The 57,671-nt window shown below is 27.7% G+C and carries 59 protein-coding genes and 1 pseudogene (1 of these 60 only partly in view); 45 read left to right on the top strand and 15 right to left on the bottom strand.

Annotation, left to right across the window (positions count from 1 at the left end):
* The first annotated feature begins 137 nt into the window (after positions 1-137).
* Entirely contained in the window at positions 138-584 is a 447-nt protein-coding gene (locus BM119_RS07700; protein WP_090040310.1) for a GNAT family N-acetyltransferase, read from the top strand.
* Positions 585-1,003: 419 nt separating this feature from the next.
* Positions 1,004-2,086 (top strand): ribosome small subunit-dependent GTPase A, encoded by a 1,083-nt coding sequence (gene rsgA / locus BM119_RS07695; RefSeq protein ID WP_090040308.1) that lies wholly within the window; start codon positions 1,004-1,006, stop codon positions 2,084-2,086.
* A 228-nt stretch (positions 2,087-2,314) separates the two neighbouring features.
* Here rsgA and BM119_RS07690 read toward each other — a convergent pair whose 3' ends face one another.
* On the bottom strand, positions 2,315-2,866 hold the full coding sequence (locus BM119_RS07690; protein WP_090040307.1) for an NUDIX hydrolase: 552 nt from the start codon (positions 2,864-2,866) through the stop codon (positions 2,315-2,317).
* A gap of 189 nt (positions 2,867-3,055) precedes the next feature.
* On the opposite strand from BM119_RS07690, the gene mntA reads away from it, so the two are divergent.
* The 11 genes from mntA (at position 3,056) to BM119_RS07635 (ending at position 15,927) form a co-directional block, all read left to right on the top strand.
* Positions 3,056-3,475, top strand: coding sequence for a type VII toxin-antitoxin system MntA family adenylyltransferase antitoxin (gene mntA / locus BM119_RS07685; RefSeq protein ID WP_090040305.1), 420 nt, complete (start codon positions 3,056-3,058; stop codon positions 3,473-3,475).
* Entirely contained in the window at positions 3,472-3,897 is a 426-nt protein-coding gene (locus BM119_RS07680) for a HepT-like ribonuclease domain-containing protein (RefSeq protein ID WP_090040304.1), read from the top strand. Before mntA ends, BM119_RS07680 begins: the two co-directional genes overlap by 4 nt.
* Before the next feature lie 310 nt (positions 3,898-4,207).
* A complete protein-coding gene (locus BM119_RS07675; RefSeq protein WP_090040302.1) occupies positions 4,208-4,735 on the top strand; it encodes a hypothetical protein in 528 nt (175 codons plus the stop codon).
* Positions 4,736-5,073: 338 nt separating this feature from the next.
* Positions 5,074-6,090 (top strand): alpha/beta fold hydrolase, encoded by a 1,017-nt coding sequence (locus tag BM119_RS07670; RefSeq protein ID WP_090040301.1) that lies wholly within the window; start codon positions 5,074-5,076, stop codon positions 6,088-6,090.
* Positions 6,091-6,437: 347 nt separating this feature from the next.
* The gene (locus BM119_RS07665) at positions 6,438-6,968 is read left to right on the top strand and encodes a signal peptidase II (RefSeq protein ID WP_090040299.1); all 531 of its coding nucleotides are present in this window, start codon (positions 6,438-6,440) and stop codon (positions 6,966-6,968) included.
* 485 nt (positions 6,969-7,453) lie between these two features.
* Complete coding sequence (locus tag BM119_RS07660) at positions 7,454-8,482, top strand: ABC transporter substrate-binding protein (protein ID WP_090040298.1); 1,029 nt, start codon at positions 7,454-7,456, stop codon at positions 8,480-8,482.
* A 224-nt stretch (positions 8,483-8,706) separates the two neighbouring features.
* A complete protein-coding gene (locus tag BM119_RS07655; protein WP_207647671.1) occupies positions 8,707-10,404 on the top strand; it encodes an ABC transporter permease in 1,698 nt (565 codons plus the stop codon).
* Between the two features lie 20 nt (positions 10,405-10,424).
* Complete coding sequence (locus BM119_RS07650) at positions 10,425-11,498, top strand: ABC transporter ATP-binding protein (RefSeq protein WP_090040296.1); 1,074 nt, start codon at positions 10,425-10,427, stop codon at positions 11,496-11,498.
* A 9-nt stretch (positions 11,499-11,507) separates the two neighbouring features.
* On the top strand, positions 11,508-12,212 hold the full coding sequence (locus tag BM119_RS07645) for an MgtC/SapB family protein (RefSeq protein WP_090040295.1): 705 nt from the start codon (positions 11,508-11,510) through the stop codon (positions 12,210-12,212).
* Between the two features lie 510 nt (positions 12,213-12,722).
* Complete coding sequence (locus tag BM119_RS07640) at positions 12,723-14,441, top strand: cache domain-containing sensor histidine kinase (RefSeq protein ID WP_090040293.1); 1,719 nt, start codon at positions 12,723-12,725, stop codon at positions 14,439-14,441.
* Positions 14,434-15,927 carry a response regulator gene (locus tag BM119_RS07635; protein WP_177199347.1) on the top strand — a complete coding sequence of 498 codons (1,494 nt, stop codon included), beginning with the start codon at positions 14,434-14,436 and terminating at the stop codon, positions 15,925-15,927. Before BM119_RS07640 ends, BM119_RS07635 begins: the two co-directional genes overlap by 8 nt.
* 165 nt (positions 15,928-16,092) lie before the next feature.
* On the opposite strand, the gene BM119_RS07630 is transcribed toward BM119_RS07635, so the two are convergent.
* The 3 genes from BM119_RS07630 to BM119_RS07620 all read right to left on the bottom strand — a co-directional run bounded on the left by BM119_RS07630 (position 16,093) and on the right by BM119_RS07620 (position 19,594).
* Entirely contained in the window at positions 16,093-17,643 is a 1,551-nt protein-coding gene (locus BM119_RS07630; protein WP_090040290.1) for an ABC transporter permease/substrate-binding protein, read from the bottom strand.
* Positions 17,636-18,769, bottom strand: coding sequence for a betaine/proline/choline family ABC transporter ATP-binding protein (locus BM119_RS07625; RefSeq protein ID WP_090040288.1), 1,134 nt, complete (start codon positions 18,767-18,769; stop codon positions 17,636-17,638). Before BM119_RS07625 ends, BM119_RS07630 begins: the two co-directional genes overlap by 8 nt.
* Before the next feature lie 360 nt (positions 18,770-19,129).
* Positions 19,130-19,594, bottom strand: coding sequence for a DUF4883 family protein (locus BM119_RS07620; RefSeq protein WP_090040287.1), 465 nt, complete (start codon positions 19,592-19,594; stop codon positions 19,130-19,132).
* A gap of 166 nt (positions 19,595-19,760) precedes the next feature.
* Here BM119_RS07620 and BM119_RS19820 point away from each other — a divergent pair, with 166 nt between their 5' ends.
* The 5 genes from BM119_RS19820 (at position 19,761) to BM119_RS07600 (ending at position 25,627) form a co-directional block, all read left to right on the top strand.
* Positions 19,761-19,907 carry a hypothetical protein gene (locus BM119_RS19820; RefSeq protein ID WP_177199346.1) on the top strand — a complete coding sequence of 49 codons (147 nt, stop codon included), beginning with the start codon at positions 19,761-19,763 and terminating at the stop codon, positions 19,905-19,907.
* 601 nt (positions 19,908-20,508) lie between these two features.
* Positions 20,509-21,150 (top strand): hypothetical protein, encoded by a 642-nt coding sequence (locus BM119_RS07615; RefSeq protein WP_090040285.1) that lies wholly within the window; start codon positions 20,509-20,511, stop codon positions 21,148-21,150.
* Between the two features lie 327 nt (positions 21,151-21,477).
* Positions 21,478-24,666, top strand: coding sequence for a DEAD/DEAH box helicase (locus BM119_RS07610; RefSeq protein ID WP_090040284.1), 3,189 nt, complete (start codon positions 21,478-21,480; stop codon positions 24,664-24,666).
* A gap of 161 nt (positions 24,667-24,827) precedes the next feature.
* A complete protein-coding gene (locus BM119_RS07605; RefSeq protein WP_090040282.1) occupies positions 24,828-25,112 on the top strand; it encodes a hypothetical protein in 285 nt (94 codons plus the stop codon).
* Positions 25,113-25,183: 71 nt separating this feature from the next.
* Positions 25,184-25,627 (top strand): hypothetical protein, encoded by a 444-nt coding sequence (locus BM119_RS07600; RefSeq protein ID WP_090040281.1) that lies wholly within the window; start codon positions 25,184-25,186, stop codon positions 25,625-25,627.
* Positions 25,628-25,669: 42 nt separating this feature from the next.
* Here BM119_RS07600 and BM119_RS19815 read toward each other — a convergent pair whose 3' ends face one another.
* Complete coding sequence (locus BM119_RS19815) at positions 25,670-25,846, bottom strand: hypothetical protein (protein WP_177199345.1); 177 nt, start codon at positions 25,844-25,846, stop codon at positions 25,670-25,672.
* 197 nt (positions 25,847-26,043) lie between these two features.
* Positions 26,044-26,619 carry a restriction endonuclease gene (locus BM119_RS07595; protein ID WP_090040279.1) on the bottom strand — a complete coding sequence of 192 codons (576 nt, stop codon included), beginning with the start codon at positions 26,617-26,619 and terminating at the stop codon, positions 26,044-26,046.
* A gap of 261 nt (positions 26,620-26,880) precedes the next feature.
* Between BM119_RS07595 and BM119_RS19810 the strand changes: the two genes are divergently transcribed.
* Both BM119_RS19810 and BM119_RS19805 read left to right on the top strand, forming a co-directional pair.
* The gene (locus BM119_RS19810; RefSeq protein ID WP_177199344.1) at positions 26,881-27,045 is read left to right on the top strand and encodes a hypothetical protein; all 165 of its coding nucleotides are present in this window, start codon (positions 26,881-26,883) and stop codon (positions 27,043-27,045) included.
* Positions 27,046-27,431: 386 nt separating this feature from the next.
* Positions 27,432-27,581 (top strand): clostri-philic family protein, encoded by a 150-nt coding sequence (locus BM119_RS19805; protein WP_177199343.1) that lies wholly within the window; start codon positions 27,432-27,434, stop codon positions 27,579-27,581.
* Positions 27,582-27,711: 130 nt separating this feature from the next.
* Here BM119_RS19805 and BM119_RS07590 read toward each other — a convergent pair whose 3' ends face one another.
* Both BM119_RS07590 and BM119_RS07585 read right to left on the bottom strand, forming a co-directional pair.
* A complete protein-coding gene (locus BM119_RS07590; protein WP_090040278.1) occupies positions 27,712-28,737 on the bottom strand; it encodes an NERD domain-containing protein in 1,026 nt (341 codons plus the stop codon).
* 245 nt (positions 28,738-28,982) lie between these two features.
* On the bottom strand, positions 28,983-29,969 hold the full coding sequence (locus BM119_RS07585; protein ID WP_090040276.1) for a prolyl oligopeptidase family serine peptidase: 987 nt from the start codon (positions 29,967-29,969) through the stop codon (positions 28,983-28,985).
* Between the two features lie 626 nt (positions 29,970-30,595).
* Here BM119_RS07585 and BM119_RS07580 point away from each other — a divergent pair.
* Positions 30,596-31,978 carry an HD domain-containing protein gene (locus BM119_RS07580; RefSeq protein WP_090040275.1) on the top strand — a complete coding sequence of 461 codons (1,383 nt, stop codon included), beginning with the start codon at positions 30,596-30,598 and terminating at the stop codon, positions 31,976-31,978.
* A 189-nt stretch (positions 31,979-32,167) separates the two neighbouring features.
* Here the strand turns inward: BM119_RS07580 and BM119_RS07575 are convergent, their stop codons facing one another.
* Positions 32,168-32,716 carry a hypothetical protein gene (locus BM119_RS07575; protein WP_090040273.1) on the bottom strand — a complete coding sequence of 183 codons (549 nt, stop codon included), beginning with the start codon at positions 32,714-32,716 and terminating at the stop codon, positions 32,168-32,170.
* A 370-nt stretch (positions 32,717-33,086) separates the two neighbouring features.
* Between BM119_RS07575 and BM119_RS07570 the strand changes: the two genes are divergently transcribed.
* On the top strand, positions 33,087-34,820 hold the full coding sequence (locus BM119_RS07570) for an ABC transporter ATP-binding protein (RefSeq protein ID WP_177199342.1): 1,734 nt from the start codon (positions 33,087-33,089) through the stop codon (positions 34,818-34,820).
* 3 nt (positions 34,821-34,823) lie between these two features.
* The gene (locus BM119_RS07565) at positions 34,824-36,566 is read left to right on the top strand and encodes an ABC transporter ATP-binding protein (RefSeq protein ID WP_090040270.1); all 1,743 of its coding nucleotides are present in this window, start codon (positions 34,824-34,826) and stop codon (positions 36,564-36,566) included.
* Positions 36,567-36,788: 222 nt separating this feature from the next.
* Here BM119_RS07565 and BM119_RS07560 read toward each other — a convergent pair whose 3' ends face one another.
* Positions 36,789-38,450, bottom strand: a complete 1,662-nt coding sequence (locus BM119_RS07560) for an oleate hydratase (RefSeq protein WP_090040268.1) — start codon at positions 38,448-38,450, stop codon at positions 36,789-36,791.
* A 567-nt stretch (positions 38,451-39,017) separates the two neighbouring features.
* On the opposite strand from BM119_RS07560, the gene BM119_RS07555 reads away from it, so the two are divergent.
* Both BM119_RS07555 and BM119_RS07550 read left to right on the top strand, forming a co-directional pair.
* Positions 39,018-41,606 (top strand): cation-translocating P-type ATPase, encoded by a 2,589-nt coding sequence (locus BM119_RS07555; protein WP_090040267.1) that lies wholly within the window; start codon positions 39,018-39,020, stop codon positions 41,604-41,606.
* 338 nt (positions 41,607-41,944) lie between these two features.
* Positions 41,945-42,409, top strand: coding sequence for a hypothetical protein (locus BM119_RS07550; RefSeq protein ID WP_090040265.1), 465 nt, complete (start codon positions 41,945-41,947; stop codon positions 42,407-42,409).
* Between the two features lie 565 nt (positions 42,410-42,974).
* On the opposite strand, the gene BM119_RS07545 is transcribed toward BM119_RS07550, so the two are convergent.
* The 3 genes from BM119_RS07545 to BM119_RS07535 form a co-directional block, all read right to left on the bottom strand.
* The gene (locus BM119_RS07545; protein ID WP_090040264.1) at positions 42,975-43,784 is read right to left on the bottom strand and encodes a class I SAM-dependent methyltransferase; all 810 of its coding nucleotides are present in this window, start codon (positions 43,782-43,784) and stop codon (positions 42,975-42,977) included.
* Between the two features lie 284 nt (positions 43,785-44,068).
* A complete protein-coding gene (locus BM119_RS07540; protein ID WP_090040262.1) occupies positions 44,069-44,248 on the bottom strand; it encodes a hypothetical protein in 180 nt (59 codons plus the stop codon).
* Positions 44,249-44,279: 31 nt separating this feature from the next.
* A complete protein-coding gene (locus BM119_RS07535) occupies positions 44,280-44,903 on the bottom strand; it encodes a helix-turn-helix domain-containing protein (protein ID WP_090040260.1) in 624 nt (207 codons plus the stop codon).
* Positions 44,904-45,357: 454 nt separating this feature from the next.
* Between BM119_RS07535 and BM119_RS07530 the strand changes: the two genes are divergently transcribed.
* From BM119_RS07530 to BM119_RS07515, 6 genes are all read left to right on the top strand, one after another.
* Positions 45,358-45,738, top strand: coding sequence for a P-loop NTPase family protein (locus tag BM119_RS07530; RefSeq protein ID WP_242948363.1), 381 nt, complete (start codon positions 45,358-45,360; stop codon positions 45,736-45,738).
* Between the two features lie 126 nt (positions 45,739-45,864).
* A complete protein-coding gene (locus tag BM119_RS07525) occupies positions 45,865-46,095 on the top strand; it encodes a hypothetical protein (RefSeq protein ID WP_090040259.1) in 231 nt (76 codons plus the stop codon).
* A gap of 113 nt (positions 46,096-46,208) precedes the next feature.
* Positions 46,209-46,352: a hypothetical protein gene (locus BM119_RS19800; RefSeq protein ID WP_177199341.1), complete on the top strand. Its 144-nt coding sequence runs from the start codon at positions 46,209-46,211 to the stop codon at positions 46,350-46,352.
* Between the two features lie 82 nt (positions 46,353-46,434).
* The gene (locus tag BM119_RS19795; protein WP_177199340.1) at positions 46,435-46,575 is read left to right on the top strand and encodes a hypothetical protein; all 141 of its coding nucleotides are present in this window, start codon (positions 46,435-46,437) and stop codon (positions 46,573-46,575) included.
* Between the two features lie 120 nt (positions 46,576-46,695).
* Positions 46,696-47,265, top strand: coding sequence for a GNAT family N-acetyltransferase (locus tag BM119_RS07520; RefSeq protein ID WP_090040257.1), 570 nt, complete (start codon positions 46,696-46,698; stop codon positions 47,263-47,265).
* A 71-nt stretch (positions 47,266-47,336) separates the two neighbouring features.
* Positions 47,337-48,218 carry an aminoglycoside 6-adenylyltransferase gene (locus BM119_RS07515; protein WP_090040256.1) on the top strand — a complete coding sequence of 294 codons (882 nt, stop codon included), beginning with the start codon at positions 47,337-47,339 and terminating at the stop codon, positions 48,216-48,218.
* A 70-nt stretch (positions 48,219-48,288) separates the two neighbouring features.
* On the opposite strand, the gene BM119_RS07510 is transcribed toward BM119_RS07515, so the two are convergent.
* Positions 48,289-48,636 carry a DUF6483 family protein gene (locus tag BM119_RS07510; RefSeq protein ID WP_090040254.1) on the bottom strand — a complete coding sequence of 116 codons (348 nt, stop codon included), beginning with the start codon at positions 48,634-48,636 and terminating at the stop codon, positions 48,289-48,291.
* A 443-nt stretch (positions 48,637-49,079) separates the two neighbouring features.
* Between BM119_RS07510 and BM119_RS07505 the strand changes: the two genes are divergently transcribed.
* The 7 genes from BM119_RS07505 (at position 49,080) to BM119_RS07475 (ending at position 54,086) form a co-directional block, all read left to right on the top strand.
* Complete coding sequence (locus BM119_RS07505; protein WP_090040252.1) at positions 49,080-49,586, top strand: 2'-5' RNA ligase family protein; 507 nt, start codon at positions 49,080-49,082, stop codon at positions 49,584-49,586.
* Between the two features lie 170 nt (positions 49,587-49,756).
* Positions 49,757-50,308 carry a hypothetical protein gene (locus BM119_RS07500; protein ID WP_090040250.1) on the top strand — a complete coding sequence of 184 codons (552 nt, stop codon included), beginning with the start codon at positions 49,757-49,759 and terminating at the stop codon, positions 50,306-50,308.
* A gap of 131 nt (positions 50,309-50,439) precedes the next feature.
* On the top strand, positions 50,440-50,658 hold the full coding sequence (locus BM119_RS07495) for a DUF4351 domain-containing protein (RefSeq protein ID WP_090040249.1): 219 nt from the start codon (positions 50,440-50,442) through the stop codon (positions 50,656-50,658).
* Positions 50,659-50,786: 128 nt separating this feature from the next.
* The gene (locus tag BM119_RS07490; protein ID WP_090040248.1) at positions 50,787-51,206 is read left to right on the top strand and encodes a HutP family protein; all 420 of its coding nucleotides are present in this window, start codon (positions 50,787-50,789) and stop codon (positions 51,204-51,206) included.
* Between the two features lie 207 nt (positions 51,207-51,413).
* Positions 51,414-52,421, top strand: a complete 1,008-nt coding sequence (locus tag BM119_RS07485) for an ABC transporter substrate-binding protein (RefSeq protein WP_090040247.1) — start codon at positions 51,414-51,416, stop codon at positions 52,419-52,421.
* Positions 52,421-53,299: an ABC transporter permease gene (locus tag BM119_RS07480; RefSeq protein WP_090040246.1), complete on the top strand. Its 879-nt coding sequence runs from the start codon at positions 52,421-52,423 to the stop codon at positions 53,297-53,299. The genes BM119_RS07485 and BM119_RS07480 overlap by 1 nt, the downstream gene beginning before the upstream one ends.
* Positions 53,292-54,086 (top strand): ABC transporter ATP-binding protein, encoded by a 795-nt coding sequence (locus BM119_RS07475; protein ID WP_090040245.1) that lies wholly within the window; start codon positions 53,292-53,294, stop codon positions 54,084-54,086. Before BM119_RS07480 ends, BM119_RS07475 begins: the two co-directional genes overlap by 8 nt.
* 3 nt (positions 54,087-54,089) lie before the next feature.
* Here BM119_RS07475 and BM119_RS19590 read toward each other — a convergent pair whose 3' ends face one another.
* Positions 54,090-54,329, bottom strand: a complete 240-nt coding sequence (locus BM119_RS19590; protein WP_143087305.1) for a hypothetical protein — start codon at positions 54,327-54,329, stop codon at positions 54,090-54,092.
* 155 nt (positions 54,330-54,484) lie between these two features.
* Here BM119_RS19590 and BM119_RS07470 point away from each other — a divergent pair, with 155 nt between their 5' ends.
* From BM119_RS07470 to BM119_RS07445, 7 genes and pseudogenes are all read left to right on the top strand, one after another.
* Positions 54,485-54,814: a hypothetical protein gene (locus tag BM119_RS07470; RefSeq protein ID WP_090040243.1), complete on the top strand. Its 330-nt coding sequence runs from the start codon at positions 54,485-54,487 to the stop codon at positions 54,812-54,814.
* Positions 54,815-55,098: 284 nt separating this feature from the next.
* Positions 55,099-55,581, top strand: a pseudogene (locus BM119_RS07465) (NUDIX hydrolase); the annotation flags it as partial.
* A 16-nt stretch (positions 55,582-55,597) separates the two neighbouring features.
* Positions 55,598-55,735, top strand: coding sequence for a hypothetical protein (locus BM119_RS19790; protein WP_177199339.1), 138 nt, complete (start codon positions 55,598-55,600; stop codon positions 55,733-55,735).
* A gap of 354 nt (positions 55,736-56,089) precedes the next feature.
* Entirely contained in the window at positions 56,090-56,344 is a 255-nt protein-coding gene (locus BM119_RS07460; protein ID WP_090040240.1) for a TfoX/Sxy family protein, read from the top strand.
* Between the two features lie 111 nt (positions 56,345-56,455).
* Positions 56,456-57,016 (top strand): GNAT family N-acetyltransferase, encoded by a 561-nt coding sequence (locus tag BM119_RS07455; protein ID WP_090040238.1) that lies wholly within the window; start codon positions 56,456-56,458, stop codon positions 57,014-57,016.
* A 143-nt stretch (positions 57,017-57,159) separates the two neighbouring features.
* Complete coding sequence (locus BM119_RS07450; protein WP_090040237.1) at positions 57,160-57,366, top strand: hypothetical protein; 207 nt, start codon at positions 57,160-57,162, stop codon at positions 57,364-57,366.
* A gap of 182 nt (positions 57,367-57,548) precedes the next feature.
* A protein-coding gene (locus tag BM119_RS07445; RefSeq protein WP_090040235.1) for a GNAT family N-acetyltransferase crosses the window boundary here: on the top strand, positions 57,549-57,671 show its 5' portion. Its footprint extends 876 nt past the window's final position; the window shows 123 of its 999 coding nt (coding positions 1-123); its start codon is at positions 57,549-57,551; its stop codon lies off the right edge, out of view.

Raw genomic sequence — 57,671 nt, 5'->3', positions numbered from 1 at the left:
ATTTTGTGCCATACTGCGTCAGCGATGTTAGCCCATAGCCTATGCTATGAACTAATATCACTTCCTTGTCTGACACAAAATATACATGGCATCTTGGACTTGTTATTTTTTTTCATCTGCCTAAGGAGTGTGTTAAAGTGGATTTTTATATTAAACCTGTAAATGTGGAAAATTGGAGAGAAGTTATAAGTTTATCAGTTAATGAGAATCAAAAATCTTTTATAGAGACCAATGCTTTTTCAATAGCTGAAAGTAAGTTTTATACTTATTGGAATCCTTCGGCATTGTATTATGGAGAAGAATTAATAGGTTTTGCTATGTATGGACATGTACCACAAGAAAATAGGGTTTGGCTAGATAGATTTATGATAGATAAAAGTTGTCAAGGAAGAGGATATGGAAAAGGTGTTTTGATTTGTTTAATTAATCATATAGTTAACAAATATAAATGTAATGAAATATACTTAAGTATATTTGAGGAAAATAAGCTTGCTTTAAAATTATATAAAGATTTTGGATTTTATGTTAATGGAGAGATAGATTATGGTGGAGAAACGGTAATGGTATTAAATATAGAGAAATGAAACTGAGTTTTCTGAATAATTAATAATTAATATATTGAATGTTTGTTGTAAATACTGTAAAATTTAAATATATTTATTTCATGACTATTAGATTCTTATTGATATTATAAGTATCATTTTAGTGTTAAAACAGATTTTGTAGTTATGGATAAAGAAAGATATTCCTCTTAAGTTTGATATAAAATTAAACTATATAAAGGAGATATTTATAATTTTATATAACATTTTAGATTTATATTTAGCTATATGGAGAGGTTTACAAAAATATTTATGAAAGGAAGTGTTGTTTTATGCTTAATAGATATGAAGTATTTGAAATAGAGAGTGTAATTGTTTGGGAGGTAGAGGCAGATTAATTAGTATCTCTTATACCTCCCAATAGGTATTATGTAAGTTTACAATACGGGAGGAAAATAAATTTGAATAAAATAGATTTATATAGTTTAGGACTAAGTGAAAGATATACACAAGAGGCTACTATGTATGGAGAAAATTTGTACATTGGAAGGGTTTCAGTTCAATATAAGGATATGTACAAAGTTATTACGGAGAATGGAGAGATATTTGCTGAGGTTTCTGGTAAACTGGGATATTCTTTAATAAGTCTTACAGACTATCCAGCTGTTGGAGATTGGGTTTTAGTAGATAGAATTATAGACAATAATGGTAATGCAATAATTCATCATGTTCTTAGGAGAAAAAGCTTTATTGAAAGAAAAGTTGCTGGAAATAGAAGTGATGGTCAAGTAATTGCAGCAAATGTTGATACTGTATTTATTTGTATGTCTTTAAATAGTGATTTTAATATTCGTAGATTAGAAAGATATATATCTATGGTATATGATAGTATGGCAAATCCTGTTATAGTGCTGACTAAGGCGGATTTATGTGATAATATAGATGATAAAATTTTAGAAATTCAAGAAGTAGCCATTGCAATGGATATATTAGTTACAAGTAGTATGGCTAATGAAGGTTATTTAGATATAATCAAGTATATTGATAAGGGAAAAACAGTAGCTTTTATTGGATCTTCAGGGGTTGGTAAGTCAACACTTATAAATAAAATTATGGGTGAGGAAGTTTTGAAAACCAATGGAATAAGGAATGATGATAAAGGAAAGCATACCACAACTCATAGACAATTGTTGTTAATTCCTAATGGTGGGGCTATAGTTGATACTCCAGGAATGAAGGAAATTGGAATTATAAGTGGTGATTTGGAAAAATCCTTTAGTGATATAGATGATTTAGCAAGACAATGCAAATTTTCAGATTGTCAGCATAAAAATGAACCTAAATGTGCAGTAAGACAGGCAATAGAAGATGGAATAATAGATGCAGGAAGATTAGAAAGCTATAGAAAGTTCCAAAAAGAAATTAAATATAACGACCTTAGAGCCAAACAAAAAGAAAGAGAAAAAATAAGTAAAATGTTTGGAAGTATGGGGCAAATGAAACAAGCTATAAGATATGCTAAAGAAAAAAATGAAAGAAGATAATTATTATAGATTATATGGTTTTTGGAAGAGGCTTTAATGTAGTGTCAAGACTATAGAGATGGTAAAGGGAGGAGTTATTTTCCTCCCTTTTATACATGTAAGATTATAAATCCAATTCTACTTTTAAATTTATCGTCTGCAATATTCCATAATTTTACACTATGGAGGATAACAGGTAGGATACTTCTAGATTAACTTAGATAATAGTCAAGTAAGGTATATAATACTTTAAAAGATTTTACTATTAAACTTGTCATAAACAGTGAGCATATGAGGCTCATTACAATGAAAATGAAGTTCATTTAATGGTATCCATTTAACTCCACTGTTTTCATCTTCTTTTATCATAAGTATGTCATTTTCATCAGCTTCTAAAAGATAAGCAATGGATAAATGTAAATGAGATGATACATATTTGCCTCTTTTAAAATGTCCATTTACAGGAAGTATATCTAAGGAAAAAATGCGAGAATCTATAGGGGTTATATGTTTAACACCAGTTTCTTCTTTTGCTTCCTTAATTGCTACATGAAGTAAATCAACATCACCATCAGCATGACCACCAGTCCAAGCCCAAGATTTATAAATGTTATGATGTATCATTAAAGTTTTATCTTTTGCTTTGTTTACAATATAACCTGAACTTGTTATATGCATAAAAATATTTTCTCTAGTTAGTATATTATCATATTTGTTTATAGCTTCTAATATAAAGTTTTTATCACATTCTTCTTGTTCATTACATGGAATATATGATTTTATTTCTTCAATCCAGTTCATAATACTAGTCCTTTCATATGTAAATTTTAGATATATAATAGAGTTTACTATATTGAGTAATTGATTACAAATATGGTGGAACTGATTAGCAAGTGATAAGGGTTGTATATTATATAAAGAAAATATTTTTTATGATAGAATGGTATTGAAACTTATAGATTTATAATATTTTGAAAGTTGGTGAGTTGGATGAATATAGCTGAAATCAAAAATGACATTATAAATAAGTTGAATTCAGAGTATTTCTTTGAATTTATTGATAAATTTAATATAAATAGCGTTATGCTATTTGGGAGTATCTGTACTGAGGATTTTAATGAATTATCGGATGTAGACATAGCTATATTAGGTGAAAATAAACTTCCTTTAGATAATATTTTGGATATAGAATTATTTTTGGAAGAACTTTTAAAGAGGGATATAGATGTGGTAGATTTAAAAAGTAATAGTCTTGATATGTTTGTAAAGATTAATATTTTAAATACAGGAAAAGTATTACATACAACAGATGAAAATAAATTATTTGAAAGATTTTGTGATGATATTAATAGAATTTATATAGAAAATGCAGACTTTATGTATTTCAGAAGGAGAGATGTATTATCATGAACAATGAGCGATTATTAAAAATAATAGAAGATATACAAGAATGTAAAGTAGATATAGATGAATGTTTAGAAGTGTTAGATAAATATAAAGAAAATGATTTAATGATAAAATTAGCAAAATCAAGTTTAAGGCAATTGTTTGTTAGTTTTCACACTATATTAGAAGACTTCTGCTCAATTATTTTAAAGGAACTAAAAAAATTTAAAATAGGTATAACATTAAGCGATAGCTTAAAGCTTTTAAAGAACAATAATGTTATTGATAACGATATGTATATATTTCTAGAAAAATCAAGGTTAATAAGAAATAGAATTTCTCATAGATATAAAGAACCAAGCCACGAAGAATTACATGAGCATATAGTAAAATACAAATCTAATATTACAAAACTAATTTCAATAGCAAAAGGATATATAGATTAACTTAAAAGGAGGAAGTTTTGTCCTTCTTTTAATAGAAAAATAGTTGAGGCAACTGAAAAAGTTAATTTTCTTGAAAAAACACAACGAAACCATGGGGTTTACAAGGCGTAATTTTAGAAAAAATAAAATTTTTTCAGTGGCCTCATTTACTTTTTCCTATTGATCTTTTATTTGTTATACCAATACCCGTTAAAATTATACTTAATATAAAGTATATTGTTGTAGAAATGTCAATTACATAATTATAAAATTAATTAAAAAATATGATATAATTATAAGCATATGTTAACAAAAGAAGGGAAATATGCAAATGAATTATTTAAAAAGAAAGTTATACAAAATCTTCAGAGAAAAGTTTATTTTACAACCAGCTTTTGAAGAAGCACAAAAAGACAAACAAGGTAATGGAATAATTAAAAAATCTAAAGTCATATCAATATCAGGTATGATATTTTCTAGTATGTTTATAATAGGGAGTATATTAGTAAGAGAAGATTTTAATGATAATTTTGAACTTTTAGTCCTTTTAGTAACAATGTCAATAATATTTCTAATATTAAGTCTTGTAGCTGCAACTTCTAAAGTTATATATAATACTGAAGGTATAACATCACACAGATTAGGTTTTAAAAGGCATTTATATTATAATTCTATAACTTCTGTGAATTATTCAAGAATTTTTGGGGGGAGTATTGTTTTAAAAGGTGTCGGCATTAAGATAATTGTTACATTTGAAAATAAAGGCTTTATAGACTTTTTTCAGGTTTTAAAGAATCATTTTGGGGATGAAAAAGTTAAGGATATTGAAATGAAATTGAAAGCTTGGAGAAATCAATAAATTAAGTTATATAAATATCGTATTATTCGGAAATGAATTTTACAGTGTTTTTATATGTATAGACATAAAGTTAATGACAAGCTATTCATTATAGACATATGTTGTAAGAATGGAGAGGTCTGTTTGGGGTAAATAGATATGCTCTTCATAGATTATTGGCTCAATTTAAACGTTTAAATTTAAAATAGATGTTAGCTTATTTTGACGATTTAATATTAAGGTATATTTGGATAAATATACGAATTATTTACTATAAAATACTAGGGGAGAATTTAATTGAGTAATACTTACAATACCAACTAGACAAGAGTTATATCATTTTAAGGGAGAGTTTATAAATGTATATGAATAGAAGAGAAAAGAAAAGGAAATCCAAAATAAAAAGTAAAAAGCGATTTAGAAAATATGTATTGCTAAGTTTGATTTTTGTAGCTTTTATTTTATTAATTGGTTTTTCTTATGAAAAAATTGGGGAATACAATGATTCTAAAAACTATTCTCAAATAGGAGAAATGGTTGATGTAAATAATCATAAAATCAATGTATTTAGCAAAGGTGAAGGTAATATTACTGTAGTTTTTACTGGTGGATTAAATGAACCAAGCTCTTATGTAGATTTTTATCCTCTTTATAATGAAATTTCAAAGTATACTAAAATAGCTATTTACGATAGACCTGGACATGGATGGAGTCAAGTAACAGATGTACCAAGAGATATAGATTCTATTGTAGAAGAAATGCACACAGCTCTTGTAAAATCAGGACAAAAGCCTCCATATATATTAGTGGGTCATTCATTAGCATCATTATCAGTAATAAGATTTGCGCAAACATATAAAGATGAAGTTTCGGGTATTGTAGAAATTGACGGGGGCAGTCCTGAGTTTTATTTAAAAAATAGTCTGGAAACTAGTAGTAGCACCGCCTTTAATTATAATATACTAAAATCTTTGGGCATAGCCAGATTTGCACTTTACCATACAAGTTATTCCACAAAAATTGCATCAGGACAAAATAATCTTAAACTATTACCTAATGATTTGAAACAGTTATATTTTGCAATGACTCTTAAAACTATGTATAACAGAAATATTATAGATGAAGGTAACATGGCAAGCGCTAATGCAAAAACAATTTTAGGTAACGGGAAATTGGGTGATATACCGCTTAGAATACTGACTTCTGAGAGTAATACTTTATCAATTCCTGAATGGGAAAATAGTCAGATAGCTTTGAAAGATTGGTCTACAGATAGTACACAAATGGTTGTTAAAGATTCAAGACACTCTATACATCAATTTGTGCCTGATGTTATAAACAATGAAATAATAAAGTTAATAAAAAATCAGAAGTAAAAGGTGCATATGTTTAATGCAAGTAAAATATTTATAATACTAGATAATTAGCTAAAGTTTAGTAGGAAACTTCTTAATATTATATAAAAGCATCAGTAATTAAAATAAAAAATAAAAATAACTAATTTAAAAATCTTATTATTCAAAATCGAATTTACGATTTTTTTGTTGTGCAATACAAATATAAGTTTACGTAACTAATATTATATTAAAATTGAATACTAAGGTATTATAAAACAAGAGAAATTATATAATAATTTATAAAATATGTTATAATTTTCTTGTATTATAGGCCGGATTCGTAATTTTATGTGAAGATTATTTATATTAGGTGGTGCAGAATAAATATGAAAATTCAAAACAAAAAGACATGTATAGCAGTGCTTATTTTAGTAACAATAGAGCAGGTTATTAAAATAGTAATTAACAACAATTTCCTTGACAAAAAATTTCCTATATTGCCTGGATTCCTATACTTTGAGCCTATGTTCAATAGGGACTATTCATGGTTTAATTCTATGTTTCAATTAGGTGTGAGTAAATGGATTCACATTGTTTTTGGAGCAATTATGATCATATTAGTATATTTGTTTTATCAGTATCTAAATTATCAATTCGGAACTATCAAAATTGTTAATATTATGTATGCTTTTATATTTTCTGGCGCTATGTGTTCGCTAATTGACAAAATTTTTTGGAACGGTAGTTTAGATTACATATTAGTAAATGGTTTTTTTACGTTTGACTTAAAAGATGTATATATTAATATTTTTAGTGGGTTGATAATCTTATCAGTGCTCTTAAAAAACAAAGTTTTAAACCAAATTGATGATAATATAGTAAAGGATTTTACTAAATATATTCTACGAAAATTATAAACATAAATTACATGATTGAAAGAATAAGAATTATTAACGGTTGTAGTTAAGTCACATTGTTCTTATAGAACTAAATCGCTAAAAGCGACGGCTTGGTGTGGTGATTAAATCAAAGTTTATATGGAAAAAATAAGAAGTGAAGTTTCCTTGAAAAAGAAACTTCACTTCTCACATTTTACACGCCTTTTAAAGGATAGTGTGATATTTACAAAAAAAATTAAATAGAAATTTAACAATTTTAAAAAATACTTTGATTTGTATTTTAAAGCGTAGTAATTTGTTGGAGGAAAATATGCTGTTTAAAACTTTAGAATACTAGGTGAAATCTGCTTGTTTATGGTACTTATCATTCTATTTTCATGTTTAGATGACTCAACAAAATGTAATGATTTTTTACCATAAAGTATTGTTTTTTGACATATTTAAGTTTTGTGAAAATGTTTACCGTATAATGAAGTTAATATAATATTACGGAGGGGAAGAATATGAAAAGAAAAAAACTTTTAGCAATGGCATTAAGCGTTGTAATGTGTACAAGCCTATTTGTAGGTTGTGGAGGCAGTGGTAGCGCTGACAAAAATAAAGATTTAAAACTAACAATTTATTGTGGACTTATGGAAGATCATATGGTTAAGACTGTAGATGAGTTTAAGAAAGAAACAGGAATACAAGCAGAGGCTGTTAGAATGTCTTCAGGAGAAATACTTGGAAGATTAAGAGCAGAAAAGGAGAATCCAAAGGCTTCAGTATGGTTTGGAGGTCCGGCAGATGCATTTGTACAAGCTAAAGAAGATGGTCTTTTGGAAAATTATGTATCGGAAAATGCAAATGATATTCCAGAAAAATATAAAGATAAAGATGGAGCATGGACAGGAATATATGTTGGATATCTTGGATTTGTTTCAAACCAAAAATTACTTAAAGAAAAAGGTGTAGAAGCTCCAGAAAGCTGGGATGATTTATTGAAACCAGAATTTAAGGGACAAATTTCAATAGCAAACCCAGGTTCATCAGGAACATCTTACACAGCTCTTGCTACTATGATTCAATTAAAGGGAGAAGAAGCAGGTCTTAAATATATGAAAGATTTAAATGCAAACGTTAAATCTTATGAAAAATCAGGAACAGCTCCAGCAAGATTAGCAGGTCAAGGAGAAGTAATGGTTGGAGTTTCATATTTGCATGATGGAATTAAATATAGAGAAGAAGGAATGAAAGACTTAGTATTAACTGCACCAAAAGAAGGTACAGGTTATGAAATAGGAGCTTCAGGTATTGTTAAAGGTGGCCCAGACCAAGAAGCTGCTAAGAAATTCATAGATTTCTGCTTAAGCAAAAAAGGACAAGAAATAGGACAAACTGTAGGATCATTCCAATTCTTAACAAATACAAATGCTAAAGCACCAGAAATATCAAATGAAATAAAAGATACTAAATTAATAAATTACGATTTAGATTGGGCTGGTAAAAACAGAAGTGAATTAGTTGAGAAATGGAACAAAGCAATTAAGTAGTAAGCTCAAACAATCACAATACTCAATAAATGTGTGTCAAGGGTGCTTTTTAAAAGGTTTACTTTTGGCACATTTTTATAAATGACAAACTTTTATTAGTTACAAATTTCAAGTTACAAGTGACAAGTTGGAGTGGATGGTGAGTTTGGTTTGAAACTTGCCACTTATCACTGTAAACTTGTCACTTGAAAATTTATAAGTATTAATATAGAGGTGATGAAGAAATGGCTTTAACAAAAAGACAAGCACGAAGACAACGACAAAAGGATGATATGAAAAAAATATGGCGAGACCCTATATTGCTTACAACAATAATATTTCTAATAGTTACATTAGCGATATTTATAATGTTTCCGTTATATTCTGTATTGAAAGTAAGTTTTGTTGAAAATGGTGGATTTTCACTAAGTGCATATAAACAAATTTTAAGAGATATAGATTTTAGAGAAACATTAGTTAATACTCTTGTTTTAGGTGTTACTGTAGGAGTACTTTCTACAGCAATAGGATTCTTATTTGCATATGCAGATGCATACATTAGATCACACTTTAAAAAACTATTTAAAGTAGTTTCTATTTTGCCTATCATATCACCTCCATTCGTATTAGCATTATCAGCTATTATGTTATTCGGACAATTTGGACTTATAACAAGACAAGTATTCAATATTACAGATGCTAATATATATGGATTTAAAGGTATAGTAATGGTTCAAACTATGACCTTCTTCCCAGTGGCATATTTATTATTAATAGGATTATTAAAGAAAATTGACCCATCATTAGAGGAAGCAGCTAGAAGTATGGGAGCTTCAAGATGGAAAACTTTCACAACAGTAACATTGCCATTGCTTTTACCAGGGATAGCAAATGCATTTTTATTAACTTTTATAGAAGTTGTTGCAGATTTCTCAAACCCCATGGTTATAGGAGGAAACTTTTCAACTCTTGCAACTAAAATATATATGCAAGCAATAGGTAACTATGATATGAGCGGAGGAGCTGCAATAGCAGTTATACTATTAACTCTTTCAATTTTACTATTCATTTTAGAGAAGTTCTGGCTTGAAAAGAAATCTTATGTAACAGTAACAGGAAAAGCAGCAAAAGAAAGAGATTTAGTAACAGACAAAAAAATAGTTTGGCCTATAGATATAGCCTGTTTACTTATAACAATATTTGTTTTATCTCTGTATATCTTAGTTCCACTAGGTGGATTCTTTAAGGTTATGGGAATAGACTATACTTTAACTTTAGATCATTTTAAGTATGTATTTAATATAGGACTTAATCCTATAAAAGATACAACTCTTTTATCAATATACGCAACACCAATAACAGGACTTTTAGGAATGATAATAGCATTCTTAATAGTTAGAAAGAAATTTATTGGAAGAAGTTTTATAGAATTTACATCACTTTTAGCAATGGCTGTTCCAGGTACGGTACTTGGACTTGGATATATAAATGCATATAATACAAAACCATTAGTATTAACAGGGACTGCTTTTATAATTGTAATTGCATTTATAGTTAGAAGTTTACCAGTTGGAGTCAGGTCAGGAGTTGCGTCACTTCAACAAATAGATCCAGCTATAGAAGAAGCTGCCCAAGACTTAGGAGCAAATTCAACTAAGGTATTTACGTCAGTTACACTTCCATTAATTAAACCGGCTTTCTTTAGTGGACTTGTTTACACATTTGTTAGAAGTATGACTGCTGTAAGTGCGGTAGTATTCTTAGTAACACCAAAATATCAGCTGTTAACAGCTTCAATACTTTCACAAGTTGATAATGGAAGATTTGGTGTAGCATCAGCTTATTCAACAGTCTTAATAGTAATAGTTTATATAGCAATAGGATTCATGTACCTTATGCTAAATAAGTTTGGCGTAAGTAAGGATCAGGAAAATACATTATAAATATGGTAGGAGTGGTAAAGATGCAAAGAAGTAAAGGCGTTAATATTAAAAATTTAAGTAAAATATATGTGTCTCACAGCGGAAATGGTAATTTTAAGGCGGTAGATAACATATCTATAGATATAAAGGCAGGAGAATTTGTAACACTACTTGGACCATCAGGTTGTGGAAAAACTACAACTCTTAGAATGGTTGCAGGTTTTGAGATACCAACAGAAGGAGATATTTATTTAGGTGGAGATAGAATAAATGATTTAACTCCAGATAAAAGAGATACCTCTATGGTTTTCCAAAGCTATGCTTTATTCCCTCATTTAAATATATATGATAATATAGCATACGGATTAAAGCTTAAGAAATTAAGTAAAAGTGAAATAGAGGAAAAAGCTAAAACTATAATAGATTTAGTTGGATTAAAAGGTATGGAAACTAGATATCCAAACCAACTATCAGGTGGACAACAACAAAGGGTTGCTCTAGCAAGAGCTCTTGTTATGGAACCAGGTGTACTTTTATTTGATGAACCCTTATCAAATTTAGATGCAAAGCTTAGAGTTTATATGAGAACAGAGATAAGAAAGATTCAAAAGAAGGTTGGTATAACAGCAATATATGTAACTCATGACCAATCAGAGGCTATGAGTTTATCAGATAGAATAATAATAATGAATAAAGGAATAGTTGAACAGGTGGGAACTCCAAAAGAAATTTATTATACCCCAGCTACACAATTTGTTGCAGATTTCATAGGAACTGCAAATTTCATAAACGGAACTATAAAAGAAATTAATGATGGAAAAGCTGTTATTGATGCTACAGGTACTATTTTAACAGTTAAATATAGTGGGTCTAAATCAGTTGGAGATGAATGTAAAATAGTATTAAGACCTGAAGCTATGGAAATAGGAGATGCAGGATTATTTAAAGGAACAGTTACAAGTTCTACATTTATGGGGGCTTTTCAAGATTATGCTATAAAAATCGGGGAAGATGAAATAAAATGTGAAAACTTTAATCCTAAAATCAAAAAAGTTTATGAAGAAGGAGCGGAAGTTTATATTAACTTTAGCACAGATAATATTCATGTAATTTAGGAGGTTTTTATGACTTTACAAGAAATCTCATTCAGGTTAGCATTGGCAATAATAATAGGTGGGGTAATAGGATATGAAAGAGAATATACTAATAGCCCAGCGGGGTTTAGAACTCATATACTAGTGGCCTTAGGTGCAGCTATAATTTCACTTATACAAGTTGAAATGGTAAATAGGTCAATGCTCTTAATAGCAGAGGATGCAAATTTATCAAATTCTATTAAGATTGATATGGGAAGACTTGGGGCTCAGGTCATTAGTGGTATAGGTTTTCTTGGTGCAGGGACAATACTCCATACAAAAGGTTCTATAAAAGGATTGACAACAGCTGCCTCTTTATGGGTAGTAGCTTGTGTTGGACTAGCAATAGGTTTAGGATATTACACAATAAGTATATTGGGTGGTATATCTATAGTTATAGTTTTGGCAACGTTGAAACGCTTTGAAATGAAATTTATTTCCAAAACAGATATGAGAAAAATCTATATAGAGTATATAGAAAGAGATAAGGTCATAGAGGTTTTTGAAAAGCATATTTATGGACGAGGGATAAAAGTAAAAAATATAGAATTTTATATGGATAATCAAGAGGTTAATGGATCTAATAGCTGTTTATTTACTTTAAAAGTACCAAAGTCTTTAGAGATAAATGAAGTCATATTAAGTTGTGCTACAGATAAAAATATATTAAAAATATATGAGGTGTTAGAGTAGTCCCTACTACAAGAATATAAAGAGTTACAATGATTGTTTTAAGGACATGAAGGAAAATAACAAGTCAAAGATGTGATGTATATTTCATGGCAGACAAGGATGTGGTATTAGTTCATAGCATAAGCCTATGGGTTAATATTACTGATGTAGTATGAAACTAAATAGACTAGCATACTGACTTGTTATTTTTTTGAATATGCAAAGTATAAGTTACCTTAAAACATAATTGTAGCTTCTTTTTTTACTACATATATCTATAACAATAGAACTTATTTGAGTGATAGGTGACAAAATATAAAAAATTATCTAAAGAGAGGGCTAAGTATGTGTTGCTTAGCCCTCTCGTTTCTCTTTTTGATGAATTTCTTGTTTGTGAGTTTCTAAAATAGTTGATATAATATGTATTAAGGTAAAAGTTTTCATTAAAAGTTTAAAAAAACTTCATATTAAGTTAAGGCTTGCTTCAAAAAAGTTATATTGAATGTAGGAGATGAGATTATTAAAATAAATATGAATTTTAAACAAAAACTATTGGCAGGGTTTTTTATCGTAGGAATAATACCACTGCTTTCTTTATGGATTTATGAAACCATGTTCATAATATCTTCAACTGAAGAAAATATAAAAAATTATACGGAAAGTAATATAGATATGGCTGCAGATCTTATTGATAATAACTTAAATACATATAAAAAAATGGTAGGCTTTATAGCTGATAATTTAGAAGTTCAGGAAATTATGGCTAATGAAAAATATAATGATGAAAAGGAATATAAATTTGATGATACTCAAGAGTTGTATAAAATAACAAGAGCCATTATGGCAACTCAATCTGTGGAGATCCCATTACATATTGTAAATTTAGATAAAAAAAGTAGATTTTCAACTACAAACTATTATTCTCCAATTTATAGTGATGAAAGAGGAGATTTATATGAAAGATTAATGAGAAATGAGGGAGAGGTAATCACTAAAATACATAGAAGGGTAGAAGGGGCTCAATCAAAGGACACTGTTATGGCCATTGGAAAAACTATTACAGATAAAAATACAAAGGAAGTTATAGGTTTTGTAATAGCTGATGTTTATGATTATTACTTTGATGATATATTTAATAGTATATCCTTTATAAAAGATGCAAACGTAATCTTAGTAGATGAACTTGGATATATAATTACAGATAAAACGCAGAAAAATGGTACAGGCTTTATGTTTGAAAATAGTTTTTTAAATAGGGTAAAGAATGATAAGGGTTCCTTGGATTTAACCTTTGATAAAACAGATTTTAAATGTTATTATACCACAGCTAAAAACACAAAAATAAAAGTTATCCAGATAACTCCTAAAAGCTACTTCTTTACTGAGGGTTTTAAAAACATGAAATTTTTTATAACACTTAGCTTAATAGTGGCGCTTATTTCTATAATTTTAGCATTAAAGTATTCTAAAAAAATAGCAAAACCTATTGGAGATATGACAAGTCTAATGAGAAAAGTTGAAAATGGAGATAGGAATGTATATATGGAATGTGATTGTAAAGATGAAATAGGGGAACTGGCACATGGTTTTAATGATATGATAACGGAAATAAATAGGCTTATTGATGAAGACTTTAAAAAGGAGCTTCTTGTACAACAGGCAGAGTTTAAGGCTTTGAAATCTCAAGTTAATCCGCATTTTTTATATAATGCATTGAACTCTATAAAATGGATGGCAAGTCTTGAGGAGAACCATGCAGTAATAGAAGCTACTGGGGCATTAGCTAAGTTTTTTAGGTATAGTGTTAAAAATAATGTGGATACAGTAAGTGTTAAACAAGAAATAGAACAGATTAACAATTACTTAATAATACAAAAATATAGATATAGAGATAAATTCATTATTAACCAAGAAATTAATGAAGAAATTTTAAATCTTGAAATGTTAAAATTGACACTTCAACCTCTTGTTGAAAATGCAATAGTACATGGACTAGAAAATAAAATAGGCAAGGGGATTCTAACAATAAGAGCCTATGAGAAAGATGATAAAGTAATATTTAAAATAATGGATAATGGTGTAGGGATTAATAATAGCAAAAACAAAGGAGAAGGTATAGGAATAACTAATGTGGATAAAAGATTAAAGCTTTATTATGGAAACGATTATGGTATTACATACAAAAATGAAAATAGCTTTACAGTATTTCAAGTTGTTATTCCTAAGAAGGAGAGTGTCCATAATGATTAAGGTATTAATAGTTGATGATGAATTTTATTCAAGAAAAGGTATTAGTAAGGTGATTCCATGGAAGGATTTTGGATGTGAGGTATGTGGAGAAGCTGATAATGCATATGATGCTATAGATATTGCTATAAGTGAAAAACCAGAAATAATAATAACAGATATAAATATGCCAGAGATGGACGGTTTAGAAATGGCAAAAAACATTAGAGCGAAAAATCCACATACAAAATTCATTGTTATAACAGGTTATGATGATTTTAATTATGCAAGAGGAGCAATAAAGATAAATGCTTTAGATTTTCTTTTAAAGCCAGTAGATATAGATGAGTTAAAGTCTGCTATAGAAAAATGCACTGAAAGTATAATAAAGGATAAAGAAACATCTTTATTTGCTAAAGAAAAAAAGCTTATTGGAATTTTAAGAGGAGAAGAGGAAATTGAAAAAATAAAAGATTTTTTTAAAGAAGAGGATAGGGTAGCCTTAGCCTTAATAAATAATGATGATTTTGAAACAGATTTGAAATCTAAGGAAGAAAGTGAATATATAAAAATAAATTCATTTATAGATAAGTGGATAAGTGAAAATATGAGAGGATGTTATAATATATCCCAAGTTCATATCTATAGAACTCTTGTAATGATTAAGGATAATAAAGAGGAAGATTTTAAGAATCTTATAGATGCGGTAAAGAAAAAGTTCAATTGTACAATAACTATAAGTATTACGGAAATAAATAATATAAATAAAGTTAGAGAACTTTATAAAGAGGCAAAACAACTTTTAAATGAATCATTTTATAAAGGAAAAGGTATTGTTATTAATGAAAAAATAGACATATATAAATGTAATTATGATATAAAATATATTGAAGACTTTGCTATAAATATAATAGATTTAATATTAAAAGGAGAAAGTTCAGAGGCAAGAAAACAATGTAATAAGCTTTTTAAATACTTTGTAAATAACAGAGTTGAGAAAGGCATAATTGTAAGTTTCATTGTAAAAACAATTGTAAATTTAAAAAATGGACTTAAGTCCTTAGATATATCTTTAGAGGGCATTGGTGAAGTTGATATAGTATCAAACCTAAGTAGTATATATGAATTAGAAAGTAACTTTATGGAACAAATAAATATGTCAATAGATAAAATTAGAGAATATAAAGGGAAATTAGAAGATAGTAGTATGGAAAGAGCTATAATTTATATAAAAAATAATTATAATGAAAATATCTCTTTGAAAAGTGTTGCAAAAGAAGTTTATTTAAATGAAAGTTATTTAAGTAGAGGCATTAAACAGAATCTTGGAATGGGTTTTACTGAATATATAAGAAAACTTAGAATAGAAAAATCTATTGAACTTCTTAAAAAGGGGAATTCCATAGTATCAATAGCTAAAGAAGTAGGATATGGAGATTATAGACAGTTCACATTGAATTTTAAAAAGTACACAGGATGTACACCAAGCAATTATAATATAAATTTATAAGATTAAATTAGTGCAAGTTGAAAGTTATAAAGTTGTGTAATAAAGATATATAACAAATCTGTAGTATAAAGAGAATTTTAATATAGATAACTAAAAATATAAAGTAGAAGACAAAATAAAAGGATTTAGTGTAGTAAACATATTACACTAAATCCTTTTTATATATTATTCAACTAAATTTTGTGATTGTAAAAACTCTTTAGCTACAGCTTCAGGAGCTTCACCTAACTCATCTACTTTATAGTTAAGATTTGTCATTACTTCATTAGTAATAACACCCTCTAATTTATTTAATACATCTTTAAGTTCAGGATGTTTTTCTAAGATTTCCTCTCTTACAAGGGGAACAGCATGATAAGGTGGAAAGAAGCTTCTATCATCTTCTAAAACTTTTAAATTAAATGATTTTAAAAGTCCATCCGTAGAAAAGGCGTCTACTACTTGGCATTTATCATTCTTTAAAGCTGAATATCTAAGACTACCATCCATGGCAGCAACATTTTTAAATTTTAAATTATAATCTTTAGACAGACCAATAAATCCATCTTCTCTATTTTCAAATTCTAAAGTTGGGCTAAAAACAAAATCTTTACTTACTTTTGATAAATCAGATATTGTTTTTATATTATATTTATCTGCAGTTTCTGGTTTCATTGCTAGAGTATAGGTATTATTAAATCCTAGTGGCTCAAGTAATGTAATTTTATATTTAGCTTCCATTAATTCCTTTGCTTTAAGATAAGCTTTATCTGGATTTTTGATAACCGGTTCTTCTAATACATTTATAAGAAGAGTTCCAACATAGTCAACAAAAACATCTATTTCACCAGATTTCATAGCAGCTATTCCTATAGAACTGCCTCCTAAGTTTAACTTTCTATCTACACGAAAATCTGTATATTCTTCAATTAAATCTGAAACCATATTTCCAAGTACCAATTGTTCTGAAAAGTTTTTTGAACCAACAACAATAGTATCTTTTTTAGGTTTTATAAAACTTAAAAAAGAAGTTACAAGGAAGGTTAATAGAATAATACTTAGAACTACTTTAACTCCAGTAGATTTTGATTTTTTCTGTTGGGGATTTAGTCCTCTAGGAGTAACCATAACTTCTATCTTTCCAAAAAGATAATCAATTAACAGTGCCAATATACAAGAGGGAATAGCACCTGCTAGAATCATGTTATTATTAACTGTTTGAATACCAGAGAAAACTAGGTATCCAAGTCCACCAGCTCCTATAAAAGCAGCTAATGTCATAAGACCAACTGATGTAACAGCTGAGATTCTAACACCAGACATAATTAGGGGTAATGCTAGTGGCAATTTAATTAATCTAAGAGTTTGGTTACTAGTAAGTCCCATTCCACGAGCAGACTCTAATACATTTTCATTTATGTTTGAAAGACCAGTATATGTGTTTTTTACTATAGGCAGTAGTGAATATAAAACTACCATAGTGATTGCAGGAACACCACCAATACCTAATATAGGAATTAATAAACCAAGAAGTGCCATAGAAGGTACAGCTTGCATTAAATTTATAAACCCTAAAACTGGTTTTCGTAAAGATTTAGTTTTGGTTATTAATATTCCTATTGGTATACCAATTAAGATGGCAATGAAAATTGCAACAAAAGTAAGATATATATGTTGGAAGAAAAGTTCTAAAATTTGCTCTTTTCTGGAAATTATGAATTCAAAAAAACTAATCATTATCCTGTACCTCCGTATCTAAAAATTGCTCACTTAAAACCGAAATCAAACTACTTCTAGTTACAAGACCAGCTAATTTATTGTTTTTAGTTACAACAGGTACATAACCAAAGGAGAATTCATTTATTAACTCTAATATTTTAACAATATTATCATCTTCCAAGACTGTTAAAACTTTGTTTTCCATAATTGCTGAAAGTTTAGTTTCTTTATCAAGAGATCTTCTTATATCTTTTAGTGTAACAAGACCTATTAAAGTATTGCTTTTATCTGTAACTAGTAGACTATCTACTTTATGTGATCTCATAATTTCAATGGCTTGTAAAATAGTTCTAGATGGAGAAACACATATAGGCGTATTAATCATAATATCAGATGCCTTGATAAATTCTGGGTTTGCCCAAATTCTATTAGTTCCTATGAAGTCAACAACAAAGTCATTAACGGGATTTCTTAAGATATTCTCAGGAGTGTCGTATTGAGCAATGGCGCCATTGTCCATTATGCATATTTTGTCAGCAAGTTTTATTGCTTCATTCATATCATGAGTGACAAAAATTATGGTTTTCGCTAGTTCTTGTTGAAGACTGAATAATTCTTCTTGAAGGGAAGCACGGGTTATTGGATCTAAAGCACTAAAAGGCTCATCCATTAATATTATCTCGGCATCGGTTGCAAAGGCTCTAGCTACTCCGACTCTTTGTTGTTGTCCACCGCTAAGTTGGCTGGGATATTTATCTAAATATTCTTCAGGTGATAAACCCACCATATTCAATAGGTCGTATGTTTTTTTATTTATATCTTCCGAAGACTCATTTTTTAATTTTGGAATAAGAGAAATGTTTTCTCGTATTGTCATATGAGGGAAAAGGCCTGTACTTTGAATTACATATCCTATGCTGCGACGAAGATTTATGGTATTTTCCTTAGAAATGGGTTTGGAATTTATGTATATTTCACCAGAAGTAGGAGAAATAAGTTTATTAATCATTTTTAAGGTAGTAGTTTTACCACAGCCACTTGATCCTATTAAAACGATAAGATTTCCCTTTTCTATTTTTAAATTAATATCTTTCAAGATAGTTTTTGAACCAATTTTTTTTGTAACATTTTTAAATTCTATCAACAAAAAACCTCCTTATAATAAAAAAACTTTTCACAAAAATGAAAGTCATGTAACTAAGTATAACATAAATTAAAGAAAAATGTAAAATCTATGTGTATTTATAAGGGGGTGTTGGTAATATAAAGTAGGATATAAAACAAAAAAATAATAAATAATAAATAAGGTTTGCTTAATTAAAAAAAACAAGCAAACCTTTATATATAAGCTCTTTCATATATTCTAATGGCATTTGATAAATTAAAAATCACAAAGTTATAATAATAAGTTTAGTTTTTAATTGAAATAAATACATAGTAAGAAGTTATTAAGCAGTATTTATGTCTAATTTAAGAAGTGAGTGTAGCAGCAACTGTACAAATCTTAATTTTCTCCCATTATATATTTACAAAGTTTAAAAAGATTATTTGCTCTGTAGACATTAGTGCAATTCATATAATCTTCAGTATAAATCGCATCCCAAGGATGTATAGATATTAAATCATCGCTGAAAATATCTATAACATATTTTGTATCATTAAAAGATATAAATAGCTTATAAGGCGGACTTTCAGGAAGCTCGTCTGGCTTTTCAATAAAATTTTCTTGTTTTAAGTTTTCAATAAAATCTTCAACTGTTTTAAGACCTTCAGAAGTTATATCAACTTCCTTATGTAGATTTGTATCAAAAAGAGATACTTTGGCATTAGAACTTGTAATAAATTCAGTGTGTAAAGATTTGGTATAATAAAAATTTGTTGGTTTCTGTTTATTATAATCTGATAATTGACATGAAGAAAGAATAAATACAGTCATAATTATTGATAAAGATAATAATATCTTTTTCATTTAAAAGCCTCCTTAAAAAAATACTTTTCAAAGTTAACATATGCTTTTAAACAACCATGTAGAACAGATTAAAGCAAAATAACATTAAATTTACAGTAGTTTTTTTGAATTTAAAAAAATAAAAATCACAAACTACTTATTAGAATATAATTAAGGAGATGATAATATGAGTAAGTCAAAGAGTAATTCAAAAAAAACTAAAGCAGTTGGCAACTACACTAAAAACGCAGTTAAAACTTTTGAAAGTAATATAGTTACTAAACATAATTATTTAGAAAAAGTAGAAGAGGTATTAAACAATAAGTTTAACTAAATTCTTAATAAAGAAATAATAAGAAATCAAAATTTCTTGTAAATTTTTAATGGGGATATATAAATATTAAAAAAAGAATAAAAAGTAACTAAAAAAGAGGTGAGTTAACAAAAAATTAACATTAATTTGTAGAAACTTGTGTTATACTAATGTTTGTAAAGCCAAATAAATATTTAACCCCTTATTTATATAACCCCTTTAAGATATTGGTTCCCCCACCAATATCTTTTTTATTATCTATTTACTTTATTTATCCTTTCTTAAAATTCATTAGAAATCTCATTTCGTTTATTTCCTAAACTCCTATTTTTGCTAAATAAGTATTTTGTATGTTTTTTTATAAATCATATATTTCATATAATTTATAATTAATTCAAAAAAATATATTAACTATTATAGTAAATTGTAATATAATAAGATTATACAGTAAATACATTATATGTAAAATGATTATAAATTATGAAAGATTTTTAAAAAAATATTAATTTAATCTAAAGAAATATTTAAGAAGCTCTAAATATGAACGAAATATATTAAATGTGACTAATATATTTTGAATAATAAAAATACCTATTGAAACAAATGAAAGGGGGATGTATACTTGAATAAGTTTATGGAGTTTACTAGTAAAGGTGGCATAATTGTTTTGGGAATACTTGTTATGATGGCATTAATGAAGAATTTATTAATAGGAAGTTTATTGGGAATTATACTTGTGATTTTAGTTTTGAAAATTATATCTTATAATAGAACTATAAAAGAATCAAGAGAAGAAGAGGACAATCTAGTACAATATAAAAGAGCGAGATGTACTGTCCCAGAGGACGCAAAGAAAATAAAAATTTCTGAATTTTACTATAAGGAAATTAGTTGCAACAATGTTGATACTTTATGGTGGTTAGAGAATAACACAGTATTTATAATATCTAGTGATTTTAAAGACGACTTTGGAATAATAAATATTTTTAAAGAGGACATTTGGTATTTTACAACAATGGATAAGATATATTCAACTCAAGAAATATACAAGAAAGACTGTAGCAATTTTAATGGCAATTCTGTGAATGATTTAGTGTCCATAACAATAAAGGATGTAAAGCAGCTTAATACTAAGTGTGAATGCAATAATAATGAAGTTGTTATGGCAATAAAAGACGAAGATGATTTTAGTTACATGTATTTGGAAGAAAAGTCTTATAATGATTTAGTGGATATACTTCCTTCAAAAGAACTAAAAGATTAAAGGTAGTTATTTTATAATACAGCCATTATCTTATGAGATGGTTACTTTTTAAAGTAGAGAGTTGAATGAAGCTTATTTAAATGATAAGTTTACAGTGACAAGCATACTGGCTTGTTATTTTTTTGAATTTGCCTAAAAAAGAGAAGCTCATAACGGGCTTCTCTTTCTTATATACTTATTAAAGATGAGGGTTGAATAAAACTTCAATCAAATTGCATGTCAAACTAAATTTGTCATTCGTTCACTCCAACTTGTAACTTGTCACTAACATAACTTTGTGGTAAAAGAATATATTTTTGTTATATAATAATAAATGAGGTGAGGGTATTGAACTTAAATAAATTAGTAGATGCAATATTTGTTAAGACTTCAAACTGGACTAAAAGAGAAGGGGAGAAAATATTTAATAAGGGATTGGTATCAAACGTAACCAGCAAGAACATAAATAATTTTTATAGTATATATGGAAGAGTAAAAAATGAAAATAATTCAATGGAATATTACACTCACTTAAAGATAAATCTTGGAAAGGTAGTTTTAGAAGAAAGTAAGTGTTCATGTGAAAGTTTTATTGAAAATTCTAAGTATAATAAAACTTTTTTGTGTCCTCATCTTATAGCAACAACATGTAAGTTTTATTCTTTAGCGTGTAAGACATTAGAGAGTAAAATTAAAGATCCTAAGGAAAACTATAAAAGTGGAGATTTAATACTTGAAAAACTCATAGGTAGAAGAGATATGGATAATAAAATAAATATAAACATTAAACTTAGTTATATAACCAATCCTTCTTTAGATTATTATGAAGCAGAATTTAGAATAGGAAAGAAAAATACTGTACTTATAAAGAGTTTAGAGAATTTTATAGACAAGAAAAATAAAGGTGAAGACATAGTATTTGCTAATGAATTCATATATAAGTCTGAAATAAACTATTTTTCTAAAGAAGATGAAAGACTAATAGAGTTCATAGAGGAATATATTAATATAAATAGAGAATTTCTTAAGAATAGTAGTTCGGCACAGTTTCCACTTATAAATGGAAGGAATTTAAAGGTTTTACCAAATAACTTAAGAAGTTTCTTGAAAACCATTAGTGGAAAAACAATTACATTTAAATACGATTATATAGAATATACTCCAAAAATTCTAGAAAAAGACCTACCAATAAGTTTTACAATTAAAAATGGGGAAGATGGATTCATATTAACAACAAAGAAAAAATTCCCAATGCCTCTTAACAAAAATAAGAATGTGTATTTTTATGATGGACATATTTATTTACCAAGTATAGAGCAAATAGAAATATATAGTCCTTTTTATGATAAATTAAAAAAATTTAATGAAATGAATTTTAAGAAGGATGTTAAGACTTTTAAAAGGCTAGTAAGTGTACTTAAAACAATATCTAATGATATAAACTTTCATGAAAGCATACAAAATTACACAAGTGAGCTTGTAACAGCTAAATTTTATTTGAGCAAACATAAAGAAAAGATTACTTGTGGTGTTAAGTTAAAATATGGTGATGAGACTATAGACATTATAAAGGATAAGAATAAAACCACTTTAGTTGATAGAGATATGAAAAAAGAAAGTATTATAGAAAATCAGCTTTCAAAACTTAAATTTATAAAACGAAATGACGAATTTGTGTTTATAGGATCAGATGAAGATGTGTACGAACTTTTAAAACATGGAGAGGAAAAGTTATTATCTCTTGGAGAAGTATACATGGAAAATGATTTTAATGATTTAAAGATTTATGATTCATCATTTATAGAATCAGAAATTTATGATGATAATGGCAATATGACTTTACATTATAAGTTTGGGAATATTGATTTAAGTGAATATGCTAATATGTTTAAAGCATTTAATAAAAATAAAAACTTTTTTAAAACCAAAGATAATATATTTATTGATTTTAATGACCATAAGGTGGGAGAATTTTTAAATTTAATTCAAGGTATTAGTGAGTGCTTTATTGAAAGTAATGATATAAGAGTTGATAATAACAGAGCATATTATTTAGAAGAAATTATAAGAAAAACCCAACTAAACTTTATTAAAGGAAAAGATATATTGAAAAATATATCTAGTAAAATCATTGAACTTAAAAATGTAGAGTATAAGGAACCAGAAGGTTTAAATGGAACTCTTAGAGAGTATCAGTTAATAGGATATAGATGGATGAGGACATTGGCGCACATGGGCTTTGGGGGAATTCTGGCGGATGAAATGGGACTTGGTAAAACAATACAAGCCATAACATTTATATTATGTAAAAACAACTCAAAAACCTTAATAATAGCACCAACCTCCTTAATATATAATTGGAAAAATGAGTTTGGAAAATTTGCTCCAAATTTAAATATAGGAATTATTCATGGCTCGTTAGAAGAAAGATTGAAAGTAATAGAAAGTAGACAGGAGTATGACGTTTTAGTAACAACTTATGGTACTCTTAGAAATGACTTTAATTTATATGAAAACATTATTTTTGACTTTTGTATAATAGATGAAGGGCAAAACATAAAGAATCCCCAGTCCCAAATTACTGAAAAAGTGAAAAATATAAAGGCAAAGACTAAATTTGTATTGACCGGAACTCCAATTGAAAATAATCTAACAGAACTTTGGTCTATTTTTGACTTTATCATGCCGGGATACTTATATGAAAAAGATGTTTTTCAAAAGAAATTTATTATAAATTATGACCATAATATAGAAGATTTAAAAACTTTAATACGTCCATTTATTTTAAGAAGGGAAAAGAAAGATGTTTTAAAAGATTTACCTGATAAAATAGAGAAAAAATTCTTAGTAGAAATGAATAAATCTCAAATGGAAATTTATAAATCTTATATGAATGAAATAAAAGAAAAGATTAAAACTAATAAAGAAGATAAAATAACAGTGTTTTCTTATTTAACAAAGTTAAGACAGCTATGCTTAGATCCAAAACTTTTAATTGAAGACTATTCTGGGGGGAGTGCTAAAGTTGAAGTTGCTATGGATATGGTCAATGAAGGAATAGCTGAGAAAAAGAAGATATTATTATTCTCTCAATTTACATCAGTATTAAAGAATATATCAAAAATATTAGATGAAAATGGTATAAAATATATGTATTTAGATGGCTCAACTAAAGCTAGTGAAAGAGTAAGATTAGTAGATGATTTTAATGAAGGTGAAAATGTTAAAGTGTTTTTAATATCTTTAAAGGCTGGTGGAACAGGATTGAATTTAACATCAGCAAACTTAGTAATACATTTTGACCCTTGGTGGAATCCAGCAATAGAAGATCAAGCAACAGATAGAGCTCATAGAATTGGCCAAAAAAATATTGTTGAGGTAATAAAATTGGTATCTAAGGGAACAATAGAAGAAAAAATAATTACCCTTCAAAGTGATAAGAAAGAGCTTATTAATAGTGTTATGAATGGAGAGCTTAAAGATGGAAAGGTGTTAACGACTTTATCAAATGAGGAATTAATGGAATTATTTAATTAGATGATGAAAAACTAGGTGTATATACAATATTGAGGTAAAAATAATGGTTTTTTATGGTTGTTATATATATAAGCTTGTGGTATACATAGAATATAATACAATGAATCTTCCTTCGGATAGCAGTAGTTATTTAATGTAATTATATAATAGGGGGTAAAAACATGATTTTAATTTTTGGGATAACATTTGTAATGGCTTTTTTAATTTCACTTATATTATTTAATGGTTTAAATCTTAAGGGTATGGTAGCACTTCAAAAACTTATTTTAAACAGTGAAAAAGAAAAACTTATGAAAAGTCTAGGGTTAATAGTTTTTATACTCATACTACTGGGCATATATAGAATTATGGGATTAAACTTCTATTCAGGAATAATATTAGGGTTAATTGGTGGAGGAATAAGTACTATATTTAAAAAAGATACTAAGATTGAAGGTAATGTTTAGAAAATATATCCACTTAAAGATTATATAACCGTATGATATAATGAAGTAAATTAAATTTGGAGGTATAGCCATTGGAAGATAATAAAATAATGATTCAGATTTTAGAAGAAATGAGATCAATGAGAACTGATGTAAAAGAAATAAAACAAGATGTGTCAGGGCTAAAAGAAGATGTATCTATTTTAAAACAAGATGTGTCAGGACTAAAAGAAGACGTATCTATTTTAAAACAAGATGTGTCAGGACTAAAAGAAGATGTATCTATTTTAAAACAAGATGTATCAGGATTAAAAGAAGATATGAGCAATGTTAAAAGTAAAGTTGATAATTTGGAAAAAGATATAAAAGACATAAACATTAGAAGTGAAGAGATACAAGATACTATTAATAACATAGAATTTACTACTTCTGTAAATAATACGAAACTTATACACATAACAAAATCTATCAAAGTTTTAGATGATTTTAGATATAAGATGGTTATAGATTCAAATAGAAATTCTAAAGATTTTTAGAAAAAATAGCTACAATACTTAAAAATAAGTACTGTAGCTATTTTAATTTATGGTATTTTTATCAAATTTAGAAAGAGATAAACAAATTACAGCAATAGATAAAAGGGATATAACTTGTTTTACATTATCAATCTGGTTTAATAAAGACAAAACAAGAGTTGCAACCCCTACACCAAGAGCAATAGCATTGAAAATTAGAGACATAGTAAATTTATTCACGATAACCTCCTAGATATTTCACATATATTTATAATAGATAGTATATTACGAAAGTTAAGATTAAATGATTATTAACAATATAGTTTTTTATATTAAAGACGTGAAAATAAAAAGGCTGTGGATTAAAAAATAAAAATTTAATTCACAACCTTTATTGAATTTAAGAGGAGTCAATATTAAAATTTTCTTGTATTTTTCTAAACGCTTACACTATATAGTTCATTTTCTTTATTATTTTCTATAAGAGTTACAATATCATTCATAGTTAAAATATCAATATTCATATTTGTATTTGAATTTATTTTTTCTATATAATCTAAAGCATTTTTATTTACACTTCCAGTTGTTACTATGATTCCGGTAGTAATATTTTCAGATATCATAGAACCAACAAATTTTTGACAAAGAGCTCTTCCTATTAATAGATTTTCATTTTTCATGTTTTCAAGCTCTTCTTCACTTAAAGAGGAGTATCTCTTACATTGGACATAAACCTTTTCACCAGAGTTTGAAGTAAGTATTAAATCATTGCCTTCATCATTAAAGTCTGAGGTTAATTCCACATTGGAATATTCACCAGTACCTTGAAATAGCCATTTACAAAATCCTTCAAATTCATAGCCTGACATTGATTCAATTCTTTCTTTTCTCATATCTATGTAGAATTGAATTTTTTCATCTTTGTAGTTAAAAATTTTATTAAAGATGACGGTTGATATTTTTAGGAAGTACATAAAAACTATTATTAAAATTATACCTTTAAGAGTAAACATAAAATCACCTCATTTGTAAGTATTACCAAATTTAAAAATAAAATTCATAAAAACACAAATAAATTCATGAAATGTGAAATTACATAAAAGTATATCTATTAATAAAAATTAGATTTCAAGTTTTTCAGAATAACATGAAGAAAAACATCATTAGAAAACTTGATTAATAATTTGTATGATGAAAGTAAGTGTTGCAAAAGGGGTGCATTTCAATGTAAAGTATTTACAAGGGAATAATATACATATACTGGGGGAGATTTTGTGAAAAGTAAAAAATGTAAGTGTAAAGGTAAAAAGTTAACTACTAAACTAGGAGCTTTTTTAGTACGCCCTAAAAAACAAAGTAATAGATGGATAGAGATAAATATAACCATAATCAATAATAACCAAACTATTAGAGATAAATTTACCAAAATATTTAATTAATCCAATATGAGGGACATATACTAAAGAATTAAAACTTCAATAAAGGCATAAGCTATTTTTATCTAAGATCTATAAGTTATAAATATTTCTATTGTTTATTAAAAGATTCTTAGCTTCATATGAAATTTGCTTAAAAGCAATAGATTATTCAAGTTGAAGCTTAGAAGAACTTGTGTAAGGAACTATTAAAAGGCACATGTCTCACAATTGATAAGCTCTAAAGTATTAGCAATTGTAGTCATGGAATAAACAATAGTAACTAAAAGATTTTAGAAGGTTTTCTAAGTGAAAGATTAAACATGAACTTAGTGTATAAATTCTAATTTGCACTGTTTATATAATCTAAATCTTAGAATTACCTAATAAAAAGAAAAGAGGTGCTGATAATGAAGGTGAAAGATAATAAAACTAATAATGGGCCACAAAAGGGAGACAGAAGACAAAGACTTCATGAAAATCAAAATAATGTAGGAAATCCTAAAAATCCTACAGAATACACAAATTTTAATGGAGAGCCTATAGAATCAAGGCATTAATCACTTTAAAAAAGATTCCCTTTCACTGTTAAAGCTAGAGGGAATCTTTTTTATTGCAAATAAATGGTTTAATTTCCCAGAAAATATTTTTTATTTCTCATTCTAGAAAGTTAATTATAAGAACTTTAGATTAAGCTGAATGAGAATTTATTATCTCTAGTAAGTCTTCTCCATATAGATAAATCCTTTTATCATAAGCACCATAGATTGTTATAAGATCCTTTTGGGTTTTAGGTTTTAAAGATACTAATAAATCAAGCTCAGAATCTTTAAAAACATAATATGGAGGTATGTTTCTCTGTTTAGAAGTATTATATCTATATTTTTTAAGTTCCTTATAAATCTTTAAATCATTAGAAGAATTTTTAGTGCTATTAATATAATCCTTTGAGGTTAGATTATATTTACCTTGAAGATTATACTTTTTCTCAATATGATTACTTTTTAAAATGTTAGCTACATCATACATCTCTTTGTTATTTATTAATGAAGTATTCCTATTGTTTTTCAAATCGTGTTCTATAAGACTTGATATTTGGTCATGCTTTATTAAGGAATGTTTAATATTGATTGGGGCCTTGTCCTTATGTATTAGAGATTTTTGGTTTGTAAATACAATAAAAGATTTTATAGGCACATTTATACTAATATTATTTCCTTTAAGGAAATCTTTAAGTATATTTATGTGACGTTGATTCTGAATAATTGGACTATCCATACCTTCTTTTCTTAGGATATGTCCAGTATCATCTTTTATAATTCTTATGAAATTACCATCTCTTGTTATTTCAATATCGCCATATAAATTTTTGTTTTCTAAAATATATATAAATTTATTTGTTATCACAATAAAATCTAGTTGAGCACAGAATTCTTTATGTTCAATTCTTATATCATGTAAACATAACATTGGGACAAATGAGTTTTTGAGCTGAAAATAAACCTTTTTTTCTCCAAAAATCCCATATCTTAATAGTTTGATATCTCTAAGTATTAATTCCTTTTTATAAGACGAAACCTTTTGAGAAAGATCTATTAAGTCGTGTAAAAGGGAATTTTCCTCTGTAAAATCTTTTATAAATATAGGTTTTTCAATTGATTTATTATATAGTACTAAGTTTTTTACTGCATCTAATAGTTTGTTTAAAAATAGCATAAATTTCACCTTCTTTAGTAATTATTATTAAGTTAATTATAAGACTTTAAATAAAAAATGTATACATATTTAAAGCTTGTATTAAGAAGGTATTGATGCTAATAGTGAAGATTATTTTACATTTGTAATATTGGTAGGGAGAAAAAGGTAGGAAAATATAACTAGTATACATTCTACCACCTTTCATAATTTGTATTTTTGTATATAAATAAGTTTGTTTGAAAGTACAAATTTAAAAATTAAATTTAAAGTGGTGAGTTCTTTACGATAAATTGAAGGACTTTTGTTGCAAGAGAAATAACGTCATCTCTGTTAACATCTGAGAGATCATGTCCACTATTTTCTAATGTTAAAAGCTCAACTTTATTGTTATATTCTTTAGACTTCTCATAAAGTAAAGTAGAGTTAGAAAAAGGAACAACCTCATCTTTTTTACTATGAACAATTAAGGTTTCAGGTAATCCTTCTTTTAAATAATTTATAGGACTATATTTTCTCATCATTTCCTGTGTATTCTTTGTTGTCTTTATGGCATTATCAAGATCCCAACCAGCTGTACTCATATCTAAAGAAGTTAAATCTGTAGGACCAAAGAAGTCTATAACATATTTAACATCTGAAGGATAATTACTTAAGGCAGTATCACCTTTAAAGTCTTCATCTGAACTATAAGCAGCTAGCATGGATAAATGTGCTCCAGAGGATGTTCCTATAACACCTATCTCATCTGTATTAAATCCATAAACATCTTTATTCTTATATATCCAACGTAATGTATCTTTAACATCACTTGCCTGCTTATCAAAGTTAACTGTTTTTCTTATAAGTTCATAAGATGTGCTTATAATAGTAAACCCTTCATCACGAAAAGAATCAAATAATGGAGAAATTGCTTGAGGTATACTTTTATCACCATAAACCCAACTTCCTCCATGGACATATAAAATTACAGGAGAGCCGTTAGAAAGTTTTTTTCTAGGACCATATATGTCTAATGTTAATGGAACACCATTAGTATCCTTATAGACAATATCTTTAAAGTCCATTGACTCCATTGGAGTTAAAAGAGAAGATACATCAGTAGAAGAAGGGGGATTGTCCTTTATTTTTAAATATTGTTTTCCTATATTAACATAAAGGCTTACTCTATGTCTAAACACAAACAAAAAGCCTCCAAGAACTAATACAATAATAAGAAGAAACACTAAAATACCTTTAAAAAATTTTTTCATATAAACCTCCTTAATGTTAATAATGTATATTATAACATTTAAATATTATAAAGTGAGCAGGAAATTTAACATAATAAGTGAAAGTTTTACACATACATATGGGGATATATATATTAATATGGTGAAATATATGAAAAATAATAATATATACCAATGGAATTTCAGCTATGGATTTATATTATGAAGTGATAGATTATTGATTAAGACATGAGAATATTACAATGATCTTAATACAATGAAAAATATAAAAGTTTTTTTAATTTATATAGGATATGTTAGTTATAGAAATCTTTGAATAAGCTATGTTTTTACTAATTTAGAGTTATATATTTGGATTATATATATTAATATGCTAGAATGTATGTTAAATAATAATGATTTTCACAAAGTAATTCATTATATCTTAAGGCTATAAGGCAATGGAATTATGGTATAACATCTTATTTTAAAATGGTAAATTTAATGTGACAGGTAAAAAGTTATAGGGTTAAACAATTTCAGGGTAAGTAGTTATTGAGTGGTGAGTATGGCATATTTAAGAAGATAAGTATTGGTAATTTTAGAAGAATATACTAACTTAATATATAGTGTTCAGAAACTAATAATTTGGGGAGAGGGGAAAACATATGATTAGAAAAGGTAAAGGAAAAATAATAAAAGATGCAGTCCATGGAGATATATTTATTGAAAAGAAGTTTTTTGATTTAATAGAAACTAAAGAGTTTCAAAGGCTTAGGAGAATAAACCAACTTTCAGTTGCAAATCTTATATTTCCATCAGCAGAGCATACAAGATTTTCACACTCCATTGGAACATTTCATATTATGAAAAAAATAATAGAGCATTTTAAGGAAGAGTTTAATTTTATTAATATATCTATAAATGAAAGAGAGGAAGATTTGGCTTTAGCAGTGGCATTGCTACATGATATAGGACATGGCCCATTTTCTCATAGTTTTGAGAGAATATTAAATAGATCTCATGAACAATGGACTAAGGAAATAATTTTAAATACTGAAGGAAATATTAATAGAGTTTTAAAGGAAAATTTTGATGAGAATTTTCCAATGGATTTAGTTGAGCTAATATCTAAGAGATATTTAGTTAGAAGTAAAAATATTTGGAAAAGTAATAAAAAGGATATAAACTTATTCTTTATAATATCATCTTTGATAAGTAGTCAGTTAGATGCAGATAGATTGGATTATTTAGTAAGGGATTCATTTAGTACAGGAGTTAAATTTGGAAATATAGATTTATCTAGAATAATAACCTCAATGTCACTAACTGAGTATAAGGATGATATATATATTTGTATAGCAGAAAAAAACGTTCCAGACATTGAAGAATATTTAATAGCTAGATACCAAATGTATCAAAGTGTTTATTACCATGATAATAAATGTGAAATGGAAAATGTAATAGAGAAAATTTTTAGGAGAATAGAAGAGCTTATGGATAAAGGCGTTTTTAATTATCCTCTTCCAAGAGAAATTTTAAGCATATTCAATAAAGATAAACTCTCACTTGATGAATATATAGATTTGGATGATAGCACATTATTTTATGTTTTTAAGGTTCTTAGAAATGGAGAAGATTTTATATTGAAGACTTTATGTAATGTAATTTTAAATAGAGAGAAATTTAAAAGACTTCAAATAATGGACAATTCCCAAACATATGTAGATAATTTTAAAGAGGATTTTAAAATTATTTTGAAAAAGTATAATTTAAAGATAGATGACTTAAAAAATCAGTACTTTTGGATAGAAGAGAATGTTAGAACTGTAATTTATAATACCCAAAAAGAAAACATATGGGTATTAAGAAATAACGGAACACTTCAGGATATTTCAACATTTTCTCCAGTAACTAGATTTAAAAGAAGTAAGGATATTTATTTCTTTAATATTGATATCCTGCTTAGTCTTATACAACAGGAAAGAGGTAAGTGTAGTATGAAAGTAGAATTAGAAGATTTAATAAATAAGTATAACGGTGAAGGTTAAGTAATTGAGAATTAACAATGATATGTGTAGCCAGCTAGTTTGTGTTGATTATACCCACCCACTTTTATGAAGTTCTATTACCTTCTCATAATAATAAAATTATCTTAATGAAACTAGAATGATAAGCGATAGTGAAATCTGCTTGTTTATGGTGCTTATCATTCTAGTTTCATGTTTATGTGACTTTCCTTAATGAAGGTAATTTAATAAATCATCTACCGTTGTATCCATTTCTAAAGTTTCAACTAATTCTATTAATTCTTTAGATTCTGTTATTGGTCCTCTTGAAGAGCCAGTGTAATTTTCTTCAGTTCCATATTGAAATGTTTTATTATAGCTATTATATCCGTCACTACTATCAGGCTTTAAATCTTTAAGTTGAAAAAATAGCCTAGAATAATTCATAGGGGTAAAGCCATCCTCTTTAGCTTCCATTTTTTGACTGGAGGTGTATATAAATTCAACAGCTAAAGTAGATCTTTTTAAATCATTAATATACTTATTGTTTATACTTCCTCCATCTTTAACTGTTGAAACTTTATTTTCATCTATTCTTTTGTTTGTTAAGTTAACTATTTCTTTGAAAATTTTATCGCTGGGGCTAAGGATTTTTGCTTCACCTGATTTGTAAACAATAATTTTATCAGGAATTTTTAATAGTTTTCTGCCACTACAGGCTGCAAAAACAAATAAGAAACAAATTATAGATAAGAAAGATATCTTTTTAAGATTTTTCATAAAGAAACTCTCCTTCCTAATCAACTTAATATTTAAGATTATTACTTTAATTGTAACATATTAAATTGATAATTTTACTATTTTTGAAAGTGAACTTTTTTATGTCGCAACGCTTAATACTTAAACCACTTTTAAGTAAACTATGTAAATAAGATAAGTAAATAAACAACCTACTATAAGTTAAAAATTAAACTAGCATAAGGCTATCATTCAACTTATTTAAAACTTGTCATTTTTGTAGATTCAGTAATAATATTTTAAATTTATCACATAATATACCTAGGTATATTATGATTAATCTTAATTTAGTATATGTTTTATGTACAAGAAAATGATATACAAATTCACAAAACAAAAGAGGAGGATTTTTATGTCTTTTATAAATTTTATATGGAATTATTTAAAATCTTCAAAAAAGATATTAATAATTGCTCCCATATTTATGATTTTAGAAGTAGTTGGTGATTTACTTCAGCCTTATTTAACTCAAAAAATTATAGATGAAGGGATAGCATATGGCAATAAGGGGTTAGTGCTAAAATTTGGAACAATAATGGCCATTGTTGCAGTTTTTGGGTTATGCTGTGGAATAATAAATACAATTTTAGCAACTATAGTTTCTCAAAATTTTGGCACAATTTTAAGAGAAGATGGATTTAATAAGGTTCAACATTTATCATTTAAAAACTTAGATAAACTTAATCCAAGCAACATAGTAGTAAGACTTACAAATGATATAAATCAGCTTCAAAATTTTGTTCTTATGAGTCTTCGAATTTTAATAAGATCTCCACTTATGTTTATTGGTAGTCTTGTAATGGCAATTATAACATCTAAAGAATTATCACCTATTATATTTATTCTTACAGCTTTTATAATAATTCTATTATATTTAATTATAAAAAAATCATATCCAGTATTCTTAGATACACAAGTGTCATTGGATAAATTAAATGTTATTATAAAAGAAAATTTCTCAGCCATAAGAACAGTAAAAGCCTTTGTAGCAGAAGGTAAAGAGGAAGATAAATTCAATGAAAAAAGTATGGATTTGATGAAGAAGAATATAAAGTCATCAAGAATTGTTGCATTAATAATACCTATGCTTATGTTAAGTATTAATATGGGAATTATTTTTATACTATGGTTTGGGGGTAATTTAGCTTATAACGGTGGAATAGCAGTAGGAGCTATAGTTGCATTTATAAATTATCTTTTACAATTAATGTTTTCACTTATAATTGCAGGTATGCTTTTAATGACAGTATCAAGAGCATTAGTATCAGGAAAAAGAGTTAGAGAACTTTTAAATGAAGAACCAGATATTAAAGAAGATAAAAATCCAGTTCACAAAGAAAATTTAAGTGGAAACATAGAATTTAAACATGTGTTTTTTAAATATGAAGATAGTGATAAAGAGTGGGTTTTAAAAGACATTAGCTTTACAGCAAAAAATGGAGATACTGTTGGGATAGTTGGAGCAACGGGAGCAGGAAAGACCACTTTAGTTGAACTTATACCAAGGTTTTATGATGCAACAAAGGGTGAGGTTTTAATAGACAATATAAATGTTAAAAAATATAAAGAGAAAACCTTACGAAATAACATGTCTATAGTTCTTCAAAGAGCTTTATTGTTTTCGGGAACAATAAGAACTAATATAGAGCAGGGAAAGGAGGATGCTTCACTAGAAGATATAAGAAATGCAGCAAAAGCATCTCAAGCCCACGAATTTATAGAAAGGTTTGAAGAAAGATATGATTCTGTTGTATATCAAAAGGGAAGCAATCTATCTGGAGGACAAAAACAAAGAGTATCCATTGCTAGAGGACTTGTGAAAACTCCATCAGTTTTAATATTAGATGATAGTACTAGTGCGTTAGATGCAAAATCAGAGGAACTGGTTAAACAAGCATTAAATAAAGAATTTGATGATACAACATGTTTTATAGTTGCCCAAAAAATTTCCTCAGTTATAGATGCAGATAAGATACTTGTTTTAGATAATGGGGTTTTAACTGGACTAGGTAATCACGATGAATTGCTTAAGAATAATAAAATATATAACGAAATTTATAAATCCCAAATAGGAAAGGAGGGTTAAACTATGCAACAAAAGAAGAAATCATCCTTAAGAAAATTATTGGAGTATATAGAAAGATTTAAGGGAACATTATTTTTTATTTGTATTTTGGTGTTTTTATATGTTGTATCAAAACTTGTAGGACCTTTCTTAATGGGATATACAATAGATAAGTATATAACAAATAATGACTTGATTGGTCTAAAAAAGATATTAATTATTCTTGGAACTATTTTCTTTTTAACTTCATTTTTTAATTGGTTTCAAAACTTTTTAATGATAAGAATTGGTAGCTATTCTATAAAAAATTTAAGAATAGATTTGTTCTCTAAGATGCAATCTTTATCTTTAAGATTCTTTGACACTCATTCTCATGGAGAGCTTATGAGTAGATTTACTAATGATATTGATAATATAAATACAACACTTAACCAAAGTATATTAGAATTTATAGCTAATATTTTGTCCCTTATAGGTGTTCTTATTTTTATGATAATATTGAATTTTAAATTAGCATTGGTTACTATAGTTTCTACACCTTTAATTATTATAATAACCTTATATATAGCAAGAACAACAAAAAAGAATTTTGCACTTCAACAAGAAAGATTAGGGGCTTTAAATGGATATATAGATGAAAATATCTCAGGTCAAAAGGTTATAAAAGCTTATGGGGTTGAAGATGAAACATTAGAAGAATTCAAAAAGGCAAATAATTCTTTAAAAGAGGTCTCAGTAAAAGCTCAAATTTATTCTGGAATTATGGGGCCTATAATGAATGGAATAAGCAATATTAATCTTGCACTAATTGTTGGAGTTGGTGCCTATCTTACTCTTAATGGAAAGGCATCTGTAGGTATAATTGTAAGCTTTATAAATTTTGCAAGACAGTTCTTCCAACCTCTTAATCAAATTGCAAACCTATACAATCAACTTCAGCTTGCAGTTTCAGGAGCAGATAGGGTATTTGAGATTATGGACGAAGAGGCTGAAATTGTAAATAAACAGGGTGCTAAGGATATAAAAACTTTAGATGGAGATGTTAAATTCTCTAGGGTTTTCTTTGGATATGACAAGGGAAGAATGGTACTTAAAGACATAAATATTCATGCAAAAACAGGAAATATGGTTGCATTAATAGGGCCAACAGGATCAGGTAAATCAACAATAATGAATCTTCTTACAAGGTTTTATGATATTAATAGTGGATCTATAAACTTAGATGATATAGAAATACAAGATATAACAATGGAATCCTTAAGAAAATGTATAGGAATAGTTCTTCAAGATACATTATTTTTTACAGGCACAGTAGCTGAAAATGTAAGTTATGGAAAGTCAGATGCTACTATGGATGAAATTATAAATGCTTGTAAAGTAGCTAATGTGCATGATGCTATTGAAAAACTTCCAGATAAGTATAACACTATAATAAACACGGATACAGGACATTTAAGTATTGGACAAAAGCAACTTATTGCCATAGCTAGAACTGTAATAATGGACCCAGATATATTAATTTTAGATGAGGCTACAAGTAACATAGATACAAGAACAGAAGCTAAAATTCAAGAAGCTATGAATAAGATTATGGAGGGAAGAACAAGCTTTGTAATAGCTCATAGGTTAAAGACTATTTTAAATGCTGATAAGATAATAGTTCTTAAGGATGGAGAGGTAAGAGAAGAGGGAACTCATAAGGAGCTTTTAGCTATAAATGGGATTTATTCTGAGCTTTATAACAATCAATTTAGGTTAAAAGCATAATTTTATATAATCATATGTACCAGAGTATAGGATTATCAAGTGATTCTCAAAAATATTCCATGAGTACCATAGATAGATAAATTTAGCTGAACATTCTATATATAAAAAAGCATTGATTACTAAATTCCAATAACCGGATTATAGTCTAATAAATTGGAATTCTTAATGTAAGCAATGCTTTTTTTATTTTACCTAAAAGAGAGGATCATTCTATTAAAAATCTTATCTATAAGAAGTTTTTAATGCTTCTTTTAATATCTTAGGGTTTCTTTTGTAAGGGGTTACTGGACAAATCTTTTTATCTTTCACATCAAATAGAGTATATATAGCAATTCTTGCTGCACGTACAGAATATTCTTCAGTAAATACCATATCTTCTGGAATTTCAACGAACTGACTAATCATAGCAAAGTTTGTTGATCCTTTTGGTACAACATGTGGACGATCAGACATCTTGCGAGGTTGGAACTGTGCATCTATATAGGGCATCATACATGGAATCACATTGGTTACTGTCTCCATAATTTCATCTAGTAGATCTTCCAGGTGTAAGTGATGTAAAAGTTCTATTAGTATTTCCTCACCAGTACAATCGCGCATTGGTTTCTTTACATAATCACCAATTTTGTCTGTAAATAACCCATAACCCCAGAAAATAGTTGTATTAAGAGGCTGACTTTTAAAGTGTGGCTGAGCTGCAACAACGATACTCATTAACCAATTAGAATCTTTAAACGTCATTAAGGCACCACTACCCGGAATATTTGTAGATAACCTTTCAATAAGTCTTAAAAATTTATTGCCTTTACAAGTTACAGTAAAGCTTTCCCAGTTAGTTTTATCTGGGTGACCAAAGAATGGTTCTGGATTTCCAAGTCCTTGTTTTTTCTTAGCTATTTTTGTCCAAAGTTCACCAGACATTGGGTTATCAGGGATATATTTTGGAGGAGTGTACATGTTTCCTAGACTTGCACAGTCAGTCATGCAACCATTTATCATAATGCAAACATCATTAGGATTTAGCTCAATAACCCTTTTACCGCCATTTTCTTCTATATGTATAGCAGTTACTGTAATTTCATCTACGGGTTTGAAATCTAAGTCAGTTACAGTTGCATTTATACTGAAATCAACTCCAAAGTCATCTAAGTAAGCTTTTAATGGAAGAATAACAGATTCGTATTGATTAAAAGAAGTACGTGTAACACCCTCTAAAGTTTCAATACGAGAAAACTCAAAAAGGCTAGACCATTTTTGAAAAGCAAAGGTTGTTTGCCACATATGCCAGAAATTAGTTTCAAAGAAATGTGGGGTATGACTAAACCATTCCTCAATAGTCATATTATCTAGTTTTTCCTCAGGGGTAATCATTAATTTACCAAGAGCCATACGATCAGTATTGTTGAAGCCCATACTAGTCACATCTTGAATCACTCCATGTTTGTCAATTAAACGTGCTTGTGCATGGGTTGGATGCAAGTGGTCAAAATTAAGAATTTCTTCAGAAACACTTTTACCAGGCATATCAAGAGAAGGTATACTTGAAAATAATTCCCAGAAATTTTCATAAGTTTCTTCGTTTAACATTCTACCACCACGGCATACGAAACCATTTATTGAATCTCCTGCACCATCATTACTTCCTCCAAGAACTTTTCTTCCTTCAATAATATGAATATTTTCTCCTTTGAAACTACAGTCTCTTATGAGGTAAGCTGCACCAGACAAGGAAGCCAGCCATCCTCCAATAAAGTAAACTTGTTTATTTTCATTGTTTTTATTTGAATGTACTGGTGTTTTAGATTTCTTTTTAAGCTTATTTGTGCCAACTATTGCTACAGTAGTAGCACCAGCTATTGCGCTTAAAGTGAGTAATATGTTCATATTATTTTTGATTGATTTTTTTTTTCATATCACTTTCCTCCGTTCCCTTTTTAATAGTATTAGATGTTAGTATATATATTGTAAGCAAAACTCTTTTATTCCAAATCTGCTTGCTTACTCTGTTATTGTTTTACTATATATAGTCTAAGTAAAAATAATTGCAATTATTCACTTTCGAGGGTTTGTGTAAAAAAATTCCAGAAATAATTTTAGAGTGTGTCAATGATTATTAAGATAGTAACTAAATATAAAAAGAATTTAATAAATTATATAAGAGATGTTTTTATAAGGGTAGGGGTTATGACTTTGTTAAAAACATGTAAAGTTATTAAAAAATATGTTGCATAAAATAGAAAAAAGATATATATTATAAACATAACTTAATAAAAAATTCCCTTGAAGGGGAGTAGCTTTCATTGAAAAGTGATAATTAGCCGTCATTTCGGACTGTAAAGTTCCGGTTAATTAGTAAGTATAAGACTTATTAGCAAGACCTTCAAAGTAGATAATATTAGTATTATTTACTTTGAGGGTCTTTTTTATTTAAATATTTAAGGGGGAAAAAGTATGTTTTACAAAAAAAGTTCAGAAGAAGTAATTAATACCTTAGGAAGTAATGTTAAGGGTATGAATACTGAAGAAGCAAAGAAAAAATTAATTGAGAAAGGATATAATGAGTTGGAGGAGAAAGAAAAAACTCCAACATGGAAGCTTTTTATAGAAAGCTTTAAGGACCCACTAGTTATAATTCTTTTAATTGCAGCAATGGTACAAGTATTCTTAGGAGAAATGGTTGAATCAGCAATTATCTTTGCAGTTTTAATATTAAATTCAATACTTGGAGTTGTCCAAACAAAGAAGGCAGAGGGTTCTCTTGCAAGCTTAAAAAAATTATCAGTACCTAATGCAAAGGTAATACGAGATAATATAAAAATTACAATACCATCAAGAGAATTAGTTGTTGGAGATATTGTAATACTTGAAGCTGGAGATTATGTGCCAGCAGATGGTAGAATAATTGAGGGACAAACCTTTAAAGTTGTAGAGGGTATGTTAACAGGTGAATCAGAACCAGTACTTAAGCATTGTGACAAGATAGAAGAAGACTGTGCACTAGGGGATCAAAAAAATATGGTATTTAGTGGTTCTATGGTAGTGTATGGAAGAGCAACATATATTGTAACTAATACAGGTATGAATACTGAGGTTGGTAAAATAGCAAATTTACTTGAAAATGCTGAAAATAAAGAAATGCCGCTTCAGAAAAAGTTAGATGAGTTTGGTAAGAAGTTAGGTATAGGTATAGTCATTTTATCACTTATAATATTTGGTGTTGAAGTTTTTAGAGGTGGAGATCTTGTAGAATCCTTTATGTTTGCAATAGCAATAGCAGTTGCAGCCATACCAGAGGCATTATCTTCAATAGTTACTATAGTTTTAGCAGTTGGAACAAACACAATGGCAAAGAAACAAGCTATAATGAGAAAGTTACCAGCAGTCGAGACATTAGGTTCCACAAGTGTAATATGTACAGATAAAACAGGAACATTAACTCAAAATAAAATGACTGTTGTTGATCTTTATATGTATGGCGTTAAAAAGAGTGATTTAAGCAAGAGCTTAGCAGAACAAGAATTAGCTTTATCATTAGCGTCTACACTTTGTAATGACTCAGATATAACAAATGATGGAGAAGAAATAGGAGATCCAACAGAAGTAGCACTTATAAACTATGCTAAAAAGAACAAATTGAATTATAAAGAGCTTAGAGAAAAGTATGATAGACTTAATGAATTACCATTTGATTCAGATAGAAAACTTATGTCCACTGTAAATAAAATAGAGGACAAGGTTATAATGTTTACTAAAGGTGCTCCAGATGTGATATTTAGTAGATGTAAATATGCTTTAAACAATGGAGAGTTAGTGCCAATAACTGAAGATATAATAAATGAGTATAGAATGGTTAATGAAACTTTCTCTAATAAGGCGTTAAGAGTTCTTGCATTTGCAACTAAGAATATAGATGATGAAAATTTTGTGCCAGCTATAGAGGATGAAGTTGATTTAACTTTAGTAGGAATTATGGCTATGATAGACCCTCCAAGAGAAGAGGTTAAAGACGCAGTAAGGGAAGCTAAGAATTCAGGAATAAAAACTGTAATGATAACAGGGGACCATAAGACAACTGCAGCAGCAATAGCAAAAGATATAGGGATTATGGTTGAAGATGATTTAGCGCTTACAGGTCAAGAATTAGATAACATAAGTGATGAACAATTAGATAGAGATTTGGAAAAAATATCAGTATATGCAAGGGTTTCACCGGAGAATAAAATAAGAATAGTAAAGGCGTGGCAAAGAAAAGGTAAGGTAACTGCTATGACAGGAGATGGTGTAAATGATGCTCCAGCTTTAAAACAGGCAGATATAGGAATAGGTATGGGAAGTGGAACAGAGGTTGCAAAGGATGCGGCATCAATGGTCTTACTAGATGATAACTTTGCTACAATAATTAAGGCTGTGGAAGTTGGAAGAACAGTTTATGAAAATATTAAAAAATCAATAACATATCTTTTCGCAGGAAATTTAGGTGGAATAATAGCTATATTATTTGCAGTATTTGCAAATTGGTCTAATCCATTTACAACAATACAGTTATTATTTATAAACTTAGTAACAGACTCATTACCAGCAATAGCTCTTGGACTTGAAAAATCAGAAAAAGGTGTAATGAATAAACCTCCAAGAGAGCAAAATGAGGGCATATTATCAGGGGGAACACTAAAATTTGTAGCTATAAGAGGATCTATAATAGGTATGGTTACTATAATAGCTCAATACTTAGGAATGAAGATTTCACCAGAGTTTGGTACAGCAATGGCATTCTCAACACTTACTTTATCTAGAATAATACAAACATTTGCTTCAAGATCTAATACAGATACAATATTTAAATTAGGTTTTACAACCAATAAGTATGTTTTAGGTGCAGTTGGTATTTGTTTAGTAATGTTTAGTATAACATTAGTACCATTAATGAGAGAAGTATTTGCTATTCCTACAGCATATAGTTTAACTACATTTATAACATGTTTTGGACTAGCTATAGGTGCAAGTTTGCTTATGGAAGTTAGTAAGTTTATATCAAAATAACAATATAAAGGGTTAACTTAAGGCACATTTAAAAAAATAACAAGTCAGTATGCTAGTCTATTTTGTGTCTAATAAGATATCATTGGATAAGTTCGCACAATCTATTATTGGGATTAAAAGAATTTTATACCAGGGATATTTTTGTTTTAATTAAATTTTAAGTATAAGTTTTTGTATATTAAAACAATAGAAATAGTAAATTTCTTATAAAAAAATATTTAAAATCAATTTATTAGAAAATAATGTTATAAAATACAAGAATTATTGTAATATCAATGGATTTAAGGTATAATATTGTAAAAATGTTAAATAGATCAACATAACTAAGGGGGATATTTATGTTATTTATTTTTATGGGTCCAAGCTGTACTGGAAAATCAACGGTAGCAGAGGAACTGAGTAAATTAACACCAAGTGAAATTTTTTCAGGCAAAGATTATTTAAGATTAGCTAAAAATGAGAATGAAGCATGGAAAGTTTTTAATGAAAATCTGAGTAAAGCGTCAGAGGATAAAGATATTTCTAATAAATCAATTATTTACATTGTTTCAGAAAAAGAGAGTTTATCTAAAATTGAAGGTATTAATAATTCAATTACTGTGAAATTTGCATCAGATTTAGATTTTATTAAAGAAAGATTTGCTAAAAGAATGAGAGGTAATCTTCCTAGTGCTGTAGAAAAAATGATAGAAAGACAAGTGGCATCTTTTGATGACGTGGAATCTATTTTATATGTTGACACCACAGATAAAAATCCAGCTGAAATAGCAAATACCATATTAGATTATATTATCAAATGTTAAGCTTCCCATGTAACAAATTGAAAGTTAAGAGAGTCATAATGTTTTGTAAAAGGGAAATAGAGAGATAATTAGAATGGAAGGATTTTTAAATAAAGTTTAATTGTGAATAAAAATATCATTTGTATAGTTAAAGCAATGATATTTTTTATTTACTATAATTTTTTTATATGCGATTTTATAGAGTATTTTTAATGATCCAATCATAATCAATGGTTTCATATTTTAATTGGATCAATGAAACAGGATATTAACCAAGGCTTTTCATGAAGCAATTGAGAGAATTTTAGCATTGAGGAATAATGGATACAATTCTTTAAATAAAAAATTTATCATGTATGATAATTATTTTGTAGGAAAAAATACTGAAATTAATTCTTATGTATAATCTTCTTTAGAAATTTTGAGAGTTTGTAGGATAAAAAAATTATAAATTTCTATAACTTTCAACTCCATATTGAAAATGTGTATATCATAATACAATTGAATTATTTAAAAGAAAAGTGAAGCCTAAGCATTAGCAAACTATCTGATGAAGAAATTAGTTGCTTAGACTTTACTTTTGGGGTTAGATGAATTTCCTTGCCATAAGTGAGAAAGTTAATGGAATAGTATCACCACTAGTTAATCTCCACCATCCATCATCACATTTAATCATATCTTCATGATAATTAAGATTACAATAAGGAAACTCATGTAAATATTCTATATTTAATCCAGCATTGCAAATAGAATTTGTTATATCACCTATATTATAAAAAAATTCATGTGAATGATTTTCGATAATAGCATCTTTATCTGCATAATCATGTGAAAGGTCTTTGTTATTGAATGAGAAAGTTTTATCAAAATAAGATCTGGTTATTACCATCTCTCCGTTTTCCTTCTGCATAATCATACTTAATGGATGACCATCAACAAAATAACAAATACCTCCCTCATTTAAGTAGCTAGCAACTATTTTCATAAATTTATCTAAATCTTTTAACCATACAAATACACCATAACTAGCAAAAACTATATCAAATTTTTCATGTAACTTTGAATTTAAGTCATATATGTCTGAACATATAAATTTAGCATTTAAATTTAATTCTTTATTAAAATTGTTTGCTATACTAATTGACTCTGAAGAAAAATCAACTCCAGTTACTTGAGCACCTAGTTTAGCTAAGGATAGGGTATCTAATCCAATATGACAAAGTAGATGAAGTATATTTTTTTTAGAGATATCTCCAAGTTCAGTTAATTCTATTGACTTTAGAGAAAGTGTACCCTTTTTAAAATTTTCTATATCGTAATAGCCTTTAGGTGCATTTTCGTGTATTTTAGCTACTTCGTTCCAATGTCTTAAATTTAAGTTTGTAAATTTACTCATTGATAATCTCCCCCTTTTATTTTTACTTACGAGCTTCTAATTAGTTATAAATTAAGCTTTATAAGTAACAAATTGAAAACTGAGAGTGAAGGATATTTTCTCACGTTGTTCATAAACTTTCAATTCTCAAAACAGTATGACACTTTTAAATTATAGTCACTTTTAAAAGCCTCAAAAACACTTTCTGACAAAGAGTATATATTGTTTAGTTTGTTATGAATGCAAGCAATTGCAGTGTTTTCTATATGAATATTACCCATTAAGTTATACCACCACCCATAAATTTATTCTACATTCTCTTCCAGAACTATCATAACAGAATATATAGGCCCAAATAAAAAACCCCAACCAGTTGAACTAAAGTTAATGCTATTAATTTTAGCTTCAGTACTTTTTATAAAATCATTTACAGCTAAAGTTAAGCTCAACTCGTTAGTATTTTTAAATATCCTTATTTGTTTCAAATAAATCAACCCCCAATTTTCAAGTGACAATTTATTTTTTATACTTATAGCTAAGTAATTTTAAATAAGTTATTATATCATTATTTAAATTATCTTTTTCAATATCGTTTAGTTTATCTATATCAAATCCAAGAGAATTAACTATAGATGATTGTCTAATCATAAAACCTATAGCGCCTTCAGGAGTTTTAGATAAATTAATTAATAAATTATCTACATAATCCTGAACACAATGTTTAAATATATAATTGTATTCATTATATAATTTTGAATCAGAAGTTATCTCTGAATTGGAAGCAATTTCTGAATTAGATTCTAGAGTTAAACTAGAGTCCTTTTTCATAATATTTTTCAGTGTATAGAGTTCTGTTTCTCCAACATCAACTAATTGGCTATTAAGAAATGTATTTATGTGGTCATCTAACGCTTCATTAGTGTCAAAAAAGCTTATAGAAACTCCACATGCTTCAGATATTTGATTCAAAAGCACAAAGTTTGGATATATCCTTCCAGATTCAATATCTCCAATATAACTTTGAGATTTACCTAAATCAGCCGCTAGCATCTTTTGAGTATAAAGTCTACCTATTTCCTCAGATTTTAATTTTCTTGCCTTTTTAATTATTTTTCCTAATTCTTTTCTACTTAAAATCATTTAAATCACCCACCAAAATCTTTTATAGTATTTTTATGAAAATTATAAATTAATAGTATATAACAGCATTAAAAATAATAAATAAATTTTCTTAAATATTAGATAAAAATATATCTTTATAACTTTAAATTTTATCTGAAACTTAAGAATTAGTTACATAAACAGTATAACGTCGAAGACGTTAATATGTCAATAAATAGAAAAAACTATACGTTAAATACAACTTTACCATAATAAATGATATAAAACAATAATTTTACAATTATATCAGATTTGTAAATGATTATATTACAATGTTATATTGTGAAGAAAGGCATAGGTGATTTGTTGATACAAAGGAAAATATTAGTGCTTAAATATTTTTATATTGAGGTGGAATTCTTATTTATGGTAGACCAGGTAATGGAAAAGTTATTTTTCAGCTTGTATAGCTAATTATTTACTAAAAAGGTTTGTGTCAGTTATATGTGTTGGATCAATATACCTTACAGAGAGAATAAGTCAAAGTAGAAGAAATTTTGGGGAAGAAGGGATTTTTACAGTACTTAACACTTTAGAAAATGCAGATTTACTAATTTTAGATGATTTAGAGACAGAGGAAGACAATAGATGGACAAGAGCTATAACATATCAAATTATAGAAAAAAGAAATGCTAGTAAACTTCCAGTAATTATAATAACAAATATTAATCTTAGTGAGCTTAAGGAAAGATATGATGAAAGAACCTTTAGTAGATTAGTTAAAATGTGTAGTTTTATAGAAAACGAGGGTGAAGACATAAGAAAAATACAGGGAAAAGAGAAGAACAAGAGGTTTATGCAGGAAATTCTATAAGAAGAAATCTTTTTGTAGTTTAAGAGGCTTGTCTGTATTATAGATTTTATGGTAATATAAGTAATACAAACCAAAATATCTATTTCGTCAAAAAGAGGGAGAAGAATATGAGAAAAAAAATTAATAATGGTTTTAATAGTTACAACTGTTGTTACAAGTGGGGTAATAAGTTCAAAGACAATAGATTTAGCTAAAAATTGTAATGGAGTAAATGCTGTAGTATCGGCAGAAAGTGTACAAGGTTGGGGTGAGAAAGACAGAAATTGGTATTACCAAAAGGCAGATGGAAGCAACACAATTGGATGGGACTTTATAAGTGGTAAGTGGTACTATTTAAAAGATGATGGAACAATGTAACAGGATGACAATATGTTGACACAAAGATACGACCACATTTTAAAATTGAAAATAATAAAGTTTATGTAAGGATACTACAAGGTGATTTTTTTGTTAGAGAGTTTAGTTCAGTAGTGGAAAAAGAATATGATAATAATGTTATAAGAGCTACAATAGCTGGAACATACCCATCAGGAGAACAAATAATTGTTCCTGTAATTTTAATAAAAGAAGATGGAAAATGGAAACTTGAAGAGGGCTCTTTAATAACTGATTAATATAATAAAAAGAAAAACAATACCTAGAGTCGTTCTAGGTATTGTTTTTAATACAAGTTTAAATAAAGAGGGGATTAGAAATATGGAGAAAATAAAAGGTAATATTTACTTGGTGGAAGTTGGAAAGGTAATATATTTAATACATAAACCTAAAAATATAAATAAAAATTCAAAGAATATACTTAAGAGTAGTAATACAAATGAAGTATGCAATTTTAATTAGAATTAAGAATACTTAAAATTTACATATACATAATACTAATTGATGGAAGCTTAAAATGGCTTCCATTAAACATATTTTGTGAAACTAAGTTTATTTATAATTTGATTAGGAGGAAATAATATGAAAGAATTAAAGGAAAGTGTTAAATTTTTAGAATCAAAAAATATATATCTTAGACCTTTTATTAAAGAGGACATTCCATTTCTTCTTTATTGGTACAATGATTTTGAAACCAGATTAAAAAGGGGAGATATTGCTCCTATTAATTATTTGGATGTAGAAAAGATGATTGATAGAAAAGAGGAAGATCGTATTTGGTTTGCAATTGTAAGAAAATCAGATGATAAGATAATTGGGGAAACAGGACTTTTAAGAATGTTTCCAGCATGGGGAACTACTGATTTAACCATTACTATTCCTGATCCTACATGCCAACATAAGGGCTATGGAACAGAAGCCATCAATCTTTTGATGAATTATACTTTTGGACATTTGAACTTTAATAGAATTGCTATTGGGGTTGTTGGTTTTAATCATAGGGCATTGGATTTTTATGAAAAAGTTGGATTTAAGAAAGAAGGAATACAGGAAGAAGGCTATTATTGCAATTATCAATATTCTGATTTTGTTATGATGAGAATTTTAAAACGAGAATTTATCGAATTACACGAAGAAGAAATACTAATATAAATATAAGAATTATAGGTGTCCCTGAGTGGTAAGATTATTAATATAGGAAAGTTACAAAAGGGAGTATTATCATGAGAACAGAAAAGGAAATGTTTGATTTAATATTAGGTGTTGCAAATAGAGATAATCGAATTAGAGCAGTCTATATGAATGGTTCTAGGACAAATCCTAATGTAAAAAAGGATATTTTTCAGGACTATGACATTGTTTATGTGGTTACTGAAACAGAATCTTTTATAAATGATGAAGGTTGGATAAGTGTTTTTGGTGAACCAATTATTTTTCAGGAACCTGATAAGCTTGATAAGATACAAGGAAGACATGTTGATTTTAAAAATGGTTATACATATTTAATGCAGTTTACAGATGGAAATAGAATTGATTTGCATATTCAGACTATGGAGGAGCTAATGAAGGAATACGGAAATGATAAATTGACTTTTCCATTACTTGATAAAGATAATTGCTTATCACAAATTTCACCACCATCTGACCAAGATTATTGGGTCGAAAAACCTACATATGGACAATATTTTAGTCGCTGTAATAATTTTTGGTGGGTAGCACCATATTGTGCAAAAGGACTTTGGAGGGAAGAAATTCTTTTTACAATAGAAGTGATGAATAGTTATGTAAGACAAGAATTATTAAGTATGTTATCTTGGTACGTAGGTACTCAAACAGAATTTAAAGTAAGTATGGGAAAAGCAAATAAATATTTAAAAGAATATTTAGATTCAAATGTATGGACAAGATTCATGAAGACTTTTAATATGGGTGATTATGATTCCTCTTGGAATGCATTGATTACAACATGTGAGTTGTTCCAAGAGTCTGCACCAAAAGTAGGTAAAATACTTGGATATGAATATAATTATGATGAAGCTAAAAGAAGCTTTGAGTTTATAAAATATATCAAAGACTTACCAAAGGATGCCATGGCAATTTACTAATTAAATTTGGCTCTGTACTTCATAGAAAAAGTTGAAGATAAAAGACTTTGTAAATCATTATTTAGTTACTCTATAAATCAGTCTTAAACTCTTGTATATCATGTAACCCCTGATAAATTTCTTTTCTTGAAAAATTGCTTTTATTCAATTCTTCATCAGTTTTTTTTAGTAACGAATTATAAAATTCAATTGCAACTTCATATACCTCAGGTGAATTATTCTTTTCTAATTCATCAAAAATTAAATTCTCTGCCTTATTATAATTGCCCTCATGAAATGCTTTATTATAGATTATTTTGAATATATCAGCTGAAGTCATTTGATCAATATTAACTCTTTCACTACTTTCTTCTTTTTTATTAAAAATAAGTTTTCCAAGGGATTTTGCAGTTCCTTTGATAAGCTCTTCAAGATCCATAACACTCCACCTTATTTTATTAATAATATACGTACTACTTATTAAATATTTGTAATATCATAGTTGTATATTATACCTATTATAACACAATTTACAATAACAAAAAAAAGTTTTCAAATCAAAAGAATTTTTAGATAGACTTTTAAAATATAAAGGAAAATTTGAATTTGGGAGAAAAATAATGATAGGATTTAATTTGCATTTTATAATTATATTGTTAAAATACACATAAGTTAAGCTATAATGCATCACATATATTTATATAAGGGAAGAGGGATTAAATTGAATATACCTGGGCTGGTAGTAATTGTTACAGGATTAAGCAATGTTAGTAGTTAAAACTTGAAAGGTGAGAGGTGAAAGTGAAGGATGAGACATTCTTAGGAAAATGTATATTTTCACAAGCTATTTAAAGGTGTTGAGATTTTGTTAGGAGTGATTTTTTGAAAAGGTCAATAATTTTATTTCCAAGTTTCTACAATATTAATACTATTAAAAGTATAAGAGAAAAGTATGATCCACTTGCAAATTGTATTGCACCACATATCACTATTGTTTTCCCATTTGATAGTGATATATCAACTGATGAGTTAAAATGGCATTTTAATGAGGTGTTGAAAGGCATAAAAAAGTTTAGTATTCAATTGAAGGATTTTACAGGTGATTTTAGAGATGGGTATTTGTTTCTTAATATAAAGAAGGGAAATGACCATATAATTGAACTGCATGATAAATTATACAGTGGAATATTAGATGGCTTTTTATATAGGAAAGCAACATATTGTCCTCATTTAACTGTTGGTAGGTTGAATGAACAGATTGAGTTTGATAAAGCAGTTGATGAATTAAGTTATTATAGCGAAAGTTTTGAAACAGTAATTGATAAAATATATGTAGAAAATATTGATATTAATGAAAATTCTATAATTGAATTCTCATTTGATTTATAATAAATTTTATAATTTTCTTTTCTTTAAATTGTAGTAATAGAAAAGGCAGGGGATGGTTTTAGTGATGTTGTAGATATTTATAGAGATATTGATACTGTCCTAGCTGAAACAAGAGAGGCACTTACAAAGGCTGTGAAATCAGTGGACCATTTATTTTATTTCCACATTCAATGTCTGGGATTGAAGCATTATATTGGGCACAAAAATATCCTGACGAAGTAAAAGCAATCGTAGGACTAGATATGGCTGTTCCTGGGGCTTATCGAGAATACAATATTAATATGCCAATGATAAAGTTAGTTGCTTTTGCATCTAATGTTGGAATTACAAGATTGATTTCAGGTTTAGCAGAAAGTGATGCCATAAAATATGGTACATTAACAGAAGAAGAAAAGGAATTATATAGAGTGATTTTTTATAGAAGAACTGCTACGAAAACAATGATAAATGGGGTTGAAAAAATAAAAATAAATGCCAGTAAAGTCGCAGAAAATGAACTGCCAAATATTCCAATATTAATGTTTTCATCTAATGGTCAAGGAACTGGTTGGAATGAATATGAATGGATAAGTTTTCAAGAAAATACTATAAAGAACATTGAAAATGGAGAAATAATCTATTTAGACTGTGCCCATTATATCCATGATATTGAGTATGAAAGAATATCAAAAGAATCTGAAAGGTTTATTGAAAGTTTTATTGAAAGTTTGAACTGTGAATGATGAACATACTATGTAGCAGAATGTTATTTAGTATAAATAAATTGCGATAATAAGATAGTACCAGACCCATAGATTAAAATGAATGTATTTAAACTTAAGAAGATTTGGAAAAAATAAAGGAGGAATTAAGGGTGACTGAACTTGGTAAAAGTTTAATACAAGAGGGATTAGAAAAGGGTAGAGAAGAAGGAAAAGCAGAGCTTTTAATTAAGTTATTAATGAAAAAATTAAAAAAAATCCCTAATGAATATAAAGAAAAAATAAAAACTCTTCCTGAAGATACAGTAGATGCAATTGCAACTGATATATTTGATTTAACTTCAGTTGAAGAATTAGAACAATATTTTTAATATACTAAATTACATTATTTAAATGTTTTCTTTGCTTAAAAATAATAAATATTAAAAGTAAAAATTAGATAGAAAATTGAAATTATGATATACTAAATAGTAAATTAAGTCTTAAGGAGTTGATTCTTGTGGAACATAAAAGTATAGAAATAGCAAAAGCTTCTATGGAGATGGCTATATCATCAAGAGCAGACGAAGAAAAACTTATAGAAAATTTTAAGGATAAAGGTGTTTTAGCTACAGCTGTAGACATAGGAGGAGACTTTTCAAAATCAACAGTAAAAATTATAGAGAGAGCTTTGGTAGCTTCAAAAAGAAGTGGAGTAATAAAAGAATGTCATATACATGAGGGAGCAGTTGCAGGAGCCACTAAGGAAGCATTAATGCAAATTTCTCAAAAGGCATATGGATTAAATGTTGGAGGGAAAATAGGTATAGCTCGTGCTGGAGAACATATAAGTGTTTGTATATTTTTAAGTGCAGGTTTACTACATTTAAATGAAGTTATAGTAGGTTTAGCACATAGGTCCATACCTGATATTTATTAAATATATTTAATTATTTAATATTAATTATTGACATTGCTTTTTAAATAGTATATGATAATAAAAAACTAAAAGGAATTCGGTTCCTTAATGTGTAGCATAGTAGAATTGTAGATTGGTAGTACAGTAGTATTTGTAGAGAAGTTTAGTAAAATAGTAGTTTTTATAGCTATTTTAAATATTATAATTAAATACATGGAGGATGGTAGTATGGTAGCAAAGAAATTCTTATCTCTAATTTTAGGTACGGTGGTTTTAAGTACCTCTATTCTAGTAGGCTGTGGTGATTCAAAAAATACAGCTGATTCTTCTAAAAACAACTTAAACATAGGAGTAGTTCAATTAGTTGAGCATCCGGCTTTAGATTCAGCATTTAAAGGATTTAAAGAAGGACTGGAGTCTAAGGGCTTCAAAGATGGTGAAAATATACATTTGGATTTTAAAAATGCAGCAGGAGATATACCTACAGCACAAACTATAGCTAATGACTTTGCTTCAAGCAAAAAAGATTTAATATTAGCAATAGCAACGCCAGCGGCACAAGCTAGCTTTAATGCAACAAAGGATATTCCTATCTTGGCAACAGCAGTTACAGATCATGCAAAGGCAGGTCTTGTAAATTCAATGGAAAAACCAGAAACAAATGTAACCGGAACTAGTGATATGCTTCCTATTGATAAGCAATTCGATCTTATGAAAAAGTTAATCCCAAATAGTAAAAAAGTAGGAATATTGTACAATACAAGTGAAGCTAATTCAGAGGTACAATTAGAAAATGCTAAAAATGAGGCTTCAAAACATAATCTTGAAATTGTAGAACGTGGAATAAGTAGTTCAAATGATGTTTCACAGGCATTAAGCTCTATAATTTCAAAAGTAGATGTTGTATATACATTAACTGATAATATTATAGCTTCATCAATGCCTCTTATAAGTAGTATGTGTTTGGAAAAAAATATACCAATAATAGGTGGAGAAAAGGCTCATGTAGAATCTGGAGCTTTGGCAACAGATGGAATTGATTACTATGAATTAGGGTTTCAAACAGCATTAATGGCCGTGGAAATAATCAATGGTGAAAAGCCACAGGATATGCCTATAGAGCGTCTAAAAGAAACTAAATTAACTATAAATGAAGATGTTGCAAAAAAAATGAATATACAAATACCAGAAGATTTAAAGGACAAGGCTATTATGATTAAAGGAGGTGTCAATTAATGACAGACATTCTTTTAAACATATTAGAGCAAGGACTTATATTTGGAATAATGACTTTAGGGATATATATAACCTATGAAATGTTAGATTTTCCAGATTTATCTGTTGATGGAACATTTGCACTTGGAGCTGCTTTAAGTGCAGTTTCTTTAATAAATGGGTTTAATCCATTTATATCATTACTTTTAGCTATGGTTGGTGGTGCTGTAGCTGGGGGGATAACAGGTATACTAAATGTTAAGCTAAAGATAACAAATATCTTATCAGGAATACTTGTTATGATAGGATTATATTCTATAAATTTAAGAATTATGGGAAAAGCTAACTTACCTTTATTTAATCAAAATACTATATTTAAATCTTCTATAAATCCAGTAATAATACTAGGAGCACTTTGTGTTATAACAAAAGTGGCTTTGGATTTATTTTTTAAAACCAAGATGGGATTTATATTAAAAGGATCTGGAGATAATTCACAAATGGTAACATCACTTGGAGTTGATGTGGGTAAAATTAAAATTTTAGGACTTATGTTATCAAATTCTATAGTTGCATTATCAGGTGGTATAATGGCACAATATCAGAAGTTCTCTGATGTATCTATGGGTACTGGAACCATAGTTATAGGACTTGCATCTTTAATTATTGGAAAATCTATTTTCAAAAAGGTTAAGTTCAATGTTACGACAGTTGCTATATTAGGGTCTATACTATATAAATTAAGCATAGCAGTAGCACTGAAACTTGGATTTCCTCCAACAGATTTAAAGTTAATTACATGTGTAATTGTAGTTTTAGCTTTAACATTAAATAAAAATTCAATTTCTTTTAAGTTTAGAAGTTTGAATTTATTCAAGGGAGGAGAGAAAGTTGCTTAAAATAACAGAATTAAATAAGGCTTTTAATAAAAAAACTATAAATGAAAAAGATGTGTTTAAAGCTTTTAATATAGATGTAAATAAGGGAGATTTCATAACTATAATAGGTAGTAATGGAGCAGGAAAGTCAACACTTTTAAATATAATATCAGGGGTTTTACCCTTAGATTCTGGAGATATAATTTTAGATAATAAAAGTATAACAAGTTTAAAGGAATTTAAAAGAACTAAGGTTATAGGAAGAGTATTTCAAGATCCTTCCTTAGGGGTATCTCCATCTATGACCATATTAGAAAATTTATCAATGGCATATAATAAAAACAAGAGATTTAATTTAACAAAAGGTGTAGAAAAGAAAAACATAGAAATGTTTAAAGAACTTTTGAAAGATTTAAATTTAGGACTTGAAAATAAATTGGATATTAAAGTGAGTTTATTATCAGGGGGACAAAGACAAGCGTTGTCATTAATTATAGCAACTTTATCTAATCCTAAGCTTCTTCTTTTAGATGAACATACAGCTGCATTAGATCCTAAAACATCTGAAAATATAATAAATATTACAGAAAAAGTAGTAAAAGAAAAAAATATAACAACATTAATGGTAACTCACAATTTAAAACATGCCATAAGTGTTGGAAATAGACTAATTATGCTTCACGAAGGAAGAATAGTATTAGATGTATCAAAGGATGAGAAGAAAAATCTTACTATAGATAAAATATTAAAATTATTTAATGAAAATAAGGATAATGATATTTTAAGTGATAGAACTCTTTTTTCTTAAAAATTAATTTTTAAAAGATGAGAAGAAGTAAGGCACCTGAGCCTTACTTCTTTTCTTGCTATATTTAATTTTAGTTTCCATTATGTCAAAGTTTACTTTAGTTATATTTTTTTGTTCATCAAATTCAAACGTATATACATATTTATCATAGACATAAGATAATTTTTTCTCATCCTCTGAAGTGGGTTTTTCTTTAAATTTAGAATAATGATTCTCATGGCGTTGCAACGAAATATCTTGCAAATTATATGTATTGGTTTAAATGGTTGCAATTCTTCAATACAGAGAAGCACGACAAAGATTAGTAGAAAGAAAAATATACTCTGCAAAAAAGGAAATAATGTAAAAAAGAAGGAATATTGGGTGAAATATAGAAATATATAAATGGGGTGATGTATATGAAAATAAATACTCTAAAATACAGAGGACAAACAGTTAAAAATGTAGAAACTGCATTAGAGGAGTTAGTTAGAGAATATCAAGGTATTGGGGAAAATATTTCTATAAACTTAGGCAATGATGATATAACAGTTGTTGTATTAGGTAAAGTTATTAAGATTGATTATTATAAATTGGATACTGGAAAGTTTGTTCAAAATTATATATACAATGATAATATAATGTTTGAAAAAGCTGATTGCATAAGTTTATCTGTTGAAGAAATAAAGGAAAAAATAATAGACAACTTTACAAAAGAAATAGAAACCATAAGCAAAAAGTACGCTTAAACTAGTGTTTTTAAATATAAACGAAACAGAAAAGGTTTCCATACAAAAAGAGAATGAAGAAAAAATGTACAAGAGCCTATTGCAGAAGAAGTAACTGAGGTATTAGAAAATACTGAACTTACTTATAAGCAAAGGCTTTTTTACATTTCTTATATTAAAAACGTTAATGAAACAAGCCACTATTCAAAGACAAGAATATAATACAGGTTCTTTAGCTTTATTAACTAGTTTGGGATTTCAAGTAGAGGAGTTAATGAGAAAAAGTATTTACAAAGCCTGCAGTAGGCGCAATTATTGAGGAAAATGAAAATGGTGAAGATTATATATTAATACAAGAACGTATGAAAGAAGATAACATTTTGGAAAATGGTCTTTTGGAAATACCGGCAGGAAAAATTAGAGAATATGAAAATATTTTTCAGGGATTAAGAAGAGAAGTATTAGAAGAAACAGGATTAACAATTACAGAAATAGAAGGAGAAAAAGATGTTGTTGAATGTAAGTGTAATGGATACACTGTAATTAGTTTTAATCCATTTTATTCTTCTCAGAATCTTAGTGGAGTATATTCAATTATGTTGCAAACATTTATTTGTAAAGCAAAGGGGAATTTACTAAAAGAATCTAATGAATCTATAAATATTAGATGGATTAAATTGACGGAATTAAAAGAATTGCTAGATAGCAATGAAAATCTCTTTTATCCTATGCACATTAATGCAATGAGAAAATATATTAACTTTAAGTTAGGGGGATCCAATTGCTAGTGCGGTAGCTGGAAATATGGATACTATGTTAGTACCAGTAGACATATTTGTGGGTGTAGAATTATGTCTTGTTGTTTTAATTACAGGAACTATACTTATGTTTATTGTACCTTTTTTACTACAGATTCTAACAAGTTTTTATTTTATGTTTTAAATCTCTTATTTGGTTTTAAGAATATAGCGTGAACGAATCCTAGGCTAAAGGAGAAAGGCTAGCTCTATAGATAGGATTATAAGTACATTTTTTATAACATCTCATACGTAGTATATGTTATTATTTTACTATATAGGAATTTATGATTAAGCTGAAGTTGTAGATAGCTTAAAAAGACATAAAGGACTTGACACCTGACGAAAAAGGTATGCTAGATAGTTATGATAATCCAGTGGGTTTTACAAAAAAATAAAATATAGAGGAAATAATTAAGTGTGTTAATTCATAAAAATTTGCAGATATATATTTTAAAATTAAACGCTTATGGATTTGTATTAATAGGAGGATATACTTATGGGAGAATTGTCTAAGTTGATTAATATAGGTAAAAAATTAGAAGGGCAGCTTAATAAAGTTGGTATAGAAACATTTGATCAGCTAAAACAGATTGGAAGTAAAAAGGCATGGATAAGTATTAAAGCAATAGATAGTTCTGCTTGTTTTAATCGTTTATGTGCTTTAGAAGGAGCTATTCAAGGGATTAGATGGCATAATCTTTCAGATGAAATAAAACATGATTTAAAAGAGTTTTATAATGGGTCTAAATAATTAAATTCTATAAATTCATATCAGTATTCTTATGGAACACATTTTAATACACAATACTTTATTAATATAATATGAATAAAACTAATTACTAAAAAATTATTGGGGGGTACTATGTATAAAGTATATGAAACAGAAAGGCTCGTTTTAAAAGTGATAGATGGCTCATTTGCTGAATTAGTATTAGATTATTTTAATAGAAACAGAGAACATTTAAGCGAATTTGATCCTTTAAGAAGTGAAAACTTTTATAAAATAGAAAATCGTAAAAAGGCAATAGGGCAGGAATTAATTGATATGAATAATGGTAATCAATTAAGAGTATGGATTTTTAAAAAGTCAGATATAGGTTTTGAAAAGATAATTGGAACAATTTGCTTTAGTCATATAATTAAGGGCTTTTTTTTATCATGTTATGTAGGTTATAGCATTGATTATAGTGAAACCAAGAAAGGATATATGACAGAAACATTAAAAAAAGGAATAGAAATTATGTTTGACGAATATAAACTTCATAGAATTGAGGCTACAGTAATGCCTAAAAACATATTTTCATTAAAAGTGTTAGAAAAACTTAACTTTAAAAATGAAGGCTTATCTGAAAAGTATCAAAAGATTAATGGAAAATGGGAAGACCATCTTCACATGATTTTATTAAATCCGAAAGTTGAATAAATATACTATAATCTGAAAAGAAGGGGAGTATTCATTGTAAAATAATATGGTAGATGTTCAATAAAGATTTATATAATTAAAAGAGCTTGTTATACTTCAGTAATGGAGTTTTCAAATATTTAATATAAATGGGGTGCAAAAAAATGATAGAAATAAAAATAGAAGGCGAAGAAATTTCAGAAAAGAAGATATCTGGTAATGCAGGTGCTATATTATCAGAGTTAGCTTGTATAGTGGATATGGTTCTTGAAGACGTTGTAGCTGCTACAAATAATGAAAAAACTAAAGGTGAAATAATGGAATTTGTAAATAAGGCCCTTAAAAATTGTTGGGAACATGAAAATAAATAGAGTGTAAATAAGGTTCAAATATTAAGTACACTAGATAAAGCCTATGATTCTGTTACTAAAAAAGAGTCATGATATCCTATGAAGAAGGAACATTTGTGGATTTCTTTTTATTTGAAAACTAATGGATATATAAAATTAATATTATATAGTAAAAATCATTTATATTACGGGAAGGTGAGAGAATGATAATACGTGAGCTGACAGATGAAGAATTAAGAGTGGCTGTAGAACTAAATTATCAATGCTGGAATGATGACTTTGCTGGCATTATTCCATATGACTCAATGAATGTAGATAAGGAGACT

This window comes from Clostridium frigidicarnis (genome assembly GCF_900111985.1).
Classification (GTDB): domain Bacteria; phylum Bacillota; class Clostridia; order Clostridiales; family Clostridiaceae; genus Clostridium_Z; species Clostridium_Z frigidicarnis.
The sequence above is the reverse complement of the archived record's forward strand: the minus strand, read 5'-3'. Positions and strand labels throughout refer to the sequence as shown.

Excerpts from the sequence above, each read along its gene's own strand:
- BM119_RS07470 (WP_090040243.1), top strand. The coding sequence starts at position 54,485 with ATGAAAATAAATACTCTAAAATACAGAGGACAAACAGTTAAAAATGTA.
- BM119_RS07670 (WP_090040301.1), top strand. The coding sequence starts at position 5,074 with ATGTATATGAATAGAAGAGAAAAGAAAAGGAAATCCAAAATAAAAAGT.
- BM119_RS07560 (WP_090040268.1), bottom strand. The coding sequence starts at position 38,450 with ATGAACATATTACTCACTTTAAGCGCAATAGCTGGTGCTACTACTGTA.
- BM119_RS07585 (WP_090040276.1), bottom strand. The coding sequence starts at position 29,969 with ATGAAAAAATTTTTTAAAGGTATTTTAGTGTTTCTTCTTATTATTGTA.
- BM119_RS07690 (WP_090040307.1), bottom strand. The coding sequence starts at position 2,866 with ATGAACTGGATTGAAGAAATAAAATCATATATTCCATGTAATGAACAA.
- BM119_RS07675 (WP_090040302.1), top strand. The coding sequence starts at position 4,208 with ATGAATTATTTAAAAAGAAAGTTATACAAAATCTTCAGAGAAAAGTTT.
- BM119_RS07590 (WP_090040278.1), bottom strand. The coding sequence starts at position 28,737 with ATGCTATTTTTAAACAAACTATTAGATGCAGTAAAAAACTTAGTACTA.
- BM119_RS07630 (WP_090040290.1), bottom strand. The coding sequence starts at position 17,643 with ATGATTAGTTTTTTTGAATTCATAATTTCCAGAAAAGAGCAAATTTTA.
- BM119_RS07580 (WP_090040275.1), top strand. The coding sequence starts at position 30,596 with ATGATTAGAAAAGGTAAAGGAAAAATAATAAAAGATGCAGTCCATGGA.
- BM119_RS07480 (WP_090040246.1), top strand. The coding sequence starts at position 52,421 with ATGACAGACATTCTTTTAAACATATTAGAGCAAGGACTTATATTTGGA.
- BM119_RS07535 (WP_090040260.1), bottom strand. The coding sequence starts at position 44,903 with ATGATTTTAAGTAGAAAAGAATTAGGAAAAATAATTAAAAAGGCAAGA.
- BM119_RS07575 (WP_090040273.1), bottom strand. The coding sequence starts at position 32,716 with ATGAAAAATCTTAAAAAGATATCTTTCTTATCTATAATTTGTTTCTTA.
- BM119_RS19795 (WP_177199340.1), top strand. The coding sequence starts at position 46,435 with ATGGAGAAAATAAAAGGTAATATTTACTTGGTGGAAGTTGGAAAGGTA.
- BM119_RS07525 (WP_090040259.1), top strand. The coding sequence starts at position 45,865 with ATGGTTTTAATAGTTACAACTGTTGTTACAAGTGGGGTAATAAGTTCA.
- BM119_RS07645 (WP_090040295.1), top strand. The coding sequence starts at position 11,508 with ATGACTTTACAAGAAATCTCATTCAGGTTAGCATTGGCAATAATAATA.
- BM119_RS07660 (WP_090040298.1), top strand. The coding sequence starts at position 7,454 with ATGAAAAGAAAAAAACTTTTAGCAATGGCATTAAGCGTTGTAATGTGT.
- BM119_RS07550 (WP_090040265.1), top strand. The coding sequence starts at position 41,945 with ATGTTATTTATTTTTATGGGTCCAAGCTGTACTGGAAAATCAACGGTA.
- BM119_RS07565 (WP_090040270.1), top strand. The coding sequence starts at position 34,824 with ATGCAACAAAAGAAGAAATCATCCTTAAGAAAATTATTGGAGTATATA.
- BM119_RS07460 (WP_090040240.1), top strand. The coding sequence starts at position 56,090 with ATGGGAGAATTGTCTAAGTTGATTAATATAGGTAAAAAATTAGAAGGG.
- BM119_RS07500 (WP_090040250.1), top strand. The coding sequence starts at position 49,757 with ATGTCTGGGATTGAAGCATTATATTGGGCACAAAAATATCCTGACGAA.
- mntA (WP_090040305.1), top strand. The coding sequence starts at position 3,056 with ATGAATATAGCTGAAATCAAAAATGACATTATAAATAAGTTGAATTCA.
- BM119_RS19805 (WP_177199343.1), top strand. The coding sequence starts at position 27,432 with ATGAAGGTGAAAGATAATAAAACTAATAATGGGCCACAAAAGGGAGAC.
- BM119_RS07665 (WP_090040299.1), top strand. The coding sequence starts at position 6,438 with ATGAAAATTCAAAACAAAAAGACATGTATAGCAGTGCTTATTTTAGTA.
- BM119_RS07510 (WP_090040254.1), bottom strand. The coding sequence starts at position 48,636 with ATGGATCTTGAAGAGCTTATCAAAGGAACTGCAAAATCCCTTGGAAAA.
- BM119_RS07680 (WP_090040304.1), top strand. The coding sequence starts at position 3,472 with ATGAACAATGAGCGATTATTAAAAATAATAGAAGATATACAAGAATGT.
- BM119_RS07555 (WP_090040267.1), top strand. The coding sequence starts at position 39,018 with ATGTTTTACAAAAAAAGTTCAGAAGAAGTAATTAATACCTTAGGAAGT.
- BM119_RS07605 (WP_090040282.1), top strand. The coding sequence starts at position 24,828 with ATGATTTTAATTTTTGGGATAACATTTGTAATGGCTTTTTTAATTTCA.
- BM119_RS07640 (WP_090040293.1), top strand. The coding sequence starts at position 12,723 with ATGAATTTTAAACAAAAACTATTGGCAGGGTTTTTTATCGTAGGAATA.
- BM119_RS07455 (WP_090040238.1), top strand. The coding sequence starts at position 56,456 with ATGTATAAAGTATATGAAACAGAAAGGCTCGTTTTAAAAGTGATAGAT.
- BM119_RS07545 (WP_090040264.1), bottom strand. The coding sequence starts at position 43,784 with ATGAGTAAATTTACAAACTTAAATTTAAGACATTGGAACGAAGTAGCT.
- BM119_RS07485 (WP_090040247.1), top strand. The coding sequence starts at position 51,414 with ATGGTAGCAAAGAAATTCTTATCTCTAATTTTAGGTACGGTGGTTTTA.
- BM119_RS07635 (WP_177199347.1), top strand. The coding sequence starts at position 14,434 with ATGATTAAGGTATTAATAGTTGATGATGAATTTTATTCAAGAAAAGGT.
- BM119_RS07515 (WP_090040256.1), top strand. The coding sequence starts at position 47,337 with ATGAGAACAGAAAAGGAAATGTTTGATTTAATATTAGGTGTTGCAAAT.
- BM119_RS19820 (WP_177199346.1), top strand. The coding sequence starts at position 19,761 with ATGAGTAAGTCAAAGAGTAATTCAAAAAAAACTAAAGCAGTTGGCAAC.
- BM119_RS07655 (WP_207647671.1), top strand. The coding sequence starts at position 8,707 with ATGGCTTTAACAAAAAGACAAGCACGAAGACAACGACAAAAGGATGAT.
- BM119_RS07620 (WP_090040287.1), bottom strand. The coding sequence starts at position 19,594 with ATGAAAAAGATATTATTATCTTTATCAATAATTATGACTGTATTTATT.
- BM119_RS07520 (WP_090040257.1), top strand. The coding sequence starts at position 46,696 with ATGAAAGAATTAAAGGAAAGTGTTAAATTTTTAGAATCAAAAAATATA.
- BM119_RS19790 (WP_177199339.1), top strand. The coding sequence starts at position 55,598 with ATGGATACTATGTTAGTACCAGTAGACATATTTGTGGGTGTAGAATTA.
- BM119_RS07595 (WP_090040279.1), bottom strand. The coding sequence starts at position 26,619 with ATGTTTACTCTTAAAGGTATAATTTTAATAATAGTTTTTATGTACTTC.
- BM119_RS07450 (WP_090040237.1), top strand. The coding sequence starts at position 57,160 with ATGATAGAAATAAAAATAGAAGGCGAAGAAATTTCAGAAAAGAAGATA.
- BM119_RS07650 (WP_090040296.1), top strand. The coding sequence starts at position 10,425 with ATGCAAAGAAGTAAAGGCGTTAATATTAAAAATTTAAGTAAAATATAT.
- BM119_RS07570 (WP_177199342.1), top strand. The coding sequence starts at position 33,087 with ATGTCTTTTATAAATTTTATATGGAATTATTTAAAATCTTCAAAAAAG.